Here is a 53,886-nt window from a genome sequence, read left to right as displayed (position 1 = left end):
CCGCGGGCTGAACACGGCGCTGCGCACGGGGGCCGCGCACGCCGTGCGCGTGGCGGCCGGCGACGCGGTGGGCGCGCTCCAGGCCGACCTGCCCGCCCTGCGGCCGGCCGAGCTGGCGGTGGCGCTGGAGGCGGCGGCCGAGTTCGACCAGGCTTTCGTGCCCGACGCGCTGGACGTCGGGACGACGTTCTACGGGGTACGGCCGGGCAGTCCGTTCACGCCCCGGTTCGGCGGCGAGTCGCGGGCCAAGCACCTGGCGGGCGGGGCCAAGGAGCTGTGCGTGCCCGGGATCGACTCGGTCAGGCGCGACGTGGACACTCCCGACGACCTGCGTGCGGCCATCGCGCTGGGGCTGGGCCGGCACACGGCGGCGGTGGTCGCGGACCTGTGGCCGGACACCGGTGTCACCGCGCCTCCACCCGCACCCGCCTGACCGCGCAACGAACGTCGCCGCGCCCGCGTGCCTGACCGCGCAACGATCGTCACCGCGCCCGCGCGCCCGCGTGCCTGATCGCGGGGGCGGTGACGATCGCCAGGTACGACAGCCCGAGCAGGGCCACGCCGGCCGCGAACACCCCCTGACCGCCCAGCCACTCCCCCAGCGCGCCGCCCGCCAGCCCGCCCAGCGGGGTCGTGCCCCACATCAGGAAGCGCATGCTGGCGTTGACGCGGCCGAGCAGCGGCTCGGGGGTGATGCGCTGGCGGTAGCTGAGCTGGGCCACGTTGAAGACCACGGCGGCGGCGGCCGCCAGGGCCGAGGCGACGGGGAAGATCAGCAGCCGCCATCCGGGGCCGGTGGCCACGGCGGGGAGCTGGAGCGCGATGACGAGCGCCGCGGAGCCGTACAGGGTGGGGCCGGCGCCGTGGCGGCGCGTCACCCGGGCCACCAGCAGCGCGCCCGCCAGGGCGCCGACGGCCGGCGCCGACAGCAGCAGGCCGTAGGTGGTGGCGTCCACCCCCAGGTCGACGAAGAGGTAGAGCGGGTAGCCGACCGCGCAGACGCCGAGGGCGATCCGGGTGAGCGCGCCGCCGAGCGCCACCCGGTTCAGCACCGGCTCCCTGATCACGAACGCGACGCCCTCGCGCACGTCCGCCCATAATCGCCGTCCCTCCGGCGGGCGGGGCCGCTCCTCCACCCGCACCCCCGACAGCAGCAGCCCGGAGGCGAAGAAGCCGGCGGCGTCGGCCAGCAGCGCGAACGGCGCCGTCAGCACGCTCACCAGCCATCCGCCCGCCCCCGGCCCCGCCAGCACGGACACCTGCCGGGTGACCTCCAGGCGCCCGTTGGCCTGCTCCAGCCGCTCCTTGGGCACGACCGCGGGCAGGAAGCTCATGTGGGCCACGTCGAAGAACACGGCCCCCACGCCGAGCACGAAGGCGACCGCGTACAGGTGCGGCAGCGTGAGCACGCCCAGCCAGGCGGCGGCGGGCACGGTGAGCAGCAGCGCGCCCCTGACCAGGTCGGCGCGGACGAGGATCGGGCGGCGGCGCAGCCGGTCCACCCAGACCCCCGCGGGCAGGCCGATCAGGAGGAACGCGGCCGCCTGCGCGGCCGACAGCAGGCCGAGCTCGAAGGCACTGGCCTCCAGGGTGACCACGGCGGTCAGCGGGAGGGCGACGAGGGTGACCTGGGTGCCGAAGCCGGAGATCCCGTTGGACCACACCATGCGCCCGAAGTTCCCCCGAGGCCCCATGCCGCGATCATGCGTGCTCGTCCGCCAGGGGGCAACCGATTACGCTGGACGCGTGCAGGCGACCGTACGGAGTTTCGACGAGACCACGCGCTCGGGCACGGTGTTCCTCGATGACGGGACCGTGCTGGAGTTCGGCACCTCCGCCTTCGACGCGGGGCCGCTGCGGCTGCTGCGCTCCGGTCAGCGGGTCAATCTCGGGATGTCGGGCGGCCGGATCGCCTACGTCACGCTGTCCACGTTTCCCGTTCCCGAGGATTTCCAGCGGGCGTGACAAACGTCACGCCCGGGCCGTGGCCCGGGCGTGCTGGTCATCCTTCGGCGGACTTACTTTCTCTTGCCGATTTTCTTCCCGCCCTCGTTCACGAGGTCCTTGAAATCGGATCCGGGACGGAACTTCGGCGCCCAGCTCTCCGCGACGTTGATTTCCGCTCCGGTCGACGGGTTCCGTGCCGTGCGAGCGGGCTTGTTCACCATCTCGAACGCGCCGAAGCCCGTGATCGAGACCTTGTCGCCGCCGGCCACGGCCTTCTGGATGGCGTCGATGACGGCGTTGACGGCCTCCGTGGCCGTCTTCCTGTCGCCCACCCGATCCGCGATGGCCTCGACGAGTTCACGCTTGTTCATGAAAGTCCTGCTCCCCCAGTTACGGCTCGGGGTTCCAGCTCACGACTTCGACGTAGAAACCCCTTACGCGCTCGAAAGTAGGCGGGATCGCGGGGGAACTCAATCACCCAGCGTGTTTTCCCCCTCGCGTGGCGTGTCGAGCGCCCCTGGAAGGAGCTCGTCAAGAGCCGCCAGAAACGCCTCGAGGCGGGCGGCGGCCCTTTCCGGATCACGCTTGGCCAGATCGCAGATCGCCAGATATCGGCGCGCGCTGCGTTCCTTGTCGGCGGCGGGGAGCATGCGGACGCGGCGGTGCGCATCGCGCAACCGCCGCGCCAGTTCGTCGTCTTCTAGACGGTCGTCGGCAGCCATGGCTGCCGACCATTCTCGTACGAGGCCACCTCGCCGGCGTGACGCAGGGTCAGCCCGATGTCGTCGAGGCCCTCCATCAGCCGCCAGCGGGTGTAGTCGTCGATCTCGAAGGCCGCGACCTCGCCGGCCCACCTGACCTGGCGTTCGACCAGGTCGACGGTGATCTCCAGCTTCGGGTCCGCCTCGACGGCCGCCTGCAGGGCCTCGACCCGGTCGCCGGGCAGGATGACCGGCAGCAGGCCCATCTTCGTGGAGTTGTTGCGGAAGATGTCGCCGAAGCGGGCGGCGATGACGACGCGGAACCCGTACTGCTGCAGCGCCCACACGGCGTGCTCGCGGGAGGAGCCGGTGCCGAAGTCGGGGCCGGAGACCAGGATCGAGCCGCCCTCGTAGGCCGGGTCGTTCAGGACGAACGTCGGGTCCTCGCGCCAGGCGGCGAACAGGCCCTTCTCGAAGCCGGTGCGGCTGACCTGCTTGAGCCAGACGGCCGGGATGATCTGGTCGGTGTCGACGTTGCTGCGGCGCAGCGGCACCGCCGTACCGGTGTGGGTGGTGAAGGCTTCCATGGAACGTGGTCTCCCTTACAGGTCGGCGGGCGCGGTCAGGCGGCCGGTGACGGCGGTCGCCGCGGCGACCTGCGGCGACACCAGGTGGGTGCGGCCACCCTTGCCCTGGCGGCCCTCGAAGTTGCGGTTGGAGGTGGAGGCGCTGCGCTCACCGGGCTGGAGCGTGTCGGGGTTCATGCCCAGGCACATCGAGCAGCCGGCCTCGCGCCACTCGGCGCCGGCGGCCTTGAACACCTCGTCCAGGCCCTCCTCCTCGGCCTGCTTCTTGACCATCATCGAGCCGGGCACGATGAGCGTGCGCGTCCTGACCTGGCGGCCGCGCAGGATCTCGGCGGCGGAGCGCAGGTCCTCGATGCGGCCGTTGGTGCACGAGCCGACGAACACGGTGTCGACCTCGATCTCGCGCAGCGGCGTGCCGGCGGTCAGGCCCATGTACTCCAGCGCGCGCTCGGCGGCCGAGCGGGCGACCGGGTCGGCGAACGACTCGGGGGCCGGGACGGACTCGCCCAGCGGCAGGCCCTGGCCCGGGTTGGTGCCCCACGTGACGAACGGGGTCAGCGTCGAGGCGTCGATCTCCACGACCTTGTCGAACACGGCGTCGTCGTCGGTGCGCAGCGACTTCCAGTACTCGACCGCCTGGTCCCACGCCTCGCCCTCGGGGGCGTGCTTGCGGCCCTTGAGGTAGGCGAACGTGGTCTCGTCGGGGGCGATCATGCCCGCGCGGGCGCCGGCCTCGATCGACATGTTGCAGATCGTCATGCGGCCCTCCATGGAGAGCTTGCGCACGGCCTCACCGCGGTACTCGACGATGTAGCCCTGGCCGCCGCCGGTGCCGATCTTGGCGATGATGGCCAGGATCAGGTCCTTGGCCGTGACGCCGACGGGCAGCTCGCCGGAGACCTCGATGGCCATCGTCTTGGGCCGGTAGGCGGGCAGCGTCTGCGTGGCGAGCACGTGCTCCACCTCGGAGGTGCCGATGCCGAACGCGATGCCGCCGAACGCTCCGTGCGTGGAGGTGTGAGAGTCGCCACACACGATGGTCATGCCCGGCTGGGTCAGGCCGAACTGCGGGCCGATGATGTGCACCACGCCCTGACCGGCGTCGCCCATCGGATGCAGCCGGATGCCGAACTCGGCGGCGTTCTTGCGCAGCGTCTCGACCTGCGTCTTCGACACCGGGTCGGCGATCGGGCCGAGCACGGTCGGGACGTTGTGGTCCTCGGTGGCGATGGTGAGATCGGGCCGCCGCACCTTCCGGCCGGCGAGACGGAGCCCGTCGAACGCCTGCGGGCTGGTCACCTCGTGGATGAGGTGCAGGTCGATATAGAGCAGGTCCGGCTCGCCCTCCGCGCGACGGACTACGTGTTGCTCCCAGACCTTCTCGGCCAGTGTGCGGCCCATGATCTCCTCCTTGAGAATCCTCCGACTTGCTTTCTCATATGTCGAGACTGCAGTATCGGTGTATGGACAACTCTAGCGGAGTCGGAGTACTCGACAAGGCAGTTCTTGTACTCAATGCCCTGGAAGCGGGACCCGCTTCACTGGCGCAGCTCGTCCAGGCCACCGGCCTGGCCCGACCCACTGCCCACCGGCTGGCCGTCGCTCTTGAGCACCACCGCATCGTGAGCCGGGACACACAGGGCCGGTTCGTGCTCGGCCCGCGGCTGTCGGAGTTGTCCACCGCGGCCGGTGAGGACCGGCTGCTGGCGGTGGCCGCACCGGTCTTGATGCAGCTCAGGGACCTCACCGGGGAGAGTGCGCAACTCTACCGCCGCCAGGGTGACGAACGTGTCTGCGTGGCCGCCGCCGAGCGGGCCAGCGGCTTGCGCGACACCGTTCCCGTGGGCTCCGCGCTGCCCATGTCGGCCGGTTCGGCGGCGCAGATATTGCTGGCCTGGGAGGAGCCCGACAGGTTGCACCGCGGGTTGCGCGGCGCCAAGTTCACCGCCGCGACGCTCGCCTCCGTCCGGCGCCGGGGCTGGGCCCACAGCGTCGGCGAGCGGGAGCAGGGGGTGGCGAGCGTGTCGGCGCCGATAAGGGGCAGCGGCGGAAAGGTGATCGCGGCCGTGTCCGTCTCCGGCCCCATAGAGCGGCTCACCCGGGCGCCGGGAAGGCTCCACGCGGTGCCCGTCATGGCGGCCGCCGAGCGCATCACGGAGGCGATGCGCCGCACGTCATGATCGGGAAAAGGATGTATTTGGGGAGCCGACTGCCTCCCCGGCGCACTAGCCTGAGTGCGTGACAGATCGCATCGAGGTAGCCGCCACTGAGCTGCGACCCCTGCTCGAAGAGTTCATCATGTGGGCGCGTGCGAACGCCCCCGGAAGCGACCCCGAGCTCGTGGGACCAGCCGCTCTGTGGCACCGTCTCGCCTTCTCGCAGGACCTCGGCACGTGGAAGCGCGCCGACCTGCGTAACCTGCTGCTCGACCGCATGCCCAAGGTCGTGGAGGATCCCGACGCCGCCGCCGACGGGATGCTCCCGGCCGTGGACGCGTACCTGACGTTCCTCTCCCAGACCGGCCGGCTGAACCAGGGCTCGGACAGCCTCGCCGATCTGCAGGCAGAGCTGGACGACGTCGAGGACGAGTTCGTCGATCTCATGGAGGAGCTGCTCGACGACACCGAGGGCGACGACGAGGAGGACGAGGCCGGCGACCTGGGCGACTTCGAGCCGTTCGCCGACGAGCTGGCCGAGCTCGACACGATCAGGCTGCGGCCCGACTCCGAGCTGGCGCAGGCGGCCCGCCAGGCGCCGCTGATCGCCAAGGCCCGCGATCTGGCCGTCTGGGTGGGCTCGGGCCGCAAGGTGGGCGAGGAGACGCTGCTCACCGACGCCGAGGTCGAGGAGGCGCTGGCGGCCACCGGGCTGCCCAGGCCGGAGACCGACGGCCCCGTCGCCGAGGCCGTCCCCCAGCTCTGGAACATCTGGAACCTCGCCGTGGACCTCGAGTTCCTCGAGCCGGGCGAGGCCGGCACGGTGGCCGTCCAGGACGACACCGCGGAGTGGCCGTTCGACGACGACGAGGACGTGCTCGACGCCTGGATGCTGGGGCTGCACTCGGTCGACTACGGCGACCCCGAGCTGGAGGACGACGACCTCACCATGGCCCTGGCGGGCCTGACGCGGGGGATGCTCATCCGGCTGCTGCTGGCGGGCGGCTCGCGCGAGCGCGCCGACCTGGCGCGGGACCTCGCGGAGGCGGCGGCCGACCTCGACGAGCTGGGCTCCGACGCGTGGGAGGCGGCGGGCGACCCGCTCGCGCCCGCGATCGACTGGCTGATCGGCTACGGCATGATCGAGCTCGACGGCGAGACCGTCCGCCTCACGCCGCTCGGCACCGAAGGCGTCGTCCACCTCGTCGACGACGCCGACATCGAGGTCGACGCGCGGCCCGCCATCGAGTCCATGACCGCCCACGAGCTGCTCGCGCTGAGCGCCGAGCTGCCCGAGGAGGAGGCCGACGCCGAGTTCGCGGCCTGGATGCAGCTCCGCGAGCCCGGCAAGGCCGCCGAGGAGCTGCTGGAGGCGGCGGCGGAGGACGACAGCGACGCGCTGATCAGGGTGCAGGCGGCCAGCGTCGTCGGCACGCTGGGCGAGGCCGCCGTCCCGGCCTGGCAGGCGGCGCTCAAGCAGCCGTCGCTGCGCCCGTACGCGGCCACGCACCTGAGCCAGCTGGAGGTGGAGGGCGCGCCCGAGCCGACGCCGGACGACACGCACTGGCTCATCCTCGACATGTGGACGATCTCGGCCGGGCTGGGCCGCTCGGAGTTCGTGAGCAGCCTGCGCGACATCGGCCCCGAGATGGTCAACAACCTGCTGGAAGTGATCTGGAAGATCCCCCACGCGCACGTGGAGGAGCTGCTCGACCTCATCTCCCAGGTCCACCCGGACAAACAGGTCGCCAAGGCTGCCCGCAGGGCCCTGTTCAAGGCCCGCTCGGTCTGACGTCACAGAAAACGCCCCCACCATCGCGGTGGGGGCGTTTTCGACTTCATCGGTCAACAGGGCGCGCGTAACGGCGACCAGCGAGTGAACCGGCGGAGCGTCTCCCTGGACGGGGCCCGGCCAGGTGCGGCGGGTGGCGTCGCCCACCGCTTGCCGTAGAACGCAAAAATGCTCTTCTCAGAGAGAAGAGCACGTAGTCCCGACCGGATTCGAACCGGCGCTACCGCCTTGAGAGGGCGGCGTCCTGGGCCACTAGACGACGGGACCTTTGCGGGCTTGTGGCAGTGGTAGTCCCGACCGGATTCGAACCGGCGCTACCGCCTTGAGAGGGCGGCGTCCTGGGCCACTAGACGACGGGACCTTGCCCACAAGCTGCGTTGCCGGGCCTCCCCGGCAACGCAGGTAACTCTACCGCACCCGGAAGACCACACCAAACCGCTTATCCGCCCACCAGATCAGCCGAGCAGCCCCCTGCGGAAGGCCTCGGCGACCGCGGCGGCGCGGTCGCGCACGTCGAGCTTGGCGTAGATGTGCAGCAGGTGCGTCTTGACGCTGGCCTCGCTGATGAACAGGCCCGCCGCCGCCTCCTTGTTCGTGGCCCCGCCGGCCACCAGGCGCAGCACCTCCAGCTCCCGCTTGCTCAGCTTCCCCCTGGCGGGCCTGCGCAGGTGGTCGGCCAGCCGCCCCGCCACGGCCGGGGCGAGCACGGTCTCGCCGCGGTGGACGGCCCGGACGGCGGCGGCCAGCTCCTGCGGCGGAGCGTCCTTGAGCAGGTAGCCGGCGGCGCCCGCCTCGAGTGCCGGCAGCACGTCGGTGTCGAACGTGGTCAGCACCAGCACCCGCGGCCCGGTGCCGCTGAGCAGGCGGATGGCGCTCACCCCGTCGAGGCCCGGCATGCGCAGGTCCATGAGCACGACGTCGGGGGCGAGCTCGGAGGCCAGGCGCACGGCCTCCGCCCCGTCGGCCGCCTCGCCGACGATCTCCAGGTCGGGCTCCCCGCCGAGTGCCGCCCGCAGGCCGTCACGCACGATCGGGTGGTCGTCGGCGATCAGCAGGCGCAGTGGCATCAGTCCAGCCTCTCATCGTTCGGGATGGCGGGGACGGCGGCGGCGACGGTGGTGCCCTGGCCCGGCTCCGACTCGATCTCCAGGGTGCCGCCCACGCTGCGGGCCCGCTGCCGCATGCCGTCCAGCCCGAAGCCGTCAGCGGGCCGCTGCGGGTCGAAGCCCGTCCCGTCGTCTCGGACATCAAGAAGGACAGTTTCGTCCGTGTACGACAGGGTGAGGGCCGTCCTGGTAGCCCCCGCGTGCTTCGCCACGTTCGCCAGGGCCTCCTGCGCCACGCGGAACAGCGCCGCCTCCACCTCGGCGGCCAGCGCGACCGGGGTGCCGGTGACTTCGAGCCGGAGGTCCACGCCGGCCGCCTCCGCCCACGACCCGGCCATGCGGCCGACCGCGTCCGGCAGCCCCGTGTCCTCCAGCGCCTCGGGCCGCAGGGCTCGTACGGATCTACGCGTCTCGGACAGGCCGCGGCGGGCCAGCTCGGCCGCCCGGTCGAGGTGGCGGCGGCGGGTGTCCTCGTGCGGAGCGCGGTCGGCGGCGGAGAGCTGGCCGATCAGCGCGACGAGGTCCTGCGCGAGCGTGTCGTGGATCTCGCCGGCCACGCGGTGCCGCTCGTCCAGCACGCCCGCCCGCCGGGCCTGGTCGAGGAGCCTGGTGTTGAGCTCGGCGTTCTCCTCCATCGCGGCGCGCAGGCGCTCGACGAGGCGGCGGCGCCTGTCGTGCTCGGCGGAGACGTACCAGCCGGCCGCGACCAGCGGCACGGCCACGCCGGCCATGACGGTGAGCAGGGTCGTCCCGGCTCCGGGGCCCGCCTGGGTGGTCACGTTGACGAGCGCGGTGAGCGTGACGCCGGCCATGACGAGACGGCCCGGGAGCATCGCGATGGCCAGCGGGTAACCGGCCGAGACGAACAGGACGAAGGCCGGGCTCTTGACGGCCAGCGCCCCGGCGAGGGCCACGAGCAGGAGGTAGTGGGCCACGACGAGCGCCCTGTGCGTGTCGCGGCGCCGGTGGAGCCAGGGAACGGGAGCCAGCCACACGGCCGCCGCCAGGGCCGGCACCGGCCACGGCACCCCGGCCCAGAGCGCCCCCACGCCCCCGCCGGGCCCCGTGCCTGTACCCGTGCCCGTGCCTGTCCCTGTTCCTGTCCCTGCGCCCTGCCAGGCCGCCGCGATCGCGGAGACGGCGAGCAGCGCGTACGCCAGCGCCGCGTGGACCCACCTCTCGCGCCCGTCGATCCAGCTCATGCCCCCAAGCCTGGCATGCCGTCAACCGATCGGTGGATGGCCGCCGTCAACCGCTTCTCCGCCCTGACGGGCGATGTGGCCCGCATGCGGCCTCGGCGAGCATCGAGGCATGACCGATCTGACTCGCAGAACCGCTTTCCAGCTCGCGACCGCCGCCGGCGCGGGAGCCGCCGCCACGTCCGTGACCAAGCGGAAGGAGGTGACCACGTTCGTCTTCGTGACCGGCTCGAACGGCGTGGCCAGCGGTGACGCGGAGCTGACGCTGCGCGGCCACCGGACCGTGGGCGTGAGCCTGCCGGGCCACGGCCCCGAGGACCAGCTCCATATGGCCTACCAGGCTCCGCAGGACCTGGCCGAGCTGGCCGCGCTCCCCTCCCCCATGGCCGGGGTGACGCTGGACGACTACGTCGAGGCCACGGTGGACGTGGTGCGCAGGGCCGCCCGGTACGGCCCGGTGATCCTCGTGGGCGGCAGCCTGGGCGGCTCGACCGTCACCAAGGCCGCCGACGCGGTGCCCCACCTGATCGACCGTCTCGTCTACATCGGCGCCTACTGCTGCACCAAGCTGCGCTCCCCCGCCGAGTACCTGGAGACGCCGGAGGGCAGGACGAGCCTGGGCGCCGCCATCCTGCCGGGCGTCATCGGGGACCCGCGGGTGCTCAAGGCGGTCCGGATCAACTGGCGCACGAACGACAGGAAGTTCCTGGACGCGGCCAAGGCGGCGTTCATGGCCGAGGGCACCGAGGGGGAGTTCCTGGCGCTGCTCAACTCGTCGCTGCCGGACGAGAGCCTGGAGGTGTCGAGCGCGGACGCCCGTGGCCGCAGGGACGCCTGGGGGCGGGTGCCGCGGGTGTACGTGAGGCAGTCGCTGGACCGGGTGATCCCGCCGGCCCTGCAGGATCGCATGATCAGGGAGGCGGACGAGGCGACGCCGGGCAACAAGTTCGAGGTGTTCACGGTGAAGACGCCGCACGCGCCGACGCGCAGGGCCTACGCGGAGATCACAAAAATCCTCGACGGGCTCGCGAAATAAAAAACGGACATCTCCGAAGGAGACATCCGTTGAAATGCTGGGGTACCAGGACTCGAACCTAGACTAACTGAACCAGAATCAGTCGTGCTGCCAATTACACCATACCCCACCGCTGCGATCTCCTCGCGGAGCGCTTTGGCGACGTCCGAAAGAATAGCCCAGCTCCGGGGCTAAGACCAAAACGATTAGCCGACCCGTCCTCCGGAGCCCCCACCACGTGCCCGGTCGTGCCAAGCTGAAGGGGACAAAACACCACGTGGAGGAGCCCGAGCGTTGGCCGAGAACCCGTTCTTCGCCCCAAGCGACCTGCCGTACGAGCTGCCGCCCTTCGCGGACATCCGTGAGGAGCACTACCTGCCGGCGTTCGAGCGCGGCATGGCGGAGCAGCTCGCCGAGGTCGAGGCGATCGCGAGCAGCACCGAGACTCCGACGTTCGAGAACACGATCGCCGCGCTCGAACGGTCGGGCCGGATCCTCGACCGCACGGCCACGGTCTTCTTCAGCGTCGCCGCGTCCGACACGACCGACGGCATCATGGAGATCGAGAAGGAGATCTCTCCCCAGCTCACCCGGCACGGCGACGCCATCCGGCTGAACCGGGCGCTGTGGGCCAGGATCAAGCAGGTCAGCACGGCGGACGCCGAGGAGTCCTGGCTGCTGGAGAAGTACCGCGACGACTTCATCAGGGCCGGGGCCGACCTGTCCGAGCCCGAGCAGGACCGCCTGCGCGCGCTGAACGAGGAGCTGTCGAAGCTCTCCACGCGGTTCGCGCAGAGCCTGCTGAAGGCCTCCACGGAGTCGGCGCTGGTGGTGACGGACCCGAAGGAGCTCGACGGCTTCGACGAGGCCAAGATCGAGTCGCTGCGCCAGGACGACGGCACGTGGGTCCTGCCGCTGCTCAACTTCACCAGCCAGCCCGGCCTGGCCCAGCTCACCGACCGCGAGGTGCGCCGCCGCCTGTACGAGCTGAGCGTCGGCCGCGCCCCCGGCAACTTCGAGGTGGCGGCCACGATGGCGGCGCTGCGGGCCGAGCGGGCGGCGCTGCTCGGCTTCCCCACGCACGCGGCCTACACGGTGGCCGACCAGACGGCCAAGACCGTGGAGGCGGTCGAGGAGATGCTCGGCCAGCTCGTCGGCCCCGCCGTCCGCAACGCCAGGCGGGAGGCCGAGGCGCTGGCGGAGCAGGCCGGGTTCCCGATCGAGCCGTGGGACTGGTCGTACTACTCCGAGAAGGTGCGCCAGACCCGCTACGACTTCGACGGCGCGGCCATGCGGCCGTACTTCGAGCTCGGCCGCGTCTACCGCGACGGCATCTTCTTCGCGGCCACCGAGCTGTACGGGATCACCTTCACCGAGCGGCCCGAGCTGGCCGGTTACCACCCCGACGTGACCGTGTTCGAGGTGTCCGACGAGGACGGCAGCCCGCTGGGGCTGTTCGTGCTCGACCCGTACGCCAGGCCGAGCAAGCGCGGCGGCGCGTGGATGAACAACCTGGTCGACCAGTCGCTGCTGTTCGGGCAGCGGCCGGTGGTGATGAACAACCTCAACGTCACCAAGCCGGCCTCGGGGCCGACGCTGCTGACCTACGACGAGGTGAACACGGCCTTCCACGAGTTCGGGCACGCGCTGCACGGGCTCTTCTCCCAGGTGCGCTTCCCGCGCGTGTCCGGCACCAGGGTGCCCCGCGACTTCGTCGAGTACCCGTCGCAGGTCAACGAGATGTGGGTGACCTGGCCCGAGGTGCTGGCCAACTACGCCAAGCACCACGAGACGGGCGAGCCGATGCCGGCCGAGCTGGTGGAGAAGCTGCAGGCGGCCGAGAAGTTCAACCAGGGCTTCAAGACCGTCGAGTACCTCGCCGCCACGCTGCTCGACTGGGCCTGGCACAAGCTGGCCCCGGGCGAGACCGTGGCCGACCCCGAGGCGTTCGAGGCGACCGCGCTGGAGGCCGCCGGCATCGCGTTCCCGCTGGTCAGGCCGCGTTACCGGACCAACTACTTCGCGCACATCTTCTCCGGCGGCTACAGCGCGGGCTACTACTCCTACATCTGGAGCGAGGTGCTCGACGCCGAGAGCGTGGAGTGGTTCAAGGAGAACGGCGGGCTCACCCGGGCCAACGGCGACCACTTCCGCCGCGAGCTGCTGTCCAGGGGCGGCAGCCTCGACCCGCTGACCGCCTTCCGCAACTTCCGCGGGCGCGAGCCCAGCATCCAGCCGCTGCTCAAGCGCCGCGGCCTGGACTGAACACCTCGACGTGCTCTGCGGCCCACCGCGCGAACGTGCGCGGTGGCCGCCCCGTCACCTGCTCGACCGTGGGCGTGACCTGGTAGGCGCCCTCCGGCACGTTGCCGAACACCTCGATCTGGAACTCGATCATGTGCTCCGGCACGCCCTGGGCCCGGTAGCGCTCGCGCATCTCGTCCACGGTCAGCTCCCTGAAGGCGATCTCGCGGCCGATCGCCTCCGACAGGATCCGCACCTTGGCGGGCACGTCGAGCAGCTCGGGGCCGGTGAGGCCGTAGGAGTGGCCCTCGTGGCCGTCCTCGGTGAGCGCGGTGGCGACGACGGCGCCGATGTCGGCCTCGTGCACCATGGCGGTCCTGGTGGCCGCGAACGGCTCCTCGATCACGCCCCTCGTCCGTACGGCCTCGGCCCACGCCAGCGCGTTGGCCATGAACTCGGTCGGCTGCACGTACGTCCAGGCCAGGTCGCTGCCGGTCACCGCGGCCTCCAGCGTGCCCGGCGACCAGCCGCTGAGCAGCGTCACCCTGCGCACTCCCGCCTCCCGGAGCGCCGCGACGATCTCCGCGCCGTTCCGGAGCGGCGTGTACGCCGAGTCGGCGACGTCGATGAGGTGCACCCCCTCGACGCCCTTCAGGGCCGGCCCGAGGCTCTCGACACGGCTCAGGTCGCCCTGGACGACCTCGGCCCCTTCGGGCAGCCGCGCCCTGGACGGATGCCGGGTCAGCGCGCGGACACCATGGCCGGCTTCGAGGAGGTGCGCGACGACGTGCCTGCCTACGGAGCCCGTGGCTCCCGTCACCAAGAAGGTCATGGCGACGACGTTAGGAGCTATTGCGGCACGTTCAGTTCCGCGATGCGCTGCCGGAGCCATTCCTTCTCCGCCCGGCTGGAGGCGCGGGCGATCAGCAGCATGCCGCGGCGGTACGGGTCGGGCTCGTCGCGCGCCCTGACCGGCTCGCCGCCCTCGTAGAAGAAGCTCGCGGGCGCCTCCAGGAAGGCCAGCCTGCGGCCGAGCACCTTCGCCTGCTCGGCCGGGTCGGGCAGCGCCGACAGGAACGTCAGCAGGGCGAAGAACCTGGTCTGGTCGCTGATGTCGAGGTCGGCGGGCTCGCGCAGCCGCCGAAGCAGCTCCTCGCGACCGGTCCCGGTGATCGTCAGCACCTGGCGGCGCGCGGCCGCGGCGCCCGCCTCCTCGTGCCGCTCGACCAGGCCCTTGGCCTCCAGCCTGGCGATCGCCGGGTAGAGCGCGCCGTCGCTGACCGGGCGCAGGTGGCCGGTCAGCGCGGTGAGGCGGGACTTGAGCTCGTAGCCGTGCATGGGGCGCTCGTTGAGGAAGCCCAGGATCGTGAGAGCGAGGTCGCCGCCGCTTGCCATGGGGTGCATCGTAACGCTATACCTCTAAACGACATACATCGAAACGAGGTATTGATGATCAGGCTGGCGCTGCCCGTCTACGTGGAACTGCTCACCGCGGTGGTCGCGGTCGGGGTGATCGACCTGCTCTGGGTCTCGGGGCTGGGCGAGGCGGCGATCGCGGCGGTCACCGTGGGCACGACGGCCGAGTTCCTGGCCTACGGGCTCTTCCTGGCCGTGCCGACGGGGGTGACCGTGCTGGTCGGGCGGCGTGACGGGCACGCGCCGCTGGGGCCGGTCATCAGGGCGGGGTGGGTGTTGTGGGCGGTCATCTCGGTGGCCGTCGCGGTGCCGGGGGTGCTGCTGCGCGAGCCGCTGGCGGCGCTGTTCACCGACTCGCCCGCGCTGACCGCGGGCTTCTTCCTGATCTCGCTGGGCGGGCTGCCGGTGTACTTCGCCCAGGCGGTGGTGGACGGCGTGCTGAAGGGGCTGGGCGACACGAGACGGCCGATGCGGCACGCGATCGTCTGCAACGTGCTCGTGGTCGTGCTGGACCCGCTGTTCATCTACGGGCTCGGGATGGGGGTGCAGGGTGCGGCGCTGGCCACGGTGATCGCGCGGGCGCTCACGCTGGCGGTCGCGCTCAGGTCGGTGACCCGCCTGCGCGACACGACCGAGCGCCCACCGGACGCGGCCGAGCGCCCACCGGCGGGCGACCCGGCTGACGGCGATCAGGCTGACGGCGATCAGGCTGACGGCGATCAGGCAGCGGGCGCCCCTTCCGGCGGCCGGCCGCCGGCGAGCGGCTTCACCGAAGGCGATCCGGCCGAGGGCGGTCGGATCACGGGCGGCCTCGGGCGGGTGGCCGGTGAGGTTGTTCGTACCGGGCTGCCCATGTCCGGAGATTTCCTGGCACGTGCGCTGGTGGGGATGGCGCTGGTGGAGGTCGTGGCCGGGTTCGGGACGGCGGCGGTGGCGGGTTACGGGATCGGGCAGAAGATCATGCTGGCCGGTGTGATGGTGTTCTACGCGCTGCGGCAGGCGGCGATGATCCGCACCGCCCGGTCCGAGGCCGTGCGGTCGCCGCTGGCGCTCGGGCTCGGGGCCGGCGTCGTGGTCGCGGTCGTGCTGAACGTGCCGGCCGCGCCGGTCGCCGGGCTGTTCACCGGCGATCCGGCGGTGGCCGTGGAGTTCCTGCGGTGGATGGCGCTCTACCTGGTGCCCTTCGGCGGGCTGATCGCCGTCGGCGGGGTGCTGCAGGCGAGCGGGCGCGGCAGCCGGCTGCTCGCCGCCACGCTGGCGGGCTTCGCGGTGCAGCTACCCCTCGCGTACGGCCTGAGCGCGTGGCTCGGCATCACGGGCGTCTGGCTGTCGATGGCCGCGGGAGCCGCGATCAGCCTCACCGGCGCGCTGGTGGTACGGCGCGCCGACGACCGCCGCCCGGCGGGGCCTGCGGGGCTCAGCCCTTCAGGCGCGTCAGGGCGGCGCGCAGGCGGTCCTGGGCGCGTTCCCGGCCCAGCACCTCGATCGACTCGAACAGCGGCAGACCCACCGTCCGGCCCGTGATCGCCACCCGCACCGGCGCCTGGGCCTTGCCGAGCTTGAGCCCGTGGGCCGTGCCGACCTCCTCCAGCGCCTGCTTGAGCGACTCAGGGTCCCAGCTCACGGACTCCAGGCGGTCGAGGTAACCGCCGAGGATCTCCTCCGGGGCGTTCTTCATCGCCTTGTCCCACGACGCCTGGTCGAAGACCGGCTCCTCCAGGAAGAGGAAGTCGACGTTCTGCCGGATCTCCGACAGCACCGCCAGGCGCGTCTGGGCCAGCACCGCGACCTTGCTGAACAGCTCGCGGTCCCAGGAGGCGTCGAGGTAGGGCGCGCAGCGCTCCTCGAACGTCTCCAGCGGCAGCGCCCGGATGTACTCGCCGTTGAAGGCCCGCAGCTTCTTCTCGTCGAAGAACGCGCTCGCGGAGTTGACGTCCTCCAGCCTGAACAGCGGCGCCATCTCCGACCACGGCATGATCTCGCGGTCGTCGCCGGGGCCCCAGCCGAGCAGCATGAGGTAGTTGACCATCGCCTCGGCCAGGTAGCCCTCGGCGCGGTAGTCCTCCAGCGCCACCTTGTCGCGGCGCTTGGACAGCTTCTTGCGCTGCTCGTTGACGATCACCGGCAGGTGCGCCCACACCGGCGGGGTCGCGCCCAGGGCCGGCCAGAGCAGCATCTGCTTGGCGGCGTTGCCCAGGTGCTCCTCGCCGCGTACGACGTGGGTGATGTTCTGGGTGATGTCGTCGACCGCGTTGGCCAGCACGTACAGCGGCGAGCCGTCGGTGCGGGCGATGACGAAGTCCTCCTGCGCGGCGTTGGGGAACTCCACGTTGCCGCGCACCAGGTCGGTCACGACGGTCACGCCCTCGTCGGGGGTGCGGAAGCGCGCGGCGCCCTCGGTCAGGCCGCGGTCGCGGCAGTGGCCGTCGTAGCCCTTGTGCTCGGAGCCGGTGCGGGCCACCAGTGCCTCGCGCGTGCAGTCGCAGTAGTAGGCCCGGCCGTCGGCCAGCAGCTTGGCCACGGCCTCGCGGTGCTGCGGCTCGTAGGCCGACTGGAAGTAGGGGCCCTCGAACACCGGGTTGGTGCCGTTGATGCCGATCCAGTCGAGGGCGGAGATGATGCCCTCGGTCCACTCCGGCCGGTTCCTGGAGGCGTCGGTGTCTTCGATGCGCAGCACGAAACGGCCGCCCGACTGCTCGGCCAGCGCCCAGTTGAACAGCGCCGTGCGGGCGCCGCCGACGTGGAACATGCCGGTTGGGGACGGTGCGAACCGCACCCGTACGTCAGTCACGGGAGACCACCTTGTTCGTGAGTGTGCCGATGCCTTCGATGCCGACGCTGACCTCGTCGCCGACCTCCAGCGGGCCGACGCCCGCCGGCGTGCCGGTCAGGATGACGTCGCCGGGGATGAGGGTCATGACCGCGCTGACGTACGCCACCAGCGCGGGGATGTCGTTGATGAGCTGGCTCGTGCGCCCGCTCTGCCGGATCTCGCCGTTGACCGTGGTCGTCAGCGCCAGGTCGCTCGCGTCGAGATCGGTCTGGATCCACGGGCCGAGCGGGCAGAACGTGTCGAACCCCTTGGCCCGGGTGAACTGCACGTCCTTCTTCTGCAGGTCGCGTGCGGTCACGTCGTTGGCGCAGGTGTAGCCGAAGATGACGTCCTTCACCCGCTCGACCGGGACCTCCCGGCAGAGCCTGCCGATCACCACGGCCAGCTCTCCCTCGTAGTCGACGCGGTCGGACAGCGACGTGGGGTAGGCGATGCTCTCACCGTGGCCGATCACCGTGGTGGACGGCTTCATGAAGATGAGGGGCTCTTCCGGCACCTCGTTGCCCATCTCGGCGGCGTGCTCCGCGTAGTTCCTGCCGATGGCGATCACCTTGCTCGGCAGCATGGGGGCCAGCAGCTTCACCTGGGAGAGCGGAAGGCGCTCGCCGGTGAACTGCACCTGGCCGAACGGGTGGCCGGAGATCGCGGAGATGAACTCCTCGCCGGGCCCGCCCTCGACCACGCCGAACGAGACGCCTTCGCCTGTGGAGAACCTCGCTATACGCACCTGACAAGGCTATCGCCGCCGCCGGAGGGGTCCGTCACCTTTTTCGCGCGCCACCCCGCACGAGTCAGGGGCTGTCCATTTTTATGCCCAGAGTCCGTTTTGCAGTGCTTCGGGAGTGTAACAGCGGTTATCTCTGCCTTGGAGAAGACACCTGAGGGGGGTGACGGATCGTGTCGGACACGATGTCCAATCGGCCCACGGGAGCCGGCGCGACGGGGACCGTGCCACGGGCCAGGACCCAGGAGAGCACGTCCTCACTGGTCACGGAGAGGGGCAGCACGAGCATCGACGACGGGGTCGTCGCCAAGATAGCCGGTCTCGCGGCCAGCGAGGTGTCCGGCGTGTACGCCATGGGCGGAGGCGCGGCACGGGCACTCGGCAGCATGCGAGGCATCGTCGGCGGGGACAGGAACGTCGCCCAGGGCGTATCGGTCGAGGTGGGCGAGCGGCAGGCGGCCGTGGACCTGGACCTGGTGGCCGAGTACGGCACCGCGATCCCCGACCTGGCGGCGGCCGTCAGGAAGAACGTCATCGGCGCCGTCGAGCGGATGTGCGGGCTCGAGGTCACCGAGGTCAACATCCGGGTGGACGACGTGCACCTGCCGGAGCAGGACCGCGACCGCGACCGGGGGACCGACGGGCAGCGGGGGGACATGGAGCAGGAGCCCCGGGTCCAATGACCGCCGCCGCCCCGACCGGTCCCGGCGGCCCGGCGAGCCCCGGCGGCCCGGCGAGCCCCGGTGGCGCGGCGAGCGCCACCGGCGAAGCGCGCTCGGGAGCCGCCACCGAGGAACGGCTGATCGCCGACCGGGCGCTGGCCTGTCACGGGGTGGTCCGGCTGTCCGGCGGGCCGTTCGGGACGGTGGCCACGTACCTGCCCGGTGAGCGCCTGATGGGCGTGTCCGCGGACGAGCGCGCGGTGGAGATCGCCATCGTCGCCACGCTGGACCGCCCGCTGCCGCAGACCGCCGACGAGGTGCGCGGCGCCGTCGCGGACCTGGCCGGGGACCGTCCGGTGCACGTGCGCATCGACGACATCATCGTGGAGGGATCATGAACAACATCCAGTGGATGCCGATCATCGGCATGGCCGTCGGCATCGTGCTCGGGCTGGTCGGTGCGTTCGGGGGGCTGGGCGCGTTCCTGCTCGTCCTGGTCCTGGGCGCGGTCGGCTTCCTGGTCGGGCGGATCGCCGAGACCGGCGAGATCGACCTGTCCGGGCTGTCCGTGAGGCGTAAATGACCATGACGGTGCCCGCCCAGCGGCGCGCTCCCCTGCCCGCGCCCGAGCGGCGCGGGCGCACGGAGGTCGCCGACCGGGTGGTCAGCAAGATCGCCTGCGTGGCCGCCGCGGAGGTGCCCGAGGTGCGTGACGTGCAGCCGCGCGGCCTGCCGTGGACGCCGTCGGCCGGCGAGGTTCACGGCGACCAGGCCGTCGTGCGCCTCAACGTGAGCGTGGCCTACCCGTCGCCGCTGCACGCAGTGGCGGCGCGGCTGCGGGAGCACGTGATCCGCCGCGTCCGCGCCCAGACGGGCCTGAACGTCACGCGCCTGGACATCACCATGACCGACGTGGGCGGAGACCTGCCATGACAGCACACGAGACCACCCGGCACGTGGTGGACGAACCGCCGTCGGGCGCGCACCGGGCGCCCGATCCGCCGCAGCGTTCCAGGGCCGCCGACCGGGCCGCGGTGCGGGCCTTCCGGCCGTCGCGGCGCGTCCCGGCCGTCGTGGTCGCCACCCTGCTCGCGCTGCTGAGCCTGCTCGTGCTCGCCGAGACGATCTCCGCGCTGCTCGGGCGGCCGCTGCGCTGGATCCCGTACGACCGCATGCTGGCCTGGGCGGGCTCGACGTGGTGGTCGGACCCGCGGGTCCTGCTCGGCGCGGCTGTCGCGACGCTGCTCGGGCTGGTGCTGCTGGCCGTCGCGCTGGTGCCGGGCCGGCCGAGGATGGTGCCCGTACGCAGCGGCGACCCCGATCTGATCATCGGCCTGCGCCCCAGGAGCGTCACCCGGGCCCTGGCCCACGCGGCCGAGCAGGTGCCGGGCGTGCGCTCGGCCCGCGCCACCCTGCGCGGCCACACGTTCGCCGTCACGCCGACCACGTGCGGCCGGGACGTGGACGGCTTCGGCCAGGACGTGCGCGGCGCCGTGCTGTCCAGGCTGGCCGCGCTGGACCTGGTGGAGCCGTACCGGGTGTCCGTGAACGTCAGGGAGCAGCGGTGAACAGGAAGACAGGACGGGGCAACCGGTGGGGGCTGGCGCTGGTCGGCCTGGCGCTGACCCTCCTCGGCGGGGCGTCGCTGGCCCGCGGGCTGGGCGCGTTCCCGCAGAACTGGGCCTCCGAGCGGACGACCCTCGTGGACGGCAACGTGGTCTCCTTCTTCGCGCGGACCAGCCCGTGGATCTGGTGGCTGCTCGCGCTGGCCGCGCTGGTCGTGGCGGTGCTGGCGCTGCGGTGGCTGCTCGTGCAGGGGCGCAGGGACGCGCGGCGCGTGCTGCGCATCGAGGACGGCCCGACCGGGGTCACGGAGGTGTCGGAGCACGGGATGGCGCAGGCGGTCGCCGCCGACGTGGAGTCGAGCCCGGCCGTGTTCCACGCCGCCGCGCACCTGGTGGGGCCGCGCCCCGAGGTACGGCTGCGCGTGGTCGCCGACGAGTCGGTCCCCATGGAGGAGCTGAGCCGGCACCTGTCGACGGTGGCGTTGCCGCACGTGCGGGACGCGCTGGACCGGGATCGGGTGCCGGCGGTGGCCCGCGTTAGCCTGGAGCCCTCACCTTCGCCGCACCGAGTCGTGCGCTGACGAGAGGGGTTCTCTGGTGTCCGTCGTGAAGATCAACGTGCTGACCGTGCCCGCCGAGATGCGGGAAGAGCTCGAACGGCGCTTCTCCAACCGCGCCGGGATGGTGGAGTCGGCCGACGGGTTCGAATGGTTCGAGCTGCTGCGGCCGGTGGAGGGCACGGAGCGGTACCTCGTCTACACGCGCTGGCGCTCGGAGGAGGACTTCCAGAAGTGGCAGCAGGGCCAGGCCTTCCAGCGCGGTCACGCCCAGGCGGCGGCGGCCGGTCAGGGGCAGGGGCAGGGGCAGGGGCACGGTCATGGGCAGGGGCCCGCGGCGACGGGGTCCGAGGTGTGGACGTTCGAGGTCGCCGAGAGCACCGGCCCCAAGGCCTGACCAGGAGCTCGGCCGAGAGCACCGGCCGCGAGACGCGGCCGGGGGTCAGGCGTCCAGCGGGTTGCGGACGATGCGGTCGACGATGCCGCCCCGCACGAACCGCGCCGCGAAGCTCGACGGCTTGCGCGCGCCCTGGTCGGCGATGCAGACGCTGAACTCCTTGGCGATCTCCAGCCGCGGGTGCCGCTCCAGCACCTCCCGCCGCACCTCGGCGGGGATCTCGTCCGTGCGGCGGCCCGAGATGTCCATGCCGGTCGACAGCTCCAGCAGGTGTCCCTCGGGGTCCTCCTCCAGGGGCACCTCCTCCCACATGTGCCGGATGATGACCTCGCAGGCGCGGGCGCGGCGCTCGGGCGACCAGCCGGCCCCGGCGCAGAAGGCCCAGGCGACGTGCCCGCCGGCCTCCTCGTACGGCACCGTGTGGCTGTCGAACTCGGCCGCCAGCCCGATGTCGTGCAGCATGGCCGACACGTACAGCAGCTCCGCGTCGAACGCGATGCCGTTGCCCTGCGCGTAGGCGGCCGCCCACAGGTAGGCGCGCAGCGAGTGGTTGAGCAGCGAAGGCGTGTGGTACTGGGCTGCCACCTCCAGCGCGCCGCGAGCGGCGGGCGTGTCGGGGATCACCAGGTCGTCGTATCTCACAGGCACCAGCATCTCATCGGGCGGCTAACGAATCGGGCACTCAACTTGACCAGTTGATCGAGATTCCGAAAGCATGTCCCGCCTTCACCTTTTTGTCCCGAAAGGAACCCGGCGTGCGCCGCCTCGCGATCCCTCTTGCCCTCATGCTCGCCACCGGTGCCGTCGCGGGCCCGGCGCAGGCGGCCGACAAGGTGACGCGCACCGCCGAGTGCCAGGGCGACTGGCTGCCCGGCACGCCGACGGCCGAGGACGTCATGAAGGGCGAGATCTCGCTGGTGGGCCTGCCCGCGTACAAGCTGGGCAAGACCATCGACTGGGACGCCAGCCCGTACAAGAACCGCTCGTGGGAGTTCGTCTTCCAGTCGCTGCGCTGGATGGGCACGCTCGTCGTCGAGTACGAGAACACCGGCGAGCAGCGTTACCTGGACCGCGCCGCCGAGATCACCAAGGACTGGGTGGAGCACAACAAGTACGGCGCCAGGGGCACGCAGTCGTACGTCTGGAAGGACCACCCGGTCTCGCTGCGCACCCAGCCGCTGCTCTGCCTCAGCAGGCACGTGAACGCGAGCTGGCTGAAGGACAGCCTGGCCGCGCACGCCAAGCTCCTGTCGAACCCGAGCCTGTACAAGAAGGGCCACAACCACGGCATCGACCAGGACATCGCGCTCATGGGCATCGGCTGCAGGTACGGCCGCAAGGACTGGGCGAACCTGGCCTCCAGCCGCCTGACGAGCACGGTGAAGCTGGACGTGGACTCCCAGGGCGCGCTCATGGAGCAGGCGCCGAGGTACGCGGTCTACGTGTACGGCCGCCTCCAGGTCGCCATGACGAACATGAAGGCGTGCGACCGCAAGGTCCCCGGCGAGATCGCCGAGCGGGCCGAGGCGCTGAAGACCTTCATCGCCCACTCGACGATGCCCAACGGCTACATGGTGCCCATCGGCGACGGCAGCGCCGAGACCGAGCCGAAGATGGAGACGGGCACGCCGAAGGAGGAGGTCAAGGCGTACCGGGCCGGCTACGTCTTCGGCCGCACCGCCTGGGGCAAGCCGGAGTCGGCGTACTACTCGATCAGGTTCGGGCCCGGCATGAAGTTCCACGGCCACGAGGACCACCTGGGCGTGACGTACTACGCCGAGGGCCGCGACATCCTGGTGGACGCCGGGTTCCATTCCTACGAGAAGAGCTCCTACCGCTACTGGACGCTCTCGCCCGAGGCGCACAACGTGCCGACCGTGGTGGGGGCGAAGTTCCGGCCGAGGACGGCCAGCAAGCTCGTCGACACCGCCTCCGGCAAGGACCGGCAGGCGTTCAAGGTGACCGACAAGGCGTACGGGGTCAGCCGTACCAGGTCGGTGCTGGTCAACCACGGCGACGACGTGATGGCGGTGCTGGACACGGCGTCGGGCGGCAAGAAGGTCGCCAACATCTGGCGGTTCGCCCCGTCGCTCAAGGTCGTCTCCAACGGCGGCGGCAAGGTCGTGCTGGGCGACGGCAAGTTCAAGGTCACCCTGCTGCAGTTCTCGTCGTGCGACAGGGTCGGCGGCCAGAAGGTGGAGCGCGGCGGCAGGCTGGGCTGGGTCTCCCCCACGTACCTGTCGAAGCAGGCCACGAACGTGGTGGTGTCCCCGGCGGCGAAGTCGCTGCTGACGGTGATCGTGCCGGGGACGGACTCGCCCGAGGTGTCGTGCTCCGGCGGGAAGGTCACCGTGAACGGCGTGTCCTTCTCCGCCGGGCTGATCTGAGCTAGTTGCAGTCGCGGCCCGCGCGGAGCAGGCCGTACGTGACCGCCTGCTCCAGCGCCTGCCAGGAGGCGTCGATGATGTTCTCGGCGACGCCGACCGTGGCCCACTCGGCCGTCTCGTCGCTGGAGGTGATGAGGACCCGGGTGATGGCGTCGGTGCCGTGGGTGCCTTCGAGGATGCGGACCTTGTAGTCGACCAGCTCCAGCTTGGCCAGCTCGGGGTAGAGCTTCTCCAGCGCCTGGCGGACGGCCTTGTCGAGGGCGTTGACGGGGCCGTTGCCCTCGCCGGTGGCCACGATGCGCTCGCCCTTGGCGTGCAGCTTGACCGTGGCCTCGCTCACCAGCTCGCCACCCTTGGTGCGCTCGACGATCACACGCCAGGACTCGACCTCGAAGTGGCGCCTGCGCTCCCCGTGGACGGTGTCGCGCAGCAGCAGCTCGAACGAGGCGTCGGCGGCCTCGAAGGTGAAGCCCTTGGACTCGAGGTCCTTGACCCGGTCGACCAGCGACTTCGTGTGCTCGGGGGTCAGCTCGTAGCCGAGCTCGCGGCCCTTGAGCTCCACCGAGGCGCGGCCCGCCATGTCGGAGACGAGCATGCGCATGTCGTTGCCCACCTGGGCGGGGTCGATGTGCTGGTAGAGGTTGGGGTCGACCTTGATGGCGCTGGCGTGCAGCCCGGCCTTGTGGGCGAAGGCGGACATGCCGACGTAGGGCGCGTGGGAGTTGGGGGTGACGTTGGTGACCTCGGTGATCGCGTGGGCGATGCGGGTCATCTCGGCCAGTGACTCCTGGGGCACGAGGTCGAAGCCGCGCTTGAGCTGGAGGTTGGCCACGACGGTGAAGAGGTTGGCGTTGCCGGAGCGCTCGCCGTAGCCGTTGGCGCAGCCCTGGACGTGGGTGGCGCCGGCCTTGACGGCCGCCAGGGTGTTGGCGACGGCGCAGCCGGTGTCGTCGTGGCAGTGGATGCCGACGCGGGCGCTGGTGCGTACGGCGTCCTGGACGATCTCGGCGAGCTCGTCGGGGAGCATGCCGCCGTTGGTGTCGCACAGGGCGATGACGTCGGCGCCGGCCTCGGCGGCGGTCCTGATGACCTCCAGCGCGTAGGCTGGGTTGGACTTGTAGCCGTCGAAGAAGTGCTCGGCGTCGAGGAAGACTCGCTGTCCCTCCGCACGAAGGTGAGAGACCGTGTCGCGGATCATCGCGAGGTTCTCCTGGAGAGTCGTGCGGAGGGCCAGCTCCACGTGCCGGTCGTGACTCTTGGCGACAAGGGTCACGACCGGCGCGCCGGATTCGCGCAAGGCGGCCACCAGTGGGTCGTCGGCGGCCTTCACACCTGCCCGGCGGGTCGCGCCGAACGCGGCTAGTTGCGCGTGCTTCAGGTCGAGCTCCGTTCGAGCGCGCCTGAAGAACTCTGTGTCCTTGGGGTTGGCGCCCGGCCAGCCCCCTTCGATGAAGCCGACGCCCAGACCGTCCAGGTGGCGCGCGACGGCGAGCTTGTCGGCGACGGTGAGGTTGAGCCCCTCCTGTTGTGCGCCGTCACGCAGCGTCGTGTCGTATACGTGGAAGCGGTCGTCGGCCATGAGTCTCTCTTCTCTGCGGAAGTCCGGGTGCGTTCGGGAAAACAAAAAGACCCCTCACGGACGTGAGAGGTCTGCGCGCTGGCGGTGTCCCTGCGTTAGCCAGCGCGCCTGCCGATAATGAGCAGACCGTAGAACATGGTGCCGTCCAGTCTGCCATACGTATTCACCATTCGGCACACCGGTCTCACCACATGGGACACCGCAGCTCACACCTGTACGCCGACGCCTCCCGTGATGAGGCGCTCCAGCGCGGCGGGGTCGAACGCCTCGTTGCCCAGCATCTGGCCGTCGAGCACCACGGTCGGCGTGCCCTGCAGCGGGATCTTGGCCGTCTCCGCCAGGTGCGCCTCCGCGTGCGTCTGCGACGTGACGCACGAGTCCACCGACGCGCCCGCCTTGCGCGCGGCCCCGATCAGCTCCTCCACGGTGAACCCGGACGCCGTGCCGTGCGGCGCGGGCTGCATGGCGTACACCTCGTCCCGGAACGCCAGCCAGTTCGCCGCCGGGACGCAGCGGGCGGCCGCGGCGGCGCGGATGGAGTTGGAGCGCATCGGCTCGTCCCCGAAGATCGTCACAGTGTGGAAGACGACCCTGACCTTGCCCTCCTGCGCGAGTTTCCTGATCGTGGCGTCCACCTTGGAGTGCATGTCCTTGCAGACGGGACAGTCGAAGTCCTCGTACACGTCCAGCACGGGAGCGTCGCTCCCCAGGTCGGCCAGGATCATCGAGCCGTCCGCCTGCCGGGTGAGCGTCACCTCGCCGGACGACGACGCGCCCGCCTGGGTGAACGCCAGCACCCCGAGTACGGCGATCGCCACGCACGCCAGCGCGACCGCCACCAACCGCTTCTTCATCAGCCCACTCTCACCTCATTGATCGCGCAGACCCTACCTGAAACGGAAACAATGGCCGCATGAAGGCATACCTCCTCGACGCCGCCGTCGCGCGGTACGTCTCCGACCACACCACCGCCCCCGACGCCCTGCTGGCGGCTCTGGAGCGGGAGACCGCCGAGGTCGCGGGCGAGGACGCGACCATGCAGATCTCCTTCGACCAGGGCCGGCTGCTGACGATGATCACGCAGCTGATGGCGCCCCGGGTGGCCGTGGAGGTGGGAACGTTCACCGGATATTCGTCCGTCTGCATCGCTCGCGGGCTGTCCGGCGGCACGCTGCACTGCTTCGACGTGAGCGAGGAGTGGACCTCCGTCGCCCGCCGCTACTGGCACGAGGCGGGCCTCGACGATCGGGTGACGCTCACGATCGGGCCGGCCGCCGACACGCTCGCCGCCTTCGGCGAGCAGGTCGACCTGGCCTTCCTGGACGCCGACAAGCACAACTACCCGGTCTACTACGAGCTGCTGATGGACCGGCTGCGGCCGGGCGGGCTGATCCTGGTGGACAACACGCTGCGCCGGGGCTGGGTGGCCGATCCCGCGCACGAGGAGCCGGAGACCGTGCGGATGCGGCAGTTCAACGACCTGGTCATGGAGGATCCCCGGGTGACCGTCGTGACCCTTCCCGTGGCCGACGGAATGATGCTGATCAGAAAGAACTAGCGCCGCACGCCCTGTCATCACACCCCCGTTCCGGCATACGCTCGGTCACTCCGCCGCCAGAAAGGACGGAGTGCATGGCCGCGCCCCTCGAAGAACGATTCCGCACCGTGCGTGAATTGCATCCCGAATATCGGGTGGAAACGGTGAGCGGCCGGATCGTGGTCAATGAGGCGGGCACCTGGCAGCACAACACGTGCATGTTCCGGGTGCTGCGCGGGCTGCTCGCGCCGGCCGTCGAGCGGGGCTGGCAGATCTGGCCGAACATCACCGTCTACCTGGGCCGTCAGGCCGATCGGTACGTGCCCGACCTGACGGTGGTGCCGCGGGCGCCGCGCTTGCACAAGGATTACGCGGTGCACGGGGATTCGACGCTGCTGCTCGTCGACATCGTTTCTTCGAGCAGTTCCTACGACGACCACTACGTCAAGCCGCGCAGTTACTCACCGGCCGGGGTGCCGCTTTATCTGGTGGTCGATCCGGCGCAGCGGACGGTGCGGCTCCTCAGCGAGCCGGGAGGCCGCGCATATGGCCGGGAAACGGTCGCGACGCTCGCCGGGCCGTTGTTCCTGCCGGCGCCGTGGGAATTGTCGCTGGATACCGGGGAATGGTGGTGAGCCCTCCCGGGAGGGCTCACCGCCGGTGGTTCAGCCGATCTTGTGGATCCAGTCGTGGGTGTCGGGGCGGGCGCCGTACTGGATGCCGACGAGCTCCTCGCGCACCCGCATCGTCACCGGGCCGGGCGTGCCGTCGGCCACCGTCCAGGAGCGGTCGGCGCCCTTGACCGTGCCGACCGGCGTCACCACGGCCGCCGTGCCGCAGGCGAACACCTCGGTGAGGTCGCCGGACGCGCTCGCCTCCTGCCACTCGTCCACCGTGATGAGCCGCTCCTCGGTCTCCAGCCCCAGGTCGCCGGCCAGCTCCAGGATCGACTCCCGGGTGATGCCGGGCAGCAGGGTGCCGGTGAGGGAAGGGGTGACGAGCTTGTCGCCGAAGACGAAGAACAGGTTCATCCCGCCCATCTCCTCGACGTAGCGGTGCTCCTGCGCGTCCAGCCACACGACCTGGTCACAGCCGTTCTCCACCGCCTGCCGCTGCGCCACGAACGCCGCGGCGTAGTTGCCGCCGCACTTGGCGAAGCCGGTGCCGCCGGGGGCGGCGCGGGTGTACTCGGTGGACAGCCAGACGGAGACGGGCTTGATGCCGCCGGTGAAGTACGAGGCCGCCGGCGAGGCGATGACCATGTACTTGTAGGTCTTCGACGGGTAGTTGACCCCGAGCCCCGCCTGGGTGGCGATCATGAAGGGGCGCAGGTAGAGGCTGTGGCCCTCGGTGGTGGGCACCCACTCCTTGTCGGTCTGGACGAGCAGCTCCAGCGACTCGACGAACGTCTCCTCCGGCAGCTCGGGCATGGCCATGCGGGCGGCCGAGCGGTTGAAGCGGCCGGCGTTGGCGTACGGGCGGAAGGTGACGATGGAGCCGCCGATCTGCCGGTAGGCCTTCAGGCCCTCGAACAGCTCCTGCGCGTAGTGGAAGACCGAGGTGGCGGGGTCGAGCGAGAGCGGACCGTACGGCATGAGCCTGGCGTCGTGCCAGCCCTCACCCTCGGTGTAGTCGATCGAGATCATGTGATCGGTGAACGTCTGCCCGAATCCCGGGTTCGCCAGTACCTGCTCCCGCTCGGCTGCGGTGCGAGCGTGGTCGGATAGCTGCACGTCGAAGCTGAGCTTCTGAGCGATGGTCATGACGGCGGTCCTTCTCTCTACGGTCTACCGAAATCTACCGGAATCCGGTCACTCCTCCGGGTGCCGTGTGGCGCCCGCGGAGCTGTCCGTACTTCCTATTGTCTCGCTATATGGGATGGCAAGCGGTTGACGGGGTGGGTTGGCCCGATTGCCGCCGCGTTCCGGGGACACGAAAACGCGCCCGGCAGTCCTCCTCGGACCGCCAGGCGCGTACGGGGCTAGGCGGTCCTAGCCGGATACTCGCGCGGTGATGTCGTCGCCGATCTCGCTGGTGCTGCGGCTCCCGCCGCGCTCGGCGATGTCGTCGGCGACCGCCCGCTCGACCCTGGCCGCCTCGTCGTGCAGGCCGAGGTGGTCGAGGAGCATGGAGACCGACAGGATGGTCGCGGTGGGGTCGGCCTTGCCCTGACCGGCGATGTCGGGGGCGCTGCCGTGCACCGGCTCGAACATGCTGGGCGCCGCGCCCTCGGGGTTGATGTTGCCGCTGGCCGCCAGGCCGATGCCGCCGGCGATGGCCGCGCCGAGGTCGGTGATGATGTCGCCGAACAGGTTGTCGGTGACGACCACGTCGAAGCGCTCGGGCTGGGTCACGAAGAACATCGAGGCCGCGTCGATGTGGCAGTAGTCGGTGCCGACCTCGGGGTACTCCTCGGCCACGCGGTTGACCGTGCGCTGCCACAGGTCGCCGGCGAAGGTGAGCACGTTCGTCTTGTGAACGAGGGTCAGCTTCCTGCGCGGCCGGGACTTGGCCTTCTCGAACGCGTAACGCACCACGCGCTCGACGCCGTGGGCGGTGTTGAGCGACTCCTGGGTGGCGATCTCGTGCGGCGTGCCGCGCCGCATGACGCCGCCCGTGCCGGCGTAGAGGCCCTCGGTGCCCTCACGCACGACGATCATGTCGATGTTCTCCGTCGGCGTGCCGGCCAGCGGGGTCGCGACGCCGGGGAACAGCTTGACCGGCCGCAGGTTGACGTAGTGGTCGAAGGCGAACCGGAGTCGCAGCAGCAGGTCGCGCTCGAGGATGCCGGGCGGCACGCTGGGGTCGCCGATGGCGCCGAGCAGGATCGCGTCGTAGCCGCGCAGCTCGTCGAGCACCGAGTCGGGGAGCGTCTCACCGGTACGGTGGTAGCGTGCGGCCCCCAGGTCGTAGTGCGTGGGCTCGATCTTCGTGCCCACTGCCTCCAGGACCTTGAGCCCTTCGGCGACGACCTCGGTGCCGATGCCATCCCCGGGGATGACGGCCAGACGGATGTTACGCGACTCCATGTCGGCAACCATACCGGCTCGTCTCGTCTGACGAACACACCATCTCATTTCGCGGACGTCCGTTTTGGGGGTATTGCGACCTTTTGACCGTTTCGTTAGAGTCCGTCGAGCCTAATCCACGCAGCCGCTGCGTGGAGCCGGGGACCCACTTTCCCCCCGGGGCGAATCGGCGGTCATCGCCGTAGGGCTGTCTTCCAGGCCCGAGCCCGTCAGCTAACCCGGTCGGCCGCATGGAAGGACAGTCCCCTGTCTCGCATCGCCATCGTCCTGGCAACAGCTTCCGCCGGACTCATCCTGGCCACCCCCGCCGCCCAGGCGGCCCCCGGCGACGACGTCGCCGCCCGGTCCGCCACCGACAAGGACACCACCACCCTCACCGGCGCCGAGATCCGGCGCATCAGACAGGCCCAGGCGCCCAGACCCGCCTGGAAGGTCGCCCTCGAATTCGCCATGGACAAGCGCGGTATCCCGTACGTCTGGGGCGGAACCAGCGATCGAGGGTACGACTGCTCGGGGCTCATGCTCAGGGCGTACGAGAAGGCGGGCATCGACCTGCCGCGCACGGCCCGCGAACAGTACGGAGCCTTCTCCAGGAAGATCTCCTGGAACGATCTGAAGCCCGGCGACATGGTCTTCTTCAGCAACCTGGGCCACGTCGGAATGATCTCCAAGCCCGGTTACATGGTGCACGCGCCGCACTCGGGCGACGTGGTGAAGGAGGAGAAGCTGTCCGACTGGCGCAGACAGGCCTTCGTCGGCGCCGTCCGGCCGGACCCCAAGGGCGTGCGCCAGTGGACCCGGCAGCTCGAACAGCGCGACGAGCCCGTCTCCGCCTCGCTGACCGCCACCCTCTGAGAAGGCCCGGGCGGCCCCGCTTCCCCCGCGGGGCCGCCCGTCCGGGCGTAGCGTGTCGGTCATGCCGTCCGAGAAGGTGCACCTGACCGAGGAGAAGGCGACCCTCCTCGCCACCCTGTACGGCAGGGCGCTCGACGCGAGCTCCCCGCACCCGATCCTCGGCGACCGGATGGCGGCGGAGGCGATCGAGCGGATCGACCACGACTTCCGCAAGACGGGGCTCGACGCCAAGATGGCCAGGGCCGTGGCGTTGCGGGCGCGCCTCATCGACAGGTGGGCGGGCGGGTTCCTCGACGCCCACCCCGGGGCGACCGTGCTGCACCTGGGCTGCGGGCTCGACACCCGCGTCCACCGGATGGACCCGCCGCCGTCGGTGCGCTGGTACGACGTGGACTACCCGGAGGTCGTCGAGCTGCGCCGGCGATTGTTCCCCGAGCGGCCGGGCCACCACCTGATCGGGACCTCGGTCACCGACCTGGGCTGGCTGGAGCGGGTGCCCGCGGGCGCTCCCGTGCTGGTCGTGGCGGAGGGCCTGCTCTACTACCTCGACCCGGCCGGAGGGCCCGCGCTGTTGCGGGCGATCGTGGACCGCTTCCCGGGCGGCGGGTTCGTCTTCGACGCCCTGAGCCCGCTCGGGCTGCGGCTCCAGCGGCTCAACAGGCCCGTGCGCAAGGCCGGGGCCACGATGCGCTGGGCGATCGACGGCCCCGCCGCACTACGGGCCGTCCATCCGGGGCTGCGCTGCCTGGAGGCGGTGAGCGCGTTCGACATCGACGGCTTCGATCGCCTGTCGGGCGTGCACCGGGCGGTGGCCTCGATCGTCAGGGTCGTGCCCGCGTTGCGGCGGACAGCCGTGTTCTACCGGCTCGAATTCTGAGGGGCGCCGCCGTTGTCGCGGCGGTCCAGCGCGGTCTGCAGGGCCTCGGCGGCCTCGTCCTGCTGCTCTTCGGTGCGGTTCCAGGCGTACATGTCGTACATGTGACTCAGCTCATCTCGCGGACGTGTTCCAGTGGGAAGCCGGACTCCGGTCGCGAATCCGACCGGGCCTGATCTCGCGGTCCGGGTCACGGACCGGACGAATGGGACTTACTGGCCGACACGACGCCGCTCACCGCGGCGGGTCGTCGACCTGCCCTAACAGGCCCCGCCGCGGCAGGCGATGAGTACGAACACCTGGCGCATTAGCAGCCACAGTACCCGAGGATCTGCTCGGAAGTCCTAGTATCTTGCATGCTGAGACAAGAAAGGCCGCCACCCGGACGGGTGACGGCCCTTCGAGAGGATCCGGCGGATCAGTCCTCCAGGTCCACCGAGCGGCCGCTCTCGGCGCCGATCTCGGACCCGATCTGCTCGACGACCTCGGCAGGGATGGCGGAGTCGACGGTCAGGGCGATGAGCGCCTTGCCGCCCTTGACGTCACGGGCCACCTGCATCGAGGCGATGTTGATGCTGTGCTCGCCGAGCAGCCTGCCCACCACGCCGACGATGCCGGGGCGGTCGGTGTAGGTGAAGAAGCACAGGTGGGCCGTCGGCTCGATCTCCATCTCGTAGCCGTTGACCTCGACGATCTTGGTGATCTGGCGGGGGCCGGACAGCGTGCCGGAGACCGACACGGTGCGGCCGTCGGCGAGCACGCCGCGCACGGTCACCACGTTGCGCCAGTCGGGGCTCTCGGAGCTGGTGACCAGCTCCACGATGATGCCCCGGTCCTTGGCCAGCAGCGGCGCGTTGACGTAGGTGACCTGCTCCTCGACCACGTCGGCGAAGACGCCCTTGAGCGCGGCCAGCTCGACCACCCGCACGTCCTGGGCGGCGATCTCGCCGCGCACCTCGACGTCGAGCTTGGTGGCCACCTCGCCGGCCAGCGCGGTGAAGACGCGGCCGAGCTTCTCGGCCAGCGGCAGGCCCGGCTTGACGTCCTCGGCCACGGCGCCGCCCTGGACGTTGACGGCGTCCGGCACGAACTCGCCCGCCAGCGCCAGCTTCACGCTCCGCGCGACCTGGGTGCCGGCCTTCTCCTGGGCCTCGTGCGTGGAGGCGCCGAGGTGCGGCGTGACGACGACCTGGTCCAGCTCGAACAGCGGGCTGTCGGTGCACGGCTCCTTGGAGAAGACGTCCAGGCCGGCTCCCGCGACCCGGCCCTCCTTGATCGCCGAGTAGAGCGCGCTCTCGTCCACGATGCCGCCGCGGGCCACGTTGACGATGCGGACGCTCGGCTTGACCTGGTGCAGCTCCTTGTCACCGATGAGCCCGACCGTCTCCTTGGACTTGGGCAGGTGCACGGTGAGGAAGTCGGCCTGCTTGAGCACCTCTTCGAGGCTGAGCAGCTTGACGCCCATCTGCGCGGCGCGGGCCGGCGGCAGGTAGGGGTCGTAGGCGATCAGCTCGACGCCGAACGGCTGCAGGCGCTGCGCCACGAGCTGGCCGATCTTGCCCAGGCCGAGGATGCCGACGACCTTCTCGTCGAGCTCGACGCCGGTGTACTTCGACCGCTTCCACTCGCCGTTCTTCAGCGCGGCGTGGGCCTGCGCCGTGTTGCGCGCGCTGGCCAGGATCAGGGCGATCGTCTGCTCGGCGGCGCTGGTGATGTTGGAGGTCGGGGCGTTCACGACCATGACGCCGGCCTTGGTGGCCGCATCGACGTCGACGTTGTCGAGCCCGACGCCGGCGCGGGCGACCACGCGCAGCTTGGGGGCCGCGGCGATGGCCTCGGCGTCGACCTGGGTGGCGGAGCGCACGATGAGCGCGTCCACGTCGGCGAGAGCGGGCAGGAACTGGGAACGGTCGGCGCCGTCGGTGTGGCGGACCTCGAAATCAGCACCGAGTACGGCGAGGCCAGCCTCGGACAGCTCCTCTGCGACCAGAACGACGGGCTTGTTCACGTCTGTGCATCCTTAAGGCACGGCGGAGGGGGGTCACCGTCCACGGAACCCCCCAGCGGTCCCACAGAGTGTATCCGCAGCTTGTGAACGTATTCACGAGGGGCCAGCATGTGAGACGGATCCCGGCGTACCCACCTCGCCGGAAACTCATCCACTCTGCGCACATCTTTGTCTTGATCGGGAGATTTATTCGCCATTAGCCTGATAAGCCGTGGCCGACTACCTATGGTTCGTCATATGAGCATCGGGAATCCTGCGCTTGCCGACGTGCTCGCACAGCATGGCACGCCCCATCGCCTGCTGGGCGCTCTTGCCGACGGTGGAGTCCTGGTGGCAGTGCGACCAGATCGTTCCGTCGTCCTGGGGACGACCCAGGCCGGTGACCGGGTCCTGCTCGGATACACCGGCCCCGCGACCTATGCCAGACACCGCGGCAGCCATTCCCTGTCGGCCTGCGACGCCGACACCATCCTGGACATCCAGCGCGTCACCGGGGTGCGCGAGATCGTCATCGACGCGGCCGGACCAGCCGCCGCGGCCGTGCCCATCGACGATCTCCAGCACTTCATGACCACGACACGCACCGGGCCCACGCCCGTCCTGTCGGGGGCCGTTCCGGCCGCCTACGCGACGGGCGCGATGGCCACCGTGTCGCGGGGTGCCGCGCTGGCCCAGGTGGCCCCGCCGAGCCCGCACGCCCCCTCGCTGCCCTGGGTGCCCGCGCCCCGGCCGCACCTGTCGGGGCCGATGCAGCAGGTGGATCCGGGGTACCGCCGGTGCACCCACCCGATCCTGCCCGCGCTGCGGCAGGCGATCGCGTACCTGCTCATGGACTTCCCGCTCGTGCACCACGTGTGGATCTCCGAGGCCGGGACCGCGTCCGGGGCGACCGGGATCATGCTGCACGTGAAGGTGCACATGTCGGCTGCCGAGGACGTCGTCCGCGATCTGCACCGCCTGGTACGCGCCCGGCTGCCGCAGTTCGCCGCCTCCGGGGCGCCCATCCTCATGGCCAGGGTGGCCGACGCGCGCAGCGAGCGCCGCATGATCGAGATCGGCGCGCACGTCGTCTGCGCCAACGTCTCGGACTAGCCACGTGGCGGAGGGCCCGGGAAAAACTGGGCCCTCCCAAACAAGCCCTCGCTCAGTTGTAATGAGGGGATGATCACACCGGCGGTGGGCGCGACCACCGTCCCGAAGGGCGTGCGCCTCGGCTATGGGGTCGGCTCGTTCTGCACGGCCACCTTCAACGGCGTGCCCGGGCTGCTGCTGCTGTTCTACATGACGAACTTCCTGGCCGTGCCCGCGTGGCTGGCCGGGGTCGTGGTCACCGCGCCCAAGGTCTGGGACCTGTTCGTCAACCCGCTGGTGGGGCGCTGGTCCGACCGGACGGTCTCGCGCTGGGGGCCGCGCCGCCCGTGGCTGCTGGCAGGGGCGTGCACCTTGCCGATCACGTTCTTCCTCGTGTTCGCCGGGCCGCCGCTGACCGGGGTGCCCGCGGCGCTGTACGTGGGAGCCTGCTTCCTGGCCGCGGCGACGGCGTACGCCCTGTTCGAGGTGCCGTACAAGGCCATGCCCGGCGAGATGACCAACGACTACCACGAGCGCACGTCGCTGCTGCAGTGGCGGATGGTGTTCATCGGGGCGGCCACCGCCATCAGCGGCATCCTGGCGCCGGTCCTGGCCACGAGCGAGGGCGGGGATGGCACGCTGGGCAGCTACCGGCTGATGGCGGTCACGATCGCGGGCATCCTGCTCCTCGCCATGCTCGGCTCGTTCTTCGGCACCGCCCGCGCCCCCATGACCGGCGCCCCGGAGCCGGACCGCGGCGGGTGGCGCGAGCAGTTCGCCGCGATCAAGGGCAACCCGGCGTTCCTGTGGCTGACGGTGCTGGCCTGCGTGCAGATGCTGGCCGTCAGCATGATGCTGGCCGCCGCGCCCTACTTCGCCACGTACACGCTGGGCTCGGCCGCGGCCACGCAGACGCTCTTCGCCGTGCTGGTCGGCCCGATCCTGCTGACGATGCCCCTGTGGGTGCGGGTGGCCAGGCGCTTCGACAAGCGCGGCGCGATGATCCTGGCCGTGCTGCTGTTCGGCGGCGGCACGACGGCCGCCATGGCCACGCCGCTGTTCGGCCCGCTGTGGGCGCACCTGACGATCCTGGTGGTCGGCGTCGGGTACGCCGGGCTGCAGCTCATGCAGTTCTCCATGCTCGCGGACGTGATCGCGGCGGACGCGGCCACGACGGGCAAGCGGCGGGCCGGGGTGCTGACCGGCCTGTGGACGGCCATCGAGAGCGGGTTCAGCTCGTTCGGCGCGCTGATCTTCGGCATCATCCTGACGATCGGCGGCTTCATCGAGTCCGACCCGAGCACGCCCGTGCGGCAGCCGGACAGCGCGGTGACCGCGGTCCTGATCGGTCAGACCGCGATCCCCGCGCTGATCATCTTCGCCTCGGCGCTGATCACGCTGAAGTACCGGCTCACGCCACCCGTCGCGCCAGCTCCATCCTCGTCCGGGTGAACAGGCCCGACAGCAGCGCGGCCAGCAGTGGCAGGCCGAGGACGAGCGCGGCCAGGAACGCCCACGGCACGACGACCGGGCTGTCGCCGCGCCACATCGAGGCCATGGACCGCGACAGGGCGCTCCCGGTGACCGCGCCCGCGACCAGCCCGATCACGGCGCCCAGCCCGGCGATGTAGCCGGCCTGCGCCGCCACCACCAGCCGGCGGGTCAGCGGCCGGCCGCCCACGGCCGACAGGGTGTCGAGGTCGCGGCGCATGTCGGCCACGGCGAGCCCCGTCGCGGCGAACGTGCCGCCGAGCACCAGGAGCACCGCCGCGCCCAGCGCCGCCGTCAGCAGGATCGTGAGCTTCTGGCCGGTGTGGTCCTCGGCCAGCGTGACGAACACGTTGCCGGCCATCGATTGCAGGTCCAGGCCGAGGCGCTGCACCTCCTTCTGATCGCGGAGGTGCGCGGCGGTCGAGGCGGCCGCGACGTAGATCCGCCGCTCGACCGTCCTGAAACCGGCCGCCGTCAGCACCGAGGCGGGCACCACGGCGCCGCCCTGCTCGGCCTGGGCACCCCTCGCCACCACGGCGGGCACCCGGATGGTCGTCCTCCTGCGGGAGCTCTCCTCCTCCTCGGCCCTGCTCATCAGCGTCACGCTCACGGCGCCGTCGCTGACCAGCCGGGGGTCGAAGACCACGATCTTGCCGGCCGCGAGGGCCGCCGCCGCCTGAGGGTCCTTCCGCCCCTGGAGCAGGGCGAGCAGCCGGGCGTCGCCGACCGGGACGTCGAAATAGGCCACGCCGTACTGCTCGCAGGAGCCGGGGCAGTCCTCGCGCACGAGCTGGAGCAGGGCCGCCATGCTCCGCCCGTCACCGTCCACGCCCTCCAGCGCGGGCACGGGGTCCGCGCCCGGCACCCGCTCCTGGACGACGGCGCGCAGCTTGCCCCAGGTCGCCTCGTCGACCCCGGACGCGCTCATGGTCAAGGTGCCTTCGGGGGCTTCGAGCCGGTTCATCTGCTTCTCCGCGGTGTACGTGCTGGTGTAGGCCAGACCGACGGTGACCGCGCCCATCGTGGCGGCCATCACGGCGGCCACCGCCGAGACGGTGCGGGCCCGATGACGGGTGGCGTCACGGACCGACAGGCGCGCAGGCAGCGGCAGGCGCGCGGCCAGCGACCCCGTGCGGCGGACCAGCCAGGGCATCAGCGCGATGAGTCCGAACAGGGCCACCGTGGACGCCGTCACCACGGCCAGCTCACTCCCGGGCGCGAGGTAGATCGCCGCGCCCGCCCCGATCACCAGCAGCACGAGGCCGAGCAACGGGCGGGCCGCGCGGTCGCGCACCTCGTCCGGGCGGCCCGCGAGCACCCGGGCCGGGCTCTGCCGGGCCGCCCGGATCGCCGGGGCCAGGGCCGCGACCAGCGCGCTGAGCAGGCCGAGCGCGGCGACGCCGAGCACCGGCGCCCACGGCACGTCGACCGGGCCGCTGCGCCAGTCCAGCGCCCGGGCCGCGATCGACTCCGCCACCGCCCCCGCCCCGATGCCCAGCGCGACGCCGAGCAGGGCCGCCACGCCACCCAGCACGAGCCCGTCGGCCAGCACGATCGTGCGCAGGTGCCCGGCGGAGCCGCCCTGCGCGGCGATCGTGGCCAGCTCCCGCCTGCGCCGGCGCAGCCCCACCGCGAACGCGGGGCCGGCCAGCAGGACCGTCTCGGTGACGACGAGGAGCACGGCGATGGCGAGCCAGAGCAGCTCGTCGTCCGAGCCGGGAACGTAGCGGTGCTCCTCGGAGCGCGGGCTCTCGGCCACCGCGCGGGAGGCCACGCGCAGCCCCAGCTGGTTCAGCTCGCGCACCTTCTCCCAGGTGACCGGCGCCGGAGTGTCGGCGAGCCAGCCCTCGCCCTGCGGGTCGCTCTTCTTCGCCAGCACCGAGCCGTACAGGCCGACCACTTCCATGACGCCCGGCCGGGTCGGGTCCTCGACGACGCCGACCACCCGCTTCGGCTGGCCGCGCTTGGTGAGCGGCAGCGTGCCGCCGACGGTCACGCCGCGGTCGAGCAGCGCGGGCGTGACCGCGATCTCCTCCGGCGAGGCCGGGAGCCTGCCCTCGGCCAGCGTCCTCATGCCGGTGCTGAGCGGCTCGCGCAGGTCGAGCTCCAGCAGGTCCACCCTGTCGAAGCCGTCCGGGAGCCGGGCGTCGGTGGTGTAGTCGTAGAACGGGATCACCCTGCCGCCGATCAGGCGGCTCACCTCGGCGGCCGTCCATCGAGCCGGCGGGCCGGGCTTGTTCGGGTCCTGGTTGCCGAACCGGCCTGCCGGGTCCTGCTGGATGGGCAGCGTGGTCATGTGGGCGTGGACGGCGGCGTCGGCCACCGAGCCCAGCCGGGACGGCAGCTCCTCGCGCACCGTCAGGTCCGTGGTCTCCGACAGCGTCAGCAGCGCCGTGATGGCCAGGACGGGCAGCCCGATCATGATGATGACCAGGGCGGTGCGGCCCTTGGCGCGCAGGGCGTCCCTGCGGGAGATGCGCAGAGCGGCGCGGAAGGCGCTCATCTGGCGCTCTCCAGCCGCACGGCGCTCGACTCGGCGACGAGCCCGTCGCGCAGGTAGGTCACCCGGTCGGCCCAGGCGGCGTAGCGCGGCTCGTGGGTGACGAGCAGCACGGCCGCGCCGGCGTCGCAGCGGGCGCGCAGCAGCTCCAGGATCTCGTCGCCCGTCGCCGTGTCGAGCGCGCCGGTCGGCTCGTCGGCCAGCAGCAGCCGCCGCTCGCCGACCAGCGCCCTGGCGATGGCGACGCGCTGGCGCTGCCCGCCGGACAGCTCCTCGGGGAAGCGGCCGGCGATCTCCTCGACGCCCACCTCCGCCAGCACGGCCAGCGCCTCGGCGCGGGCCCGCCCGGCGCGCACGCCGTCGAGCTCCCTGGGCAGCATCACGTTCTCGGCGGCGGTCAGGGACGGGATCAGGTTCAGGTCCTGGAAGACGTACCCGACGTGGCCGCGCCTGAGCGCTGCCAGGTCCTTGACCCGGGACAGGTCCTCGCCCTCGATCGTCACCACGCCCGAGGTGGGCCGGTCGAGGCCGCCCGCCAGGTTGAGCAGCGTGGACTTGCCCGAGCCCGACGGGCCCATGACCGCGACCAGCTCACCCGCCGAGACCTCCAGGCTCACCCCCTTCAGCGCGTGCACCTGCCCGTGCTCGCGGGTGACGTCCCGCAGCTCCACCACACTCATCGGTTCTTCTCCTTGGAAACGGCCTCGCAGTGGTCCAGCCAGCGCTGCTCCGCCTCGGCCTTGAAGATCAACGAATCCAGGACCAGCCGCTGCGCGAGACCGCCGGCGGCGGCCCGCTTGGCCCTCGTGAGCTCCTGCAGCGCGCGCATGGTGGCGGCGCGCTGCGTGTGGATGACCTCGGCGACGTCCACGCCGCCCGCCACGGCCATCGCGATCTTGATCGCGAGCTCGTCCCGAGGCCGGTCGGTCTGGGCGACAGGGGTGCTGAACCATCGCACCAGGTCATCCCGACCGGCCTCGGTGATCGTGTAGACCGCGCGGCCCTGCTCGTCGGCGCCGCCGGGCGCGACGAGCCCGTCGCGCTCCAGACGGGAGAGCGTCGTGTAGACCTGGCCGATGTTCAGCGGCCAGGTCGCCCCTGTGGACGCCTCGAACTCCACCCGTAGCTGATAGCCGTACCGCGGTCCGCTGCTCAGCAACGCCAGCAGCCCGTGCCTGATCGACATGGATACTGAGTATGCATACTGAGTATGCCTAGGGCAACCTGATCCGCGTATTCTGGACACGAGCCGGAGTTGAGGCCGATACTCGCTCTATGAGCTCCACGCATCCGCCCTTTCGCGCCTCAGATGGGGAACGTGACCGTGCGATCGACGAGCTCAGGGAACGCGCCGTGGAGGGCCGCATCTCGCACGACACCTTCGTGGGCCGGGTCGACCAGGCGTTGCGGGCGCGCAACAGGGGCGAGCTCGACGAGCTCGTCGCGGATCTGCCGCGCAGGCCCACGCTCCGGCAGCGGCTGACCGACGCCGTCTCCTCGGTCTCGGAGTTCACCACCAGGCTGCAGTCCGCCTGGCGGCGGCCCCGGCTGCCCCGGCTCGCGCTGCCCGACGACGAGCGCCTGCGTTACGTGGTGGGCCGCGGATCGGCCTGCGACCTCGTACTGTCCGACCTGACGGTCTCCCGCGTCCACGCCGAGCTGCGCCGCGAGGGCGACGGCGGGTGGATGCTGGTCGATCTCGGCTCGCTGAACGGCACCCGGCTCAACGGGTGGCGGCTGGTGGGCCCCGCCCGGGTGAAGTCGGGCGACGAGGTCTCGTTCGGCGACTGCGGGTTCATGGTGACGTCGCAGCAGCCCACCTAACGGACCCCCACAAATACGGATATTTGCGGATTACAGGTCGACTGCGCTGATCCATGCTCTCATGCGATCCCCCAGTCGACTTGGAGACCCCATGCGGCGCACCTCAGCCTCCCTCGTCGCGGGCGCGCTCGTCGCGGCCCTCGCGTGGGCGTCCGGACCGTCCACTCCCGCCGTCGCGCTCGACCCCTCCGTGGGCGCGGCGGACCTGACCCAGGACATCAACCAGATCCTCAGCGACTCGCGGCTCACGATCGCCAGGGCGGGCGTCGTGGTCAAGAGCGCCCGGACCGGCGAGGAGCTGTACGCCACCGACGCCGGCAAGCTCCTCATCCCGGCCTCCAACACCAAGCTGTTCACCTCGGCCGCCGCGGCGGAGACGCTCGGCCTGGACTACCGCTTCCCCACCACCGTGCTGAGCACCGGCCGCAAGGCGGGCTCCCTGCTGACCGGCGACCTGGTGCTGCGCGGCACCGGCGACCCGACCATGCTGGCCGAGGACTACGACGCGCTGGCGGCCGAGGTCGCCGAGGCGGGCGTCAAGGTCGTCACCGGCAAGCTGGTGGCCGACGACACCTGGTTCGACTCCCAGCGGCTCGGCAACGACTGGGCCTGGGACGACGAGACCGCGTACTACGCGGCGCCGATCTCGGCGCTGACGGCCTCGCCCGACAGGGACTACGACGCCGGCTCGGTGATCGTGTCCGTGGCGGCCGACGGGGACGAGGTCAAGGTCTCCACCACGCCCGAGACCGACTATCTGAAGATCGTCAACCGGGCCACGGTGGGCGCCGAGACGGACGTGCTCATCGAGCGGCAGCACGGCACGCGCACGGTGGTGATCACCGGCACGGTCGCGGACCCGTACCAGGAGTGGGTGGCGGTGGACGACCCCACGGCCTACGTCTCCTCGCTGTTCCGCAAGTCGCTGGCCAGGCACGGCGTCAAGGTGCTCGGGCCGACCACCTCCGGCGCGGCGCCCTCGGGGGCCAAGGAGCTGGCCCGGCACGAGTCGATGACGCTGGGCGAGCTGCTCGTGCCGTTCATGAAGCTGAGCAACAACATCCACGCCGAGATCCTCACCAAGGCCATGGGCCGCAAGGTGTCGGACCAGGGCACCTGGTCGGCCGGACTCAAGGTCAGCACCGACTTCGCCAGGGCGAACGGCGTAACGGTGATCAACATGCGGGACGGCTCCGGCCTGTCGCGCCGCGACGGCTTCTCGCCGGGCTCGATCGTGCAGCTCCTGTCGGCCGTACGCGCCAAGCCGTGGTTCTCCACCTGGTACGAGTCCCTGCCCATCGCGGGCAACCCGGACCGGTTCACCGGCGGCACCCTGCGCAGCCGGATGCGCGGCACGCCCGCCGAGAACAACGTGCACGCCAAGACCGGCTCGCTCACCGGCGTCACCTCGCTGTCCGGCTACGTCACGAGCGCCGACGGCGAGCCGCTGATCTTCTCGATCATGCTCAACCAGTACCTGTCGGGCTCGCCGAAGGACATCGAGGACAAGATCGCCGTACGGCTCGCGCAGTTCTCGCGGTCGGCCGCCGCGGGGGACGCCGCCGGGCTCCGCACCGCGACCGCGGGCGCGACGGGAGACCTGGAGTGCTCGTGGCTCAAGCCCGCGCCATGCTAGCCACCCTCTGACGGAAAGAATCTCGCGGCCCCCTGACGCTCAGGGGGCCGCTGTGGTTTACCGAGATCAGAATGGGTGAGATCACGATTCAGCCACTTGGAGCTCCAAGTAAGGGCGCTAATTTCCGTACATAGCCGACTTGGGGGGACCAGAATGCGGGTTCGACGCACAGTCGAACCCCTCATCGGAGGATGGTATGCGTAGAGAGCTCCAGGCGGTGGCCTGTGTCGGATGTCTGACGGCACTGAGCCTCCCCGCGCCCGCCGCCTCCGCCCAGCAGACCTCCCACCAGCAGGCGACCGCCCAGCAGGCCACCGCTCAAGAGGCCACCGCCCAGCAGGCGTGCCGGGTGCTCGCGCTCACGCCGTCCGTCGTGCGGGGCACGGTGCGCGCGACGGCCGTCCGGTCCGGCTGCGCCGACCAGGCCCGGCTGAGGGTCCGCATCAAGGTCGCCGCGGCCGGCCCCGACCGGGTCGTCAAGAGCGGCTCCCAGATCGTCGGCAACGGCCGGATCACCGCCAAGGCGAGCTGCGGCAGCACCCCGCGCCGCTACTACGCGGTCGCGCTCGACTCGCAGGGGCGCACCGGGCAGTCGCGCTCGGTGAAGCTGTCGTGCGGGCGCCCGGCCGCCGGCGGTGGCTTCGCCTCCGCGCCCGAGACGGCGGTCGTCACCCTCACCAACCGCGCCAGGGCGCAGAACGGCTGCCGCCCCCTCGTCCACGACGCCAAGCTGCACCTCGCCGCCGAGCGCCACTCGGCGGACATGGCGCGCAACGGCTACTTCTCGCACACCTCGCGCGACGGCCGCACGTTCGGCCGGCGGATCCAGGCCACCGGCTTCGCCTTCCGCTCGGCCGGCGAGAACATCGCCAAGGGCCAGCCCACCGCCGCCGCCGTGGTCAAGGCCTGGCTCGACAGCCCCGGGCACCGGGCCAACATGCTGAACTGCGCGTTCACCCACATCGGGGTCGGGCACAACGCCAAGGGCCCCACCTGGACACAGGACTTCGCCTCCCGTTAGCGAGCATCACTCCCCCGACCAAGGGAGCGTCGGGCTTTCACCGGCCCCACCCCGAGCCGGTTCCCACCGCACGCCCATGCGCTCCCCTCCGGGCGGACCCGGCCGCGCCTCCCCCCGCACACAGGACCGCGGCCGGGTCCGCACTACCCGGCGCCTCCAGGACCACGTCCGGGTCCGCGCTAACCAGCGCCTCCAGGGCCACGTCCAGGTCCGGGCTGACCGAGTGCGGATCGCAGCTCGCCGTATCCAGGTGCGAGCCGCCGCAGCCCCGCCGCCACGGCCGCGTCGTCGCCCGTGACCAGCGGAAGTTGCAGCCCGCCGAGCACCCGCGCCTGTTCCCAGGCGATCGCCGCCGGCTCCGCCAGCCCCAGGTGCGCCAGCCAGGTCGCCGCGTCGGCCAGCCGCCGGGCGCCCACCCGCACCCCGAAGTGCACCAGCATCCCGCGCGCCGCCCCACCGAGCCCGGCGTCCACCTGCTCGGCCAGCCGCAGCGCCGCCTTCTCCCCGCCCAGGGTGCCGGGCGGCACCGGCAGGTCGTCCCGCCCCTCCAGCCACCGGGCGGCGGCGGGCAGCGAATCGCGCAACGCCCGCTCGACGGAGATGTCGCGCACCCGCACGAAGCCGGCGCGCATGACGTACGACGTGTCGAGGTACTCCACCGCCTCGGCCCGCCAGGCGGCCAGGAAGCCGGCGGCGGGCAGCGTGGCGAAGGGATGCCCGTGCGGGTCGTGCAGCACGACGGTGTCGCCCTCCACGGCCAGCACCACCACGTAGTGGTCGCCGGCCCCGCCCGGCGTGTACGGCAGCAGCCCCATGTCCACCGGCCCCACCAGAGCCGGGCACGCGGCCCTCAGCCGCTCCAGCGCCTCCTCCTCCGTGCCCCCGTGGCTGCGCTCGCACCTCCAGCCGAGCAGCGAGACGGCGGCGTCGAGCCCGAGCTCGGGGTCCCAGCCGTAGGGGTCGAAGAACGGCTGGGTGCCGCCGGCGAGGTGCATCCCGAACGGCGAGCCCGTCAGCGTCTCGATCGCCCCCGCCGGGGGCGAGGCCGGGCCGAGCATCATGGCCAGCGAGTTGGCGTAACAGTAGGGTCCTGATCCGGTGTAGGGCAGCATGGTGCCCAGCCAAGCGCCTGACACGGTGTCAGGCGCAACTCAGTGGGGCCGCCGGTCCGAGAAGCGGACCAGGACGAGCGACTCGACGACGCCGACGACCGCGTACGCCAGGATCGACACCCCCGTGACGACCACGATGTGCGCCCACACCTCGTCGTAGCGGAACCCGCCGATCGCCCGCAGGATCTCGGCTCCGATGCCCTCGCCGGTGGCCAGCCACTCGGCGATCAGCGCCCCGATGATGGAGGCCGGCACGGAGATCCTGGCCGAGGCGAACACCGAGGGCATCGCCGTGGGCACCGCCACCTTGCGCAGGACGGTCAGGCGGGTGCCGCCGTACGCCATGATCAGGTCGGTGGCCTGCGGCGAGGCGGAGCGCAGGCCGAAGGCGATGTTCACCAGCGCGGGGAAGAACACCACGATGCCGCCGATCACGGCCACGCCGGCGAGCTCGCGGCCGAAGACCAGCGTGATCAGCGGGGTCATCACCACGAGCGGCACCGAGCGCAGCAGCATGGCGACCGGCATGAACGTCTGCTCGACGGTCCGCATCAGCACGAAGGCGACGGCGACGGCGATCGCGGCGGCCATGCCCGCGACGAATCCGATGGCCGCGTCCCTGATCGTGATCCCGAGCGCGCCGAACACTGCCTCCCGGTGCGCCTGCGAGGACGCCAGGTACTCCCAGACCTGCGGCGGGCGCTTGCCGACGAGCGGGCTGATCCCGAACGCCTCCAGCGCCAGCCACCACGCGGCCACGACGATGACGACGGAGGGCGCCAGCGGCCCCACGATCCGCAGCACGGTACGGCCGATCATTGGGCTTCCCCTCTCGACCAGGGCGTGACCACGCGGGCGACGAGCGCGACGAGCGCGTACCCGAGGCCCGCGATCAGGCCGGACACCAGCGCGAGCCCCCAGGTGCGCGGCACCTGGAACTGCTGCTGGGAGATCATCAGGGACACGCCGAGCCCCTGATCGTTGCTGCCGAGGTACTCGCCGATGATGGCGCCGAGCAGCGCCGACGGGGCCGAGATCTTCAGGCCGGCGAACGTGCCCGGCAGGGCTGAGACGACCTGCACGTAGCGGAGCCTGGCCAGGCGGCCGCCGCCGTACACGGTGACGAGGTCGAGGCTGACCCGGTCGGCGGAGCGCAGCCCGAGCAGGGCGCCGATGAGCGTGGTGAAGAAGACCGAGATGGCCGCCAGGAACACCACGGTCGCCTCGCCGCCGAAGACGACCAGCACGATCGGCCCGATGGCCAGCAGCGGGATGCAGTAGCTGATCACCGCGAGCTGCGTGGCGACCGCTTCGAGCCGGGGCACGAGCAGCACCAGCAGCGCCACGCCGATGGCCAGGCCGTTGCCCCACAGGAAGCCCTGGACGGCGGCGGACAGCGTGGCCGAGGCGTTGGGGCCGTAGAAGGCCATGCCGTCGGAGCCCATCGACCGCAGCACCGCGACCGGGGTGGGCACCGCGCCGCCGTCGGCGAACACCGTCACCGCCAGCAGCCACCAGATCGCGACGAGCGCGACGACCCCGATCAGCCCCTGCAACCGTCTCATGAGCCGTGCCCGAACAGCAGGTCGCTGAGGTGGTCGTGCAGGGCGTGGAACTCGGGCGTGCGCATCATCTCCGGCGTGCGCGGGCGGGGCAGGCCGATCTCCACCAGCTCCACCACCCGGCCGGGGCGGGGGCTCATCACGGCCACCAGGTCCGACAGGAAGATGGCCTCGCCGATGCCGTGGGTGACCATGAGGGTGGTGGCGGGCTTCTCCGTCCAGATGCGCAGCAGCTCCAGGTTGAGCCGCTGGCGGGTCATGTCGTCCAGGGCGCCGAACGGCTCGTCGAGCAGCAGCACGCTGGGCCTGACCACCAGGGCGCGGGCGATCGAGACGCGCTGGCGCATGCCGCCGGACAGCTCGGCCGGGCGGGCCTTCTCGAAGCCCTCCAGGCCGACCAGCTTGATCAGGTCCTCGATCACGCCGGGCTCCGGCTTGATGCCGGCCACCTCCAGCGGCAGCCGGATGTTGGCCGCGACGCTGCGCCAGGCGAGCAGGGCCGAGTCCTGGAAGGCGATGCCGAGGTGGTGGCTCCTGCGCAGCTCCTGCGGCGTCTCGCCGTTGACCAGGATCTCGCCCGTCGTGGGCTCCTCCAGGCCGGCCAGGATGCGCAGCACCGTGGACTTGCCGCAGCCGGACGGGCCGAGCAGCGACAGGAACGAGCCCTTCGGGGTGCTCAGGTCCACGTTCTCGACGGCGGTCAGGCCCTTGCCGAACGTCTTGCTCAGGCCGGAGACGGCGATCCCGCTCATGCGAGCTTCAGGCTCGGGTCGGCCTGGTAGATCTCGTTCAGGATCGACAGGTCGAAGAGCTGCTCGGCCTTGATGTTCAGGCCGGCCTTGGACAGCGAGGAGATGTTCTGCTCGATCAGCTCGGGCGTCATCGTGAACAGGCCGTTGGCCTTGGCGTCGTCGGTGACGACGAGCTCGTTCTGCATCTTGGCCTCCTCCGTCTGCTCCTTGACGTCGAGGTTCTGGTCCTTGCCGTAGACGGTGGCGGCCAGCTCGGCGGCCTTGGCCGGGTCGGCGACGGCGTCCTTCCAGCCCTTGATCTCGGCGGTCAGGAACGCCTTGAGCTTGTCGCGCTCGTTGTCGATGGTCTCCTGCGTGACCGTGAACGTCTCGGCGACCAGCGGCAGGCCGGCGTCGGCGAGCAGCAGGTACGCCGGGTCGTGCCCCTTCATCCGCAGGTTGACCGGGCCGCTGGTGACGAAGCCCACGTACCCGTCGAGCTGGCCGGAGGTGAGCATCGACGGGTCCGACTGGAACGGCACCCTGGTCACCTTGGCGGCGTCGATGCCGTTGGCCTTGAGCAGCGCGTTCCAGACCAGCTCGTTGGAGTCCTGGACGCCGATCCTCTTGCCGGCCAGGTCCTCGGCCCGCTCGATCGGGTTCTTGCTCAGGGAGATGACGGCGAACGGGTTCTTCTGGAACGTGGCCCCGACGATCTTCAGGGGCGCGCCCTGGAGCACGGCGGGCGCGGTGATGGTCGGCGCCGACAGCCCCGCCCAGCAGCGCCCGGTGGCCAGGCCCGACTCGACCGAGGTGCCGGAGCCTCCGCCGGACAGCAGCTCGACCTGCGAGAACCCGGCGGCCTTGAAGTGGCCGTTGGTGTCGGCGAAGTACTCGCCGGCGAACTCGACGTTCTTCTTCCAGGAGAGCTGCAGCTTGACCGCCCCGAATCCGCCGCCGCCACCGCCGGACGAGGAGTCGGTCGTGCCGTTGCCCCCGCAAGCGGCCAGACCGAGCGCCAGCCCTGCCAGGCCGGATGTCCGCAGGAACGCGCGACGGTCGAGGGTAGCCATAATTCTCCTTGAACGGCCGTGAACATGCAGGTCAGGAAGGTATCCCTCGATTATTACCGTCGTGTGACGATGGTTTCGGACATCACGGCCCGGGGAACCGCCGTGCATCGGGAAGCCGGGAAAACCGCTGGCGGCCCCTGTAGGTCCCTACGAGAGCGCCGCGCGAGGACCGTAGATCCCTCCAGCCGCCCAGGGGCTCCGGTAGCGTCGAGCCCGAGATGAGACTCGACGCAATCCCCCTTTGGGACGGTACCGAATTCCGCGGCCCGGTCGATCTGACCTGGGAGCCCGACCGGATCACCGGCGTCACCCCGGTGGCGGCGGCACGGCACGCCGATCTTTGCGTGCTGCCCGGCCTGGTGGACACGCACGTGCACCTCGTCGGCCACGCCGGCGCCGGTCAGCCCCCGGACTTCGCGACCTGGCCGCTGACCACCACCCGCGACGAGCAGGTGCTGCACGGCGCCGCGCACGCCCAGCGGGCCATGCGGCACGGCGTCACGACGCTGCGCGACCTGGCCGGCGACGAGGCGCAGATCGCGCTGCGCCGGGTCTTCGACGCGGGGGTGCTGCCGGGGCCGCGCATCCAGGTGCACGGCGTGGTGGGGATGACGGCCGGGCACAACGACCTGTTCGTGCCGCCCGCGTTCCCGATCAGGAAGCCGACGGCCGACGGGCCCGACGAGTGCCGCAAGCTCGTACGCACCTGGGCCAGGGCCGGCATGGACGGCATCAAGCTCACGACCAGCGGCGGCGTGCTGTCCATCGGCGACAAGAACGTCTGGCGCAACTACACCCGCGACGAGATCAGGGCGGTCGTGGACGAGGCGCACGCGCTCGGCATGCTCGTCGCCTCGCACGCGCACTCCGAGGACGGCATCCGCGTGGCCGTCGAGGAGGGGGTCGACTCCATCGAGCACGGCACGCTGATGAGCCGGGACCTGGCCGAGACGCTGGCCGCCCGCCGCACGCCCGTCGCGCCGACCCTGCTGATCAACGAGGCCATCGCGCAGGGCCGCGTCCCCGTCACGGCCGAGGCGATGGCCAAGGCCGCCGAGCTGGTCGCCACCCGCGACGTGCTGCTGGCCCAGGCCGCGGCGCTGGGCGTGCGGTTCGTGCTGGGCACCGACGCCAACGGCCACCACGTGCAGTTCGGCGACCAGCTCGCCGAGGTCGTGCACATGACGCGGATCCTCGGCATGGACGCCGAGTCGGCGCTGCGCGCGGCCACGTCCGACGCGGCCGACTCGATCGGCGTGCCCGTGGGCCGTCTCGCGCCCGGGCTGGGCGCCGACCTGGTCGTGCTGCGCGGCCGGCCGTGGGAGCGCATCGAGGACCTGGCCACCGAGAACATCGTGGCCGTCGTCTCACGTGGCCGGGTCGTCGCGGGCCGCCTGCCCTGACCTCAGCGCCAGGTAGAGGTCCGTACGGTCGCGCATCGACGACATCCGCCGCCCGGTCAGCTCCTCGATCCGCTGCATCCGGTAACGCAGCGTGTTGACGTGCACGTACAACTCGTCGGCCGTGCGCTGCCAGGATCCGCACGTCTCCAGGAACGTGTCGAGCGTGCGCAGCAGCTCGGAGCCGTGCCGCGCGTCGTACTCCGCGACGGGGCCGAGCAGGTGGTCGCGGAAGGAGCGGCGCATGCTCGACGGGAGCGAGGCCAGCAGCAGGTCGAAGCTGTCGATGTCGGCCACCGACATGATCGACACGGGCCCGGGGCCGCCGCGCGCCGACTCCATGCCGCGCCTGGCCGTCTCCAGGGCCTCGCCGAGCTGCGACACGCTGGCCGTCATCTCGCTGATCCCGGCCGCGATGCTCACACCCTGCCTACCGGCGCCGCCCGCATCCTGCCTGCCGGCTGCGCCCGCTCCCGCACCCTGCCTGCCGGCGCCGCTCGGCCCCGGCCGTCCCGCGGCTCCCGAGGCGTCCGCCGCCCGCTGCCCCGCGATCAGCGCGCGCAGCTCGTCGGCCAGGCTCTTGCGCGAGGCGCGGCCGTTGACCAGCACGGTCGCCTCGCCCGGCGTGCCGCCCACGATCAGGTGGCGGCCCTTGCGCGCCAGGCCCTCGTGCAGCAGCTCGGGCAGATCGAGCTCGGGCCCGCCGGTCTGGGCGACCGCCATGGCGGTGGTCGGCAGGCCGGGATCGGCGCCGAGCAGCCGCAGGTGCGCCGACACCTCGCCGGGCGGGATCTGGCCGAGCACGTCGAGCAGCGTCTGCGCCCTGACCCGCTCGGCCCTGCGCTGCTCGGTGGCGAAGCCCTCGGCGGTCACCACCTCGCTGATCGCGCCGAACGCCTGGTCGGGCGCGGCCAGCAGCAGCGGCAGCCGCCTGCGCGCGCACGCCTCGACCAGCTCCTCCGGCAGCTCGCCGAGCACGATCAGGCCGACCACGAGACCGGCCACGCCCGCCGCCCACAACGCGTCGGCGAAGCGCTCGCAGTCGGACGGCCGGGTGTACCAGACGCCGCTGGTCAGCACGAGGTCGCCGGAGCGCAGGTAGCGGCGGGGGTCGGGCAGGTCCGTCGGGTACGCCCGCAGCACCTCCCGATCGGTGGCCTCGGCGCCCGTCACCAGCGTCAGCCGTAGGTCCTCGCGGGCGAGCAGATCCGACAGCCTCATGAAATCTGATGTTATGCCAGCTCAGAGCATGAGAGTTCAGAGGTTCGCACGAAGCCTCCACTCTCCGGGGTCCGGTTTACTTCATGCATGCGTCCCAAAGCGGAACTCCACCTGCACATCGAGGGCACCCTGGAGCCCGAGCTCGTCGTCGAGCTGGCCCGGCGGAACCGGATCGACCTGCCCACCTTCGATGTGGAGGCCATCCGCGCGCGGTACTCCTTCGCGAACCTGCAGTCGTTCCTGGACGTGTACTACGAGAACATGGCCGTCCTGCGCACCGAGGCGGACTTCTACGACCTGGCCACCGCCTACCTGCGGCGGGCCGCCGGGCAGGGGGTCCGGCACGCGGAGATCTTCTTCGACCCGCAGGCGCATCTGAGCAGGGGCGTCCCGTTGCAGGTCGTGTTCGACGGGCTGTCGGCGGCGCTGAAGGAGAGCGAGCTGTCGGCGGCGCTGATCCTGTGCTTCCTCCGGGACCGGGGCGCCGAGGAGGCCGAGCAGGTGCTGCGGGCGGCGCTGCCGTACCGGGAGCGGTTCATCGGGGTGGGCCTGGACTCGGCGGAGGTGGGCTATCCGCCGTCGTTGTTCCGGCGGGTCTTCGAGATGGCCGCCGCCGAGGGGCTGCACCGGGTGGCGCACGCGGGCGAGGAGGGCGGGCCCGACTACGTGTGGGAGGCGCTGGACATCCTGCGCGTCGAGCGGGTTGACCACGGCATCAGGGCGATGGAGGATCCGCAGCTCGTGGCGCGGCTTCGGGCCGAGCGGATCCCGCTGACCGTGTGCCCGCTGTCGAACGTGCGGCTGCGCGCGGTGCCGTCCCTGCGGGACCACATCCTGCCGGCGATGCTGGACGAGGGCCTGGTCGTGACCGTCAACTCCGACGACCCCGCCTACTTCGGCGGTTACGTGGACGACAACTACGAGGCGCTGCGGCGCGAGCTGGGGATGACGGACGACCAGCTCGACCGGATCGCGCGCCACTCGTTCGAGGCGGCGTTCGTCAACGGAGCGTGAGCACGGCGGCGGGCACGGCGGCGGGCACGGCATAGGCACGGCGAAAGGGCACGGCAAAGGGGCCCACCTTGCAGGTGAGCCCCTTAGCTACACTACTCGGTCGCCGAAAACCTGGCTTCAGCCGATCGTGCAGTTGTTCTCTTCCTTCTTGATGCCGAGGATCTGGCTGAGAACGTCGCCGACCTCAAGGACGAGAACGCCCTCCGTGCCCTTGTCAACGTCACCCTGCGCGAAGATGGCATCGCCGATGGCGCAGACCTCGAGGTTACGTGCGCTGGAGTGGGTGGCGTTGGCCTCGACCTCGTCGTTGGCGAGCGCGGCGCCGCCGGACATGAGCAGCCCTCCGACGAGCCCGGCCAAAATCAGCCCCTGCTTGTACATTTCGATTCTCCCTTGATAACCCTCGACTACTCTCCGTAGCTATCGGAGGAAGGTCTGCCCCCGCCCCAACTTCGACAAACGCTGCCATTTTGCTCTTGACCTGCTGAAATACACGCATGACCGAATGGTGGATGAAGATCGTCCTACTTGACGATTCTGCACTCCCAGGCGGTAAGCGCCCGCCTTCTCCCTTACCGGCCCATGACCCTGGATCACGCTCCCATGCGACGTCTGACTGGCGCACATCATGGGAAGGTAGGACATCATGGCCACGCATTTCGGACCATTAGTGCAAACTTTCGAACGGGGGCTCTACCGGGCACCTACGGCAAGGTCAGGATGACCGGGCCGTCCTCGGTGATGGCCACCGTGTGCTCCACGTGCACGCTCCTGCTGCCGTCGCCCGAGCACACCGACCACCCGTCGGAGGACATGTAGTACCGGTCGCCGCCACCGGCCATCAGGCTGGGCTCGATCGCGATCACCAGCCCGGGCCGCAGCCGCAGCCCGCGTCCGGCGCGGGCCTCGTTGGGCACGAACGGCTCCTCGTGCATGGCCCGGCCGATGCCGTGGCCGCCGAAGTCGTTCTGCATGCCGTAGCCGGCGCCGCGCCCTACGGTGGACATCGCGTGCCCGATGTCGCCCATCCGGCCGCCGGGCAGGGCCGCCTCGATGCCCGCCGCCAGCGTCTCCTCCGCGACCCGGATCAGCTTGAGGTCCTCCGCACGGGACTCGCCGACGGTGAAGCTGACCGTGCCGTCGGCGTGCCACCCGTCGATGTACGCCGCGCAGTCGACGCTGATCAGGTCACCGTCACGCAGCCGGTACGGCGACGGCAGCCCGTGCAGCATGACCCCGTTGACCGAGGTGCAGATCACGCCGGGATACGGCATGGCCCCGAACGACGGGTGGTAGCCGAGGAACGACGCCTTCGCCCTGGCCTCCGCGATGACCGTCCTGGCCACCTCGTCCAGCTCCTTGAGCGACACCCCGATGGCGGCCTGCTCCCGCACGGCGGCGTGCACGGCGGCGACGACCTTGCCGGACTCCCGCATCGCGGCGATCTCACCGGCCGACTTGTACTCGATCACGACCCCTCCTTGCCGATAACTATACCGGTATTATTATCACGGATCATGGCCGCGAAAGACTACGGAGGGGTCTTCTACCCGGCTCAGTCCATCCCTCTCCTGCCGGGGGTCCAGAACGGCTTCGTCCGCACGTCCCTGCGCTGCCAGCCGCGCTCGCCGACCAGATGGGCGCGCACGGCCTGGATCGTCCGCGCCTCCCCCGCCAGATAGGCCACCCCGGGCCCGTCGGGCAGCTCCAGCTCCCTGACCGCGTTCACCAGCACGTCGGACCCCGCCGCGGACGCGCCGCCCCGGCACACCCGCACCAGACCGCCGGGCAGGTCGAGGTGGTCGTCCGGCGAGCCGGCCTCCACCGCGCCGTACACGCCCGCCCCTTCGGGAAGGGCCCGGAGCATCGCCCCGAACGCCACCGACGCCGTCTCCTCGCCCGCGAACAGGTGGTAGGGCGCCTCCTCCCGCACCACGAAGCTCCCCTCGGGGCGGGTGAAGGAGATCTCCTGGCCGGCCCGCACGTCCCTGATCCACGACGCGCCGGGCGAATCTCCGCCGTGGTCGAACCCGATCACGTCGAGGGCCTCCCAGTCGGGGTCGTACCGCCAGATCGAGTACGTACGCAGGACGCCGCCGAGCGGGCCGCCCTCACCGACCAGCAGCCGGACGTGCTGGCCCGGCGTCCACCGCAGGCCGCTCAGGCTCTCACCGCCGATCCTGACGCGCCGCATGCGGGCCGTGACCTGCTCGGCCTCCACCACCTCACCGGTGAGGAACATCCGGTCGAGCAGCCTGCGGGCGAGGGTCTGTCGCACAACTATCTCCTTCGGGGGTCGAGCTGCTCGATCCGGTGGCGGGCGTCGACGAAGATCTCCTGGATGCGCTCGACCACCCGGGGGTCGCCGTGGGCGTGGGCCAGCGTCTTCACGGCGGCCTTGACCAGGCGCAACGCGGGGCCGACGATCTCGGCGGCCTCGGGCTCGCGGAACATCCCCCACTCACCCCTGCTGGCCGCCCTGGCCCACAGCCGCTCGATCCGCCCGGCCTCCTCCTCGACGACCCGGCGGCCCTCGGCGGTGAGATGGTGCACCTTGCGGCCGTCCGCCGGCTCGACCCGGACGAGGCCCTCGTCCTCCAGCAGTTGCAGGGTCGGGTAGATCGAGCCGGCGCTCGGCTCGTAGGTGCCGTTGAAGCGGCCGGAGAGGCGGCTCATGACGTCGTAGCCATGGCCGGGCTGCTCGGCGATCAGGGCGAGGATGGCCAGGCGCAGCTCTCCTGGCCCGAAGAAGCGGCCCGTGGGGCCCGTCCCGCCCCCTCCCGGGTTGCGGCGCGCGTTCATCATGTGTCGAATGCTATATCGAACGATATATCGCCGTAAAGACGTACTATCGCGTCTCGTGCCGGTCGCGCAGGTGCAGGGCGAGCTGCGTGCGGTCGCGCAGGCCGAGCTTGCGCAGCATGCTGGAGACGTGGTTCTTCACCGTGCCCTCGGTGATGAACAGCCGGGCCGCGATCTCCTTGTTCGTCGCGCCGACCGCGATCATCCGCGCCACGTCGAGCTCCCTGCCCGACAGCGCGGCCTGCCCCCCGAAGCCGC

The 53,886-nt window shown here is 71.2% G+C and carries 57 protein-coding genes, 3 tRNA genes and 1 riboswitch (2 of these 61 only partly in view); of the genes, 26 read left to right on the top strand and 34 right to left on the bottom strand.

All coding sequences use genetic code 11. From position 1 onward, the window contains the following. Nucleotides 1-433, top strand: the 3' portion of a protein-coding gene (cofC, locus tag HD597_RS59725) for a 2-phospho-L-lactate guanylyltransferase (RefSeq protein ID WP_253757917.1). The gene continues 233 nt to the left of window position 1, outside the view; the window shows 433 of its 666 coding nt (coding positions 234-666); its start codon lies off the left edge, out of view; the stop codon is at nt 431-433. A gap of 49 nt (nt 434-482) precedes the next feature. Here cofC and HD597_RS59720 read toward each other — a convergent pair whose 3' ends face one another. Then, nucleotides 483-1,694: an MFS transporter gene (locus HD597_RS59720; RefSeq protein WP_253757915.1), complete on the bottom strand. Its 1,212-nt coding sequence runs from the start codon at nt 1,692-1,694 to the stop codon at nt 483-485. Nucleotides 1,695-1,746: 52 nt separating this feature from the next. On the opposite strand from HD597_RS59720, the gene HD597_RS59715 reads away from it, so the two are divergent. Next, nucleotides 1,747-1,965, top strand: coding sequence for a hypothetical protein (locus HD597_RS59715; RefSeq protein ID WP_253757914.1), 219 nt, complete (start codon nt 1,747-1,749; stop codon nt 1,963-1,965). Between the two features lie 53 nt (nt 1,966-2,018). On the opposite strand, the gene HD597_RS59710 is transcribed toward HD597_RS59715, so the two are convergent. The 4 genes from HD597_RS59710 to leuC all read right to left on the bottom strand — a co-directional run bounded on the left by HD597_RS59710 (nt 2,019) and on the right by leuC (nt 4,636). Beyond that, complete coding sequence (locus HD597_RS59710) at nt 2,019-2,318, bottom strand: HU family DNA-binding protein (RefSeq protein WP_185101339.1); 300 nt, start codon at nt 2,316-2,318, stop codon at nt 2,019-2,021. Nucleotides 2,319-2,417: 99 nt separating this feature from the next. Further along, on the bottom strand, nt 2,418-2,669 hold the full coding sequence (locus tag HD597_RS59705) for an SCO5555 family protein (RefSeq protein WP_253757912.1): 252 nt from the start codon (nt 2,667-2,669) through the stop codon (nt 2,418-2,420). Beyond that, nucleotides 2,648-3,235 (bottom strand): 3-isopropylmalate dehydratase small subunit, encoded by a 588-nt coding sequence (leuD, locus tag HD597_RS59700; protein ID WP_253757910.1) that lies wholly within the window; start codon nt 3,233-3,235, stop codon nt 2,648-2,650. Before leuD ends, HD597_RS59705 begins: the two co-directional genes overlap by 22 nt. A gap of 15 nt (nt 3,236-3,250) precedes the next feature. Next, entirely contained in the window at nt 3,251-4,636 is a 1,386-nt protein-coding gene (gene leuC, locus HD597_RS59695; RefSeq protein WP_253757908.1) for a 3-isopropylmalate dehydratase large subunit, read from the bottom strand. 62 nt (nt 4,637-4,698) lie between these two features. Here leuC and HD597_RS59690 point away from each other — a divergent pair, with 62 nt between their 5' ends. Together HD597_RS59690 and HD597_RS59685 are read left to right on the top strand one after the other, a co-directional pair. Beyond that, nucleotides 4,699-5,415, top strand: a complete 717-nt coding sequence (locus HD597_RS59690; RefSeq protein ID WP_253757906.1) for an IclR family transcriptional regulator — start codon at nt 4,699-4,701, stop codon at nt 5,413-5,415. 58 nt (nt 5,416-5,473) lie between these two features. Further along, nucleotides 5,474-7,183 (top strand): hypothetical protein, encoded by a 1,710-nt coding sequence (locus HD597_RS59685; protein ID WP_253757904.1) that lies wholly within the window; start codon nt 5,474-5,476, stop codon nt 7,181-7,183. A gap of 194 nt (nt 7,184-7,377) precedes the next feature. Here HD597_RS59685 and HD597_RS59680 read toward each other — a convergent pair. The 4 genes from HD597_RS59680 to HD597_RS59665 all read right to left on the bottom strand — a co-directional run bounded on the left by HD597_RS59680 (nt 7,378) and on the right by HD597_RS59665 (nt 9,491). Then, a tRNA-Glu gene (locus HD597_RS59680) sits at nt 7,378-7,450 on the bottom strand. A gap of 18 nt (nt 7,451-7,468) precedes the next feature. Then, nucleotides 7,469-7,544: transfer RNA gene (locus HD597_RS59675), tRNA-Glu, on the bottom strand. 94 nt (nt 7,545-7,638) lie between these two features. After that, complete coding sequence (locus tag HD597_RS59670; protein ID WP_253757902.1) at nt 7,639-8,250, bottom strand: response regulator; 612 nt, start codon at nt 8,248-8,250, stop codon at nt 7,639-7,641. Further along, nucleotides 8,250-9,491, bottom strand: a complete 1,242-nt coding sequence (locus tag HD597_RS59665) for a sensor histidine kinase (protein ID WP_253757900.1) — start codon at nt 9,489-9,491, stop codon at nt 8,250-8,252. Before HD597_RS59665 ends, HD597_RS59670 begins: the two co-directional genes overlap by 1 nt. Nucleotides 9,492-9,600: 109 nt before the next feature. Here HD597_RS59665 and HD597_RS59660 point away from each other — a divergent pair, with 109 nt between their 5' ends. Beyond that, nucleotides 9,601-10,524 carry an alpha/beta fold hydrolase gene (locus HD597_RS59660; protein WP_253757898.1) on the top strand — a complete coding sequence of 308 codons (924 nt, stop codon included), beginning with the start codon at nt 9,601-9,603 and terminating at the stop codon, nt 10,522-10,524. A gap of 37 nt (nt 10,525-10,561) precedes the next feature. Here HD597_RS59660 and HD597_RS59655 read toward each other — a convergent pair. Continuing rightward, nucleotides 10,562-10,633: transfer RNA gene (locus HD597_RS59655), tRNA-Gln, on the bottom strand. 164 nt (nt 10,634-10,797) lie between these two features. Here HD597_RS59655 and HD597_RS59650 point away from each other — a divergent pair. After that, nucleotides 10,798-12,768 carry a M3 family metallopeptidase gene (locus tag HD597_RS59650; protein ID WP_253757896.1) on the top strand — a complete coding sequence of 657 codons (1,971 nt, stop codon included), beginning with the start codon at nt 10,798-10,800 and terminating at the stop codon, nt 12,766-12,768. Here the strand turns inward: HD597_RS59650 and HD597_RS59645 are convergent. Both HD597_RS59645 and HD597_RS59640 read right to left on the bottom strand, forming a co-directional pair. Continuing rightward, nucleotides 12,746-13,579: an NAD(P)H-binding protein gene (locus HD597_RS59645; protein ID WP_253757894.1), complete on the bottom strand. Its 834-nt coding sequence runs from the start codon at nt 13,577-13,579 to the stop codon at nt 12,746-12,748. The two genes, HD597_RS59650 and HD597_RS59645, sit on opposite strands and share 23 nt — an antisense overlap. A gap of 17 nt (nt 13,580-13,596) precedes the next feature. Continuing rightward, the gene (locus HD597_RS59640) at nt 13,597-14,142 is read right to left on the bottom strand and encodes a PadR family transcriptional regulator (protein WP_253757892.1); all 546 of its coding nucleotides are present in this window, start codon (nt 14,140-14,142) and stop codon (nt 13,597-13,599) included. A gap of 54 nt (nt 14,143-14,196) precedes the next feature. Between HD597_RS59640 and HD597_RS59635 the strand changes: the two genes are divergently transcribed. Beyond that, nucleotides 14,197-15,687, top strand: coding sequence for an MATE family efflux transporter (locus HD597_RS59635; protein WP_253757890.1), 1,491 nt, complete (start codon nt 14,197-14,199; stop codon nt 15,685-15,687). Here the strand turns inward: HD597_RS59635 and gltX are convergent. Then, nucleotides 15,581-16,912: a glutamate--tRNA ligase gene (gene gltX / locus HD597_RS59630; protein WP_253759949.1), complete on the bottom strand. Its 1,332-nt coding sequence runs from the start codon at nt 16,910-16,912 to the stop codon at nt 15,581-15,583. The genes HD597_RS59635 and gltX overlap by 107 nt on opposite strands. 34 nt (nt 16,913-16,946) lie before the next feature. After that, nucleotides 16,947-17,723, bottom strand: coding sequence for a fumarylacetoacetate hydrolase family protein (locus HD597_RS59625; RefSeq protein WP_253757888.1), 777 nt, complete (start codon nt 17,721-17,723; stop codon nt 16,947-16,949). Nucleotides 17,724-17,905: 182 nt separating this feature from the next. On the opposite strand from HD597_RS59625, the gene HD597_RS59620 reads away from it, so the two are divergent. From HD597_RS59620 to HD597_RS59590, 7 genes are read left to right on the top strand one after another with little or no spacing between them, the layout of a single operon-like run. Continuing rightward, nucleotides 17,906-18,403 carry an Asp23/Gls24 family envelope stress response protein gene (locus HD597_RS59620; RefSeq protein WP_253757886.1) on the top strand — a complete coding sequence of 166 codons (498 nt, stop codon included), beginning with the start codon at nt 17,906-17,908 and terminating at the stop codon, nt 18,401-18,403. Further along, nucleotides 18,400-18,780, top strand: coding sequence for a hypothetical protein (locus HD597_RS59615; protein WP_253757884.1), 381 nt, complete (start codon nt 18,400-18,402; stop codon nt 18,778-18,780). Before HD597_RS59620 ends, HD597_RS59615 begins: the two co-directional genes overlap by 4 nt. Further along, nucleotides 18,777-18,965 (top strand): hypothetical protein, encoded by a 189-nt coding sequence (locus HD597_RS59610; RefSeq protein WP_253757883.1) that lies wholly within the window; start codon nt 18,777-18,779, stop codon nt 18,963-18,965. The genes HD597_RS59615 and HD597_RS59610 overlap by 4 nt, the downstream gene beginning before the upstream one ends. Next, the gene (locus HD597_RS59605) at nt 18,962-19,315 is read left to right on the top strand and encodes an Asp23/Gls24 family envelope stress response protein (RefSeq protein WP_253757881.1); all 354 of its coding nucleotides are present in this window, start codon (nt 18,962-18,964) and stop codon (nt 19,313-19,315) included. Before HD597_RS59610 ends, HD597_RS59605 begins: the two co-directional genes overlap by 4 nt. Further along, entirely contained in the window at nt 19,312-19,950 is a 639-nt protein-coding gene (locus HD597_RS59600) for a DUF6286 domain-containing protein (RefSeq protein WP_253757879.1), read from the top strand. The genes HD597_RS59605 and HD597_RS59600 overlap by 4 nt, the downstream gene beginning before the upstream one ends. Continuing rightward, entirely contained in the window at nt 19,947-20,528 is a 582-nt protein-coding gene (locus HD597_RS59595) for a hypothetical protein (protein WP_253757877.1), read from the top strand. Before HD597_RS59600 ends, HD597_RS59595 begins: the two co-directional genes overlap by 4 nt. Before the next feature lie 16 nt (nt 20,529-20,544). After that, nucleotides 20,545-20,901, top strand: coding sequence for an antibiotic biosynthesis monooxygenase family protein (locus HD597_RS59590; RefSeq protein ID WP_253757875.1), 357 nt, complete (start codon nt 20,545-20,547; stop codon nt 20,899-20,901). 45 nt (nt 20,902-20,946) lie between these two features. Here the strand turns inward: HD597_RS59590 and HD597_RS65550 are convergent, their stop codons facing one another. After that, on the bottom strand, nt 20,947-21,543 hold the full coding sequence (locus HD597_RS65550; protein ID WP_308210926.1) for an HD domain-containing protein: 597 nt from the start codon (nt 21,541-21,543) through the stop codon (nt 20,947-20,949). 113 nt (nt 21,544-21,656) lie between these two features. On the opposite strand from HD597_RS65550, the gene HD597_RS59580 reads away from it, so the two are divergent. Next, nucleotides 21,657-23,288, top strand: a complete 1,632-nt coding sequence (locus tag HD597_RS59580) for a heparinase II/III family protein (protein ID WP_253757874.1) — start codon at nt 21,657-21,659, stop codon at nt 23,286-23,288. A 1-nt stretch (nt 23,289) separates the two neighbouring features. On the opposite strand, the gene cimA is transcribed toward HD597_RS59580, so the two are convergent. Together cimA and HD597_RS59570 are read right to left on the bottom strand one after the other, a co-directional pair. Further along, nucleotides 23,290-24,867 (bottom strand): citramalate synthase, encoded by a 1,578-nt coding sequence (gene cimA / locus HD597_RS59575; protein ID WP_253757872.1) that lies wholly within the window; start codon nt 24,865-24,867, stop codon nt 23,290-23,292. 206 nt (nt 24,868-25,073) lie between these two features. Further along, on the bottom strand, nt 25,074-25,721 hold the full coding sequence (locus HD597_RS59570; RefSeq protein WP_253757870.1) for a DsbA family protein: 648 nt from the start codon (nt 25,719-25,721) through the stop codon (nt 25,074-25,076). A 59-nt stretch (nt 25,722-25,780) separates the two neighbouring features. On the opposite strand from HD597_RS59570, the gene HD597_RS59565 reads away from it, so the two are divergent. Together HD597_RS59565 and HD597_RS59560 are read left to right on the top strand one after the other, a co-directional pair. Beyond that, nucleotides 25,781-26,425, top strand: a complete 645-nt coding sequence (locus tag HD597_RS59565) for an O-methyltransferase (protein WP_253757868.1) — start codon at nt 25,781-25,783, stop codon at nt 26,423-26,425. Between the two features lie 74 nt (nt 26,426-26,499). Beyond that, nucleotides 26,500-27,039: a Uma2 family endonuclease gene (locus tag HD597_RS59560; RefSeq protein WP_253757866.1), complete on the top strand. Its 540-nt coding sequence runs from the start codon at nt 26,500-26,502 to the stop codon at nt 27,037-27,039. A 30-nt stretch (nt 27,040-27,069) separates the two neighbouring features. Here HD597_RS59560 and HD597_RS59555 read toward each other — a convergent pair whose 3' ends face one another. Then, the gene (locus HD597_RS59555) at nt 27,070-28,167 is read right to left on the bottom strand and encodes a branched-chain amino acid aminotransferase (RefSeq protein WP_253757864.1); all 1,098 of its coding nucleotides are present in this window, start codon (nt 28,165-28,167) and stop codon (nt 27,070-27,072) included. A 228-nt stretch (nt 28,168-28,395) separates the two neighbouring features. Continuing rightward, nucleotides 28,396-29,433, bottom strand: a complete 1,038-nt coding sequence (locus HD597_RS59550; RefSeq protein ID WP_253757863.1) for a 3-isopropylmalate dehydrogenase — start codon at nt 29,431-29,433, stop codon at nt 28,396-28,398. A 98-nt stretch (nt 29,434-29,531) separates the two neighbouring features. Further along, nucleotides 29,532-29,676: riboswitch (cyclic di-AMP (ydaO/yuaA leader) on the top strand. Nucleotides 29,677-29,883: 207 nt separating this feature from the next. On the opposite strand from HD597_RS59550, the gene HD597_RS59545 reads away from it, so the two are divergent. Together HD597_RS59545 and HD597_RS59540 are read left to right on the top strand one after the other, a co-directional pair. Beyond that, nucleotides 29,884-30,288 (top strand): C40 family peptidase, encoded by a 405-nt coding sequence (locus tag HD597_RS59545; RefSeq protein WP_253757860.1) that lies wholly within the window; start codon nt 29,884-29,886, stop codon nt 30,286-30,288. 61 nt (nt 30,289-30,349) lie between these two features. Then, complete coding sequence (locus HD597_RS59540) at nt 30,350-31,165, top strand: class I SAM-dependent methyltransferase (RefSeq protein WP_253757858.1); 816 nt, start codon at nt 30,350-30,352, stop codon at nt 31,163-31,165. A 415-nt stretch (nt 31,166-31,580) separates the two neighbouring features. Here HD597_RS59540 and serA read toward each other — a convergent pair whose 3' ends face one another. Further along, nucleotides 31,581-33,170, bottom strand: coding sequence for a phosphoglycerate dehydrogenase (serA, locus tag HD597_RS59535; RefSeq protein WP_253757856.1), 1,590 nt, complete (start codon nt 33,168-33,170; stop codon nt 31,581-31,583). A 330-nt stretch (nt 33,171-33,500) separates the two neighbouring features. On the opposite strand from serA, the gene HD597_RS59530 reads away from it, so the two are divergent. Beyond that, on the top strand, nt 33,501-34,262 hold the full coding sequence (locus HD597_RS59530; protein WP_253757854.1) for a hypothetical protein: 762 nt from the start codon (nt 33,501-33,503) through the stop codon (nt 34,260-34,262). A gap of 69 nt (nt 34,263-34,331) precedes the next feature. After that, nucleotides 34,332-35,693 carry an MFS transporter gene (locus tag HD597_RS59525; RefSeq protein WP_253757852.1) on the top strand — a complete coding sequence of 454 codons (1,362 nt, stop codon included), beginning with the start codon at nt 34,332-34,334 and terminating at the stop codon, nt 35,691-35,693. On the opposite strand, the gene HD597_RS65545 is transcribed toward HD597_RS59525, so the two are convergent. Genes HD597_RS65545 through HD597_RS59510 form a run of 3 tightly spaced genes read right to left on the bottom strand, consistent with a single transcriptional unit; the run spans nt 35,653 to nt 39,418 of the window. Continuing rightward, the gene (locus tag HD597_RS65545) at nt 35,653-38,235 is read right to left on the bottom strand and encodes an FtsX-like permease family protein (RefSeq protein WP_276083298.1); all 2,583 of its coding nucleotides are present in this window, start codon (nt 38,233-38,235) and stop codon (nt 35,653-35,655) included. The two genes, HD597_RS59525 and HD597_RS65545, sit on opposite strands and share 41 nt — an antisense overlap. After that, nucleotides 38,232-38,912 (bottom strand): ABC transporter ATP-binding protein, encoded by a 681-nt coding sequence (locus HD597_RS59515; RefSeq protein ID WP_253757850.1) that lies wholly within the window; start codon nt 38,910-38,912, stop codon nt 38,232-38,234. The genes HD597_RS65545 and HD597_RS59515 overlap by 4 nt, the downstream gene beginning before the upstream one ends. After that, a complete protein-coding gene (locus HD597_RS59510) occupies nt 38,909-39,418 on the bottom strand; it encodes a PadR family transcriptional regulator (protein ID WP_253757848.1) in 510 nt (169 codons plus the stop codon). The genes HD597_RS59515 and HD597_RS59510 overlap by 4 nt, the downstream gene beginning before the upstream one ends. Before the next feature lie 89 nt (nt 39,419-39,507). On the opposite strand from HD597_RS59510, the gene HD597_RS59505 reads away from it, so the two are divergent. The 3 genes from HD597_RS59505 (at nt 39,508) to HD597_RS59495 (ending at nt 42,713) form a co-directional block, all read left to right on the top strand. Continuing rightward, complete coding sequence (locus HD597_RS59505) at nt 39,508-40,056, top strand: FHA domain-containing protein (RefSeq protein WP_253757846.1); 549 nt, start codon at nt 39,508-39,510, stop codon at nt 40,054-40,056. A gap of 91 nt (nt 40,057-40,147) precedes the next feature. Next, the gene (gene dacB, locus HD597_RS59500; protein WP_253757844.1) at nt 40,148-41,692 is read left to right on the top strand and encodes a D-alanyl-D-alanine carboxypeptidase/D-alanyl-D-alanine endopeptidase; all 1,545 of its coding nucleotides are present in this window, start codon (nt 40,148-40,150) and stop codon (nt 41,690-41,692) included. 196 nt (nt 41,693-41,888) lie between these two features. After that, nucleotides 41,889-42,713, top strand: coding sequence for a CAP domain-containing protein (locus HD597_RS59495; protein ID WP_253757842.1), 825 nt, complete (start codon nt 41,889-41,891; stop codon nt 42,711-42,713). Nucleotides 42,714-42,892: 179 nt separating this feature from the next. On the opposite strand, the gene HD597_RS59490 is transcribed toward HD597_RS59495, so the two are convergent. From HD597_RS59490 to HD597_RS59470, 5 genes are read right to left on the bottom strand one after another with little or no spacing between them, the layout of a single operon-like run. Further along, nucleotides 42,893-43,825 carry a YobF C-terminal domain-containing protein gene (locus HD597_RS59490; RefSeq protein WP_253757840.1) on the bottom strand — a complete coding sequence of 311 codons (933 nt, stop codon included), beginning with the start codon at nt 43,823-43,825 and terminating at the stop codon, nt 42,893-42,895. Between the two features lie 39 nt (nt 43,826-43,864). Beyond that, complete coding sequence (locus HD597_RS59485; protein ID WP_253757838.1) at nt 43,865-44,644, bottom strand: ABC transporter permease; 780 nt, start codon at nt 44,642-44,644, stop codon at nt 43,865-43,867. Next, a complete protein-coding gene (locus tag HD597_RS59480) occupies nt 44,641-45,390 on the bottom strand; it encodes an ABC transporter permease (protein ID WP_253757836.1) in 750 nt (249 codons plus the stop codon). Before HD597_RS59480 ends, HD597_RS59485 begins: the two co-directional genes overlap by 4 nt. Further along, entirely contained in the window at nt 45,387-46,139 is a 753-nt protein-coding gene (locus HD597_RS59475) for an ABC transporter ATP-binding protein (RefSeq protein ID WP_253757834.1), read from the bottom strand. The genes HD597_RS59480 and HD597_RS59475 overlap by 4 nt, the downstream gene beginning before the upstream one ends. Beyond that, a complete protein-coding gene (locus HD597_RS59470; RefSeq protein WP_253757832.1) occupies nt 46,136-47,191 on the bottom strand; it encodes an ABC transporter substrate-binding protein in 1,056 nt (351 codons plus the stop codon). Before HD597_RS59470 ends, HD597_RS59475 begins: the two co-directional genes overlap by 4 nt. A gap of 218 nt (nt 47,192-47,409) precedes the next feature. Between HD597_RS59470 and HD597_RS59465 the strand changes: the two genes are divergently transcribed. Continuing rightward, nucleotides 47,410-48,594 carry an amidohydrolase family protein gene (locus HD597_RS59465; protein ID WP_253757830.1) on the top strand — a complete coding sequence of 395 codons (1,185 nt, stop codon included), beginning with the start codon at nt 47,410-47,412 and terminating at the stop codon, nt 48,592-48,594. On the opposite strand, the gene HD597_RS59460 is transcribed toward HD597_RS59465, so the two are convergent. Then, the gene (locus HD597_RS59460) at nt 48,559-49,812 is read right to left on the bottom strand and encodes a PucR family transcriptional regulator (protein WP_253757828.1); all 1,254 of its coding nucleotides are present in this window, start codon (nt 49,810-49,812) and stop codon (nt 48,559-48,561) included. The genes HD597_RS59465 and HD597_RS59460 overlap by 36 nt on opposite strands. Nucleotides 49,813-49,899: 87 nt before the next feature. Here HD597_RS59460 and HD597_RS59455 point away from each other — a divergent pair, with 87 nt between their 5' ends. Beyond that, a complete protein-coding gene (locus HD597_RS59455; protein WP_253757826.1) occupies nt 49,900-50,826 on the top strand; it encodes an adenosine deaminase in 927 nt (308 codons plus the stop codon). 117 nt (nt 50,827-50,943) lie between these two features. Here HD597_RS59455 and HD597_RS59450 read toward each other — a convergent pair whose 3' ends face one another. The 5 genes from HD597_RS59450 to HD597_RS59430 all read right to left on the bottom strand — a co-directional run. Continuing rightward, a complete protein-coding gene (locus HD597_RS59450) occupies nt 50,944-51,207 on the bottom strand; it encodes a hypothetical protein (protein ID WP_253757824.1) in 264 nt (87 codons plus the stop codon). A gap of 323 nt (nt 51,208-51,530) precedes the next feature. Continuing rightward, a complete protein-coding gene (gene map / locus HD597_RS59445) occupies nt 51,531-52,298 on the bottom strand; it encodes a type I methionyl aminopeptidase (protein WP_253757822.1) in 768 nt (255 codons plus the stop codon). Nucleotides 52,299-52,381: 83 nt separating this feature from the next. Beyond that, the gene (locus tag HD597_RS59440) at nt 52,382-53,104 is read right to left on the bottom strand and encodes a siderophore-interacting protein (protein WP_253757820.1); all 723 of its coding nucleotides are present in this window, start codon (nt 53,102-53,104) and stop codon (nt 52,382-52,384) included. A 2-nt stretch (nt 53,105-53,106) separates the two neighbouring features. Further along, nucleotides 53,107-53,631: a PadR family transcriptional regulator gene (locus HD597_RS59435; protein WP_253757818.1), complete on the bottom strand. Its 525-nt coding sequence runs from the start codon at nt 53,629-53,631 to the stop codon at nt 53,107-53,109. A gap of 43 nt (nt 53,632-53,674) precedes the next feature. Then, nucleotides 53,675-53,886 carry the end of a response regulator gene (locus tag HD597_RS59430; protein WP_276083297.1) on the bottom strand. 499 nt of this gene lie beyond the right edge of the window, so the window shows 212 of its 711 coding nt (coding positions 500-711); the start codon falls outside the window, past its right edge; the stop codon is at nt 53,675-53,677.

This window comes from Nonomuraea thailandensis, assembly GCF_024172165.1.
GTDB lineage: Bacteria > Actinomycetota > Actinomycetes > Streptosporangiales > Streptosporangiaceae > Nonomuraea > Nonomuraea thailandensis.
This window is presented reverse-complemented; position numbering and strand designations above follow the sequence as displayed.

What these genes read in the sequence shown, in the direction of transcription:
- HD597_RS59720 (WP_253757915.1), bottom strand. Translation starts at nt 1,694, where the DNA reads ATGGGGCCTCGGGGGAACTTCGGGCGCATGGTGTGGTCCAACGGGATC.
- HD597_RS59710 (WP_185101339.1), bottom strand. Translation starts at nt 2,318, where the DNA reads ATGAACAAGCGTGAACTCGTCGAGGCCATCGCGGATCGGGTGGGCGAC.
- HD597_RS59705 (WP_253757912.1), bottom strand. Translation starts at nt 2,669, where the DNA reads ATGGCTGCCGACGACCGTCTAGAAGACGACGAACTGGCGCGGCGGTTG.
- leuD (WP_253757910.1), bottom strand. Translation starts at nt 3,235, where the DNA reads ATGGAAGCCTTCACCACCCACACCGGTACGGCGGTGCCGCTGCGCCGC.
- leuC (WP_253757908.1), bottom strand. Translation starts at nt 4,636, where the DNA reads ATGGGCCGCACACTGGCCGAGAAGGTCTGGGAGCAACACGTAGTCCGT.
- HD597_RS59690 (WP_253757906.1), top strand. Translation starts at nt 4,699, where the DNA reads ATGGACAACTCTAGCGGAGTCGGAGTACTCGACAAGGCAGTTCTTGTA.
- HD597_RS59670 (WP_253757902.1), bottom strand. Translation starts at nt 8,250, where the DNA reads ATGCCACTGCGCCTGCTGATCGCCGACGACCACCCGATCGTGCGTGAC.
- HD597_RS59665 (WP_253757900.1), bottom strand. Translation starts at nt 9,491, where the DNA reads ATGAGCTGGATCGACGGGCGCGAGAGGTGGGTCCACGCGGCGCTGGCG.
- HD597_RS59660 (WP_253757898.1), top strand. Translation starts at nt 9,601, where the DNA reads ATGACCGATCTGACTCGCAGAACCGCTTTCCAGCTCGCGACCGCCGCC.
- HD597_RS59645 (WP_253757894.1), bottom strand. Translation starts at nt 13,579, where the DNA reads ATGACCTTCTTGGTGACGGGAGCCACGGGCTCCGTAGGCAGGCACGTC.
- HD597_RS59640 (WP_253757892.1), bottom strand. Translation starts at nt 14,142, where the DNA reads ATGGCAAGCGGCGGCGACCTCGCTCTCACGATCCTGGGCTTCCTCAAC.
- HD597_RS59635 (WP_253757890.1), top strand. Translation starts at nt 14,197, where the DNA reads ATGATCAGGCTGGCGCTGCCCGTCTACGTGGAACTGCTCACCGCGGTG.
- gltX (WP_253759949.1), bottom strand. Translation starts at nt 16,912, where the DNA reads ATGTTCCACGTCGGCGGCGCCCGCACGGCGCTGTTCAACTGGGCGCTG.
- HD597_RS59620 (WP_253757886.1), top strand. Translation starts at nt 17,906, where the DNA reads ATGTCCAATCGGCCCACGGGAGCCGGCGCGACGGGGACCGTGCCACGG.
- HD597_RS59615 (WP_253757884.1), top strand. Translation starts at nt 18,400, where the DNA reads ATGACCGCCGCCGCCCCGACCGGTCCCGGCGGCCCGGCGAGCCCCGGC.
- HD597_RS59610 (WP_253757883.1), top strand. Translation starts at nt 18,777, where the DNA reads ATGAACAACATCCAGTGGATGCCGATCATCGGCATGGCCGTCGGCATC.
- HD597_RS59605 (WP_253757881.1), top strand. Translation starts at nt 18,962, where the DNA reads ATGACCATGACGGTGCCCGCCCAGCGGCGCGCTCCCCTGCCCGCGCCC.
- HD597_RS59600 (WP_253757879.1), top strand. Translation starts at nt 19,312, where the DNA reads ATGACAGCACACGAGACCACCCGGCACGTGGTGGACGAACCGCCGTCG.
- cimA (WP_253757872.1), bottom strand. Translation starts at nt 24,867, where the DNA reads ATGGCCGACGACCGCTTCCACGTATACGACACGACGCTGCGTGACGGC.
- HD597_RS59570 (WP_253757870.1), bottom strand. Translation starts at nt 25,721, where the DNA reads ATGAAGAAGCGGTTGGTGGCGGTCGCGCTGGCGTGCGTGGCGATCGCC.
- HD597_RS59565 (WP_253757868.1), top strand. Translation starts at nt 25,781, where the DNA reads ATGAAGGCATACCTCCTCGACGCCGCCGTCGCGCGGTACGTCTCCGAC.
- HD597_RS59560 (WP_253757866.1), top strand. Translation starts at nt 26,500, where the DNA reads ATGGCCGCGCCCCTCGAAGAACGATTCCGCACCGTGCGTGAATTGCAT.
- HD597_RS59555 (WP_253757864.1), bottom strand. Translation starts at nt 28,167, where the DNA reads ATGACCATCGCTCAGAAGCTCAGCTTCGACGTGCAGCTATCCGACCAC.
- HD597_RS59550 (WP_253757863.1), bottom strand. Translation starts at nt 29,433, where the DNA reads ATGGAGTCGCGTAACATCCGTCTGGCCGTCATCCCCGGGGATGGCATC.
- HD597_RS59545 (WP_253757860.1), top strand. Translation starts at nt 29,884, where the DNA reads ATGGACAAGCGCGGTATCCCGTACGTCTGGGGCGGAACCAGCGATCGA.
- HD597_RS59540 (WP_253757858.1), top strand. Translation starts at nt 30,350, where the DNA reads ATGCCGTCCGAGAAGGTGCACCTGACCGAGGAGAAGGCGACCCTCCTC.
- HD597_RS59525 (WP_253757852.1), top strand. Translation starts at nt 34,332, where the DNA reads ATGATCACACCGGCGGTGGGCGCGACCACCGTCCCGAAGGGCGTGCGC.
- HD597_RS65545 (WP_276083298.1), bottom strand. Translation starts at nt 38,235, where the DNA reads ATGAGCGCCTTCCGCGCCGCTCTGCGCATCTCCCGCAGGGACGCCCTG.
- HD597_RS59515 (WP_253757850.1), bottom strand. Translation starts at nt 38,912, where the DNA reads ATGAGTGTGGTGGAGCTGCGGGACGTCACCCGCGAGCACGGGCAGGTG.
- HD597_RS59510 (WP_253757848.1), bottom strand. Translation starts at nt 39,418, where the DNA reads ATGTCGATCAGGCACGGGCTGCTGGCGTTGCTGAGCAGCGGACCGCGG.
- HD597_RS59505 (WP_253757846.1), top strand. Translation starts at nt 39,508, where the DNA reads ATGAGCTCCACGCATCCGCCCTTTCGCGCCTCAGATGGGGAACGTGAC.
- dacB (WP_253757844.1), top strand. Translation starts at nt 40,148, where the DNA reads ATGCGGCGCACCTCAGCCTCCCTCGTCGCGGGCGCGCTCGTCGCGGCC.
- HD597_RS59495 (WP_253757842.1), top strand. Translation starts at nt 41,889, where the DNA reads ATGCGTAGAGAGCTCCAGGCGGTGGCCTGTGTCGGATGTCTGACGGCA.
- HD597_RS59490 (WP_253757840.1), bottom strand. Translation starts at nt 43,825, where the DNA reads ATGCTGCCCTACACCGGATCAGGACCCTACTGTTACGCCAACTCGCTG.
- HD597_RS59485 (WP_253757838.1), bottom strand. Translation starts at nt 44,644, where the DNA reads ATGATCGGCCGTACCGTGCTGCGGATCGTGGGGCCGCTGGCGCCCTCC.
- HD597_RS59480 (WP_253757836.1), bottom strand. Translation starts at nt 45,390, where the DNA reads ATGAGACGGTTGCAGGGGCTGATCGGGGTCGTCGCGCTCGTCGCGATC.
- HD597_RS59475 (WP_253757834.1), bottom strand. Translation starts at nt 46,139, where the DNA reads ATGAGCGGGATCGCCGTCTCCGGCCTGAGCAAGACGTTCGGCAAGGGC.
- HD597_RS59470 (WP_253757832.1), bottom strand. Translation starts at nt 47,191, where the DNA reads ATGGCTACCCTCGACCGTCGCGCGTTCCTGCGGACATCCGGCCTGGCA.
- HD597_RS59465 (WP_253757830.1), top strand. Translation starts at nt 47,410, where the DNA reads ATGAGACTCGACGCAATCCCCCTTTGGGACGGTACCGAATTCCGCGGC.
- HD597_RS59460 (WP_253757828.1), bottom strand. Translation starts at nt 49,812, where the DNA reads ATGAGGCTGTCGGATCTGCTCGCCCGCGAGGACCTACGGCTGACGCTG.
- HD597_RS59455 (WP_253757826.1), top strand. Translation starts at nt 49,900, where the DNA reads ATGCGTCCCAAAGCGGAACTCCACCTGCACATCGAGGGCACCCTGGAG.
- HD597_RS59450 (WP_253757824.1), bottom strand. Translation starts at nt 51,207, where the DNA reads ATGTACAAGCAGGGGCTGATTTTGGCCGGGCTCGTCGGAGGGCTGCTC.
- HD597_RS59435 (WP_253757818.1), bottom strand. Translation starts at nt 53,631, where the DNA reads ATGATGAACGCGCGCCGCAACCCGGGAGGGGGCGGGACGGGCCCCACG.